The 54935-nt window shown below is 71.2% G+C and carries 64 protein-coding genes (2 of these 64 running past the window's edge); 55 read left to right on the top strand and 9 right to left on the bottom strand.

Annotated elements, in window-relative coordinates; all coding sequences use genetic code 11:
- From rpoB to DE149_RS00860, 41 genes are all read left to right on the top strand, one after another.
- On the top strand, positions 1-2696 hold the 3' portion of the coding sequence (gene rpoB / locus DE149_RS01055) for a DNA-directed RNA polymerase subunit beta (RefSeq protein ID WP_036317750.1). It extends 811 nt beyond the left edge of the window; only the last 2696 of its 3507 coding nucleotides appear in the window; its start codon lies beyond the left edge, outside the window; it ends in the stop codon at positions 2694-2696.
- An 83-nt stretch (positions 2697-2779) separates the two neighbouring features.
- Entirely contained in the window at positions 2780-6676 is a 3897-nt protein-coding gene (locus tag DE149_RS01050) for a DNA-directed RNA polymerase subunit beta' (protein WP_113913797.1), read from the top strand.
- Between the two features lie 310 nt (positions 6677-6986).
- Positions 6987-7361 (top strand): 30S ribosomal protein S12, encoded by a 375-nt coding sequence (gene rpsL, locus DE149_RS01045; protein ID WP_002854787.1) that lies wholly within the window; start codon positions 6987-6989, stop codon positions 7359-7361.
- On the top strand, positions 7361-7831 hold the full coding sequence (rpsG, locus tag DE149_RS01040; RefSeq protein ID WP_010080379.1) for a 30S ribosomal protein S7: 471 nt from the start codon (positions 7361-7363) through the stop codon (positions 7829-7831). Before rpsL ends, rpsG begins: the two co-directional genes overlap by 1 nt.
- A gap of 117 nt (positions 7832-7948) precedes the next feature.
- Positions 7949-10063: an elongation factor G gene (gene fusA, locus DE149_RS01035; RefSeq protein ID WP_041103560.1), complete on the top strand. Its 2115-nt coding sequence runs from the start codon at positions 7949-7951 to the stop codon at positions 10061-10063.
- Between the two features lie 281 nt (positions 10064-10344).
- Entirely contained in the window at positions 10345-11535 is a 1191-nt protein-coding gene (gene tuf / locus DE149_RS01030) for an elongation factor Tu (RefSeq protein ID WP_041103559.1), read from the top strand.
- A gap of 125 nt (positions 11536-11660) precedes the next feature.
- A complete protein-coding gene (locus DE149_RS11665; protein WP_170079720.1) occupies positions 11661-11801 on the top strand; it encodes a hypothetical protein in 141 nt (46 codons plus the stop codon).
- The gene (locus DE149_RS01025; RefSeq protein WP_113913796.1) at positions 11798-12265 is read left to right on the top strand and encodes a DUF3817 domain-containing protein; all 468 of its coding nucleotides are present in this window, start codon (positions 11798-11800) and stop codon (positions 12263-12265) included. Before DE149_RS11665 ends, DE149_RS01025 begins: the two co-directional genes overlap by 4 nt.
- Positions 12266-12591: 326 nt before the next feature.
- Positions 12592-12900 carry a 30S ribosomal protein S10 gene (gene rpsJ, locus DE149_RS01020; RefSeq protein WP_002857463.1) on the top strand — a complete coding sequence of 103 codons (309 nt, stop codon included), beginning with the start codon at positions 12592-12594 and terminating at the stop codon, positions 12898-12900.
- 20 nt (positions 12901-12920) lie between these two features.
- The gene (rplC, locus tag DE149_RS01015; protein ID WP_036317759.1) at positions 12921-13571 is read left to right on the top strand and encodes a 50S ribosomal protein L3; all 651 of its coding nucleotides are present in this window, start codon (positions 12921-12923) and stop codon (positions 13569-13571) included.
- Between the two features lie 4 nt (positions 13572-13575).
- Positions 13576-14211: a 50S ribosomal protein L4 gene (rplD, locus tag DE149_RS01010; RefSeq protein WP_041103272.1), complete on the top strand. Its 636-nt coding sequence runs from the start codon at positions 13576-13578 to the stop codon at positions 14209-14211.
- The gene (gene rplW / locus DE149_RS01005; RefSeq protein WP_002857471.1) at positions 14208-14513 is read left to right on the top strand and encodes a 50S ribosomal protein L23; all 306 of its coding nucleotides are present in this window, start codon (positions 14208-14210) and stop codon (positions 14511-14513) included. The genes rplD and rplW overlap by 4 nt, the downstream gene beginning before the upstream one ends.
- Before the next feature lie 37 nt (positions 14514-14550).
- Positions 14551-15390 carry a 50S ribosomal protein L2 gene (rplB, locus tag DE149_RS01000; protein ID WP_010080386.1) on the top strand — a complete coding sequence of 280 codons (840 nt, stop codon included), beginning with the start codon at positions 14551-14553 and terminating at the stop codon, positions 15388-15390.
- A gap of 15 nt (positions 15391-15405) precedes the next feature.
- On the top strand, positions 15406-15687 hold the full coding sequence (gene rpsS / locus DE149_RS00995; protein WP_002857475.1) for a 30S ribosomal protein S19: 282 nt from the start codon (positions 15406-15408) through the stop codon (positions 15685-15687).
- A gap of 51 nt (positions 15688-15738) precedes the next feature.
- Positions 15739-16104: a 50S ribosomal protein L22 gene (gene rplV / locus DE149_RS00990; RefSeq protein ID WP_017487837.1), complete on the top strand. Its 366-nt coding sequence runs from the start codon at positions 15739-15741 to the stop codon at positions 16102-16104.
- Between the two features lie 2 nt (positions 16105-16106).
- Positions 16107-16925, top strand: a complete 819-nt coding sequence (gene rpsC / locus DE149_RS00985) for a 30S ribosomal protein S3 (RefSeq protein ID WP_002857479.1) — start codon at positions 16107-16109, stop codon at positions 16923-16925.
- The gene (rplP, locus tag DE149_RS00980) at positions 16925-17341 is read left to right on the top strand and encodes a 50S ribosomal protein L16 (RefSeq protein WP_036317764.1); all 417 of its coding nucleotides are present in this window, start codon (positions 16925-16927) and stop codon (positions 17339-17341) included. The genes rpsC and rplP overlap by 1 nt, the downstream gene beginning before the upstream one ends.
- Positions 17342-17345: 4 nt before the next feature.
- Complete coding sequence (rpmC, locus tag DE149_RS00975) at positions 17346-17615, top strand: 50S ribosomal protein L29 (protein WP_036317766.1); 270 nt, start codon at positions 17346-17348, stop codon at positions 17613-17615.
- A complete protein-coding gene (gene rpsQ, locus DE149_RS00970) occupies positions 17612-17893 on the top strand; it encodes a 30S ribosomal protein S17 (protein WP_036317768.1) in 282 nt (93 codons plus the stop codon). Before rpmC ends, rpsQ begins: the two co-directional genes overlap by 4 nt.
- A 342-nt stretch (positions 17894-18235) precedes the next feature.
- Positions 18236-18604: a 50S ribosomal protein L14 gene (gene rplN, locus DE149_RS00965; RefSeq protein ID WP_002857487.1), complete on the top strand. Its 369-nt coding sequence runs from the start codon at positions 18236-18238 to the stop codon at positions 18602-18604.
- A gap of 4 nt (positions 18605-18608) precedes the next feature.
- A complete protein-coding gene (gene rplX / locus DE149_RS00960; protein ID WP_036317770.1) occupies positions 18609-18950 on the top strand; it encodes a 50S ribosomal protein L24 in 342 nt (113 codons plus the stop codon).
- On the top strand, positions 18950-19525 hold the full coding sequence (rplE, locus tag DE149_RS00955; RefSeq protein WP_036317773.1) for a 50S ribosomal protein L5: 576 nt from the start codon (positions 18950-18952) through the stop codon (positions 19523-19525). The genes rplX and rplE overlap by 1 nt, the downstream gene beginning before the upstream one ends.
- Before the next feature lie 73 nt (positions 19526-19598).
- Entirely contained in the window at positions 19599-19997 is a 399-nt protein-coding gene (rpsH, locus tag DE149_RS00950; protein ID WP_002857494.1) for a 30S ribosomal protein S8, read from the top strand.
- 30 nt (positions 19998-20027) lie between these two features.
- Positions 20028-20561: a 50S ribosomal protein L6 gene (gene rplF / locus DE149_RS00945; RefSeq protein WP_036381545.1), complete on the top strand. Its 534-nt coding sequence runs from the start codon at positions 20028-20030 to the stop codon at positions 20559-20561.
- Positions 20561-20935, top strand: coding sequence for a 50S ribosomal protein L18 (gene rplR, locus DE149_RS00940; RefSeq protein ID WP_044659552.1), 375 nt, complete (start codon positions 20561-20563; stop codon positions 20933-20935). The genes rplF and rplR overlap by 1 nt, the downstream gene beginning before the upstream one ends.
- Positions 20932-21681, top strand: a complete 750-nt coding sequence (gene rpsE, locus DE149_RS00935) for a 30S ribosomal protein S5 (RefSeq protein WP_002857500.1) — start codon at positions 20932-20934, stop codon at positions 21679-21681. The genes rplR and rpsE overlap by 4 nt, the downstream gene beginning before the upstream one ends.
- Positions 21682-21684: 3 nt before the next feature.
- A complete protein-coding gene (gene rpmD / locus DE149_RS00930) occupies positions 21685-21909 on the top strand; it encodes a 50S ribosomal protein L30 (protein WP_002857502.1) in 225 nt (74 codons plus the stop codon).
- Positions 21902-22354 carry a 50S ribosomal protein L15 gene (gene rplO / locus DE149_RS00925; protein WP_036317776.1) on the top strand — a complete coding sequence of 151 codons (453 nt, stop codon included), beginning with the start codon at positions 21902-21904 and terminating at the stop codon, positions 22352-22354. Before rpmD ends, rplO begins: the two co-directional genes overlap by 8 nt.
- 163 nt (positions 22355-22517) lie before the next feature.
- Positions 22518-23825, top strand: coding sequence for a preprotein translocase subunit SecY (secY, locus tag DE149_RS00920; protein WP_049146302.1), 1308 nt, complete (start codon positions 22518-22520; stop codon positions 23823-23825).
- Between the two features lie 51 nt (positions 23826-23876).
- Positions 23877-24494, top strand: a complete 618-nt coding sequence (locus tag DE149_RS00915; RefSeq protein ID WP_036317780.1) for an adenylate kinase — start codon at positions 23877-23879, stop codon at positions 24492-24494.
- A 4-nt stretch (positions 24495-24498) separates the two neighbouring features.
- The gene (gene map, locus DE149_RS00910) at positions 24499-25341 is read left to right on the top strand and encodes a type I methionyl aminopeptidase (protein WP_080981695.1); all 843 of its coding nucleotides are present in this window, start codon (positions 24499-24501) and stop codon (positions 25339-25341) included.
- 204 nt (positions 25342-25545) lie between these two features.
- Positions 25546-25767: a translation initiation factor IF-1 gene (infA, locus tag DE149_RS00905; protein WP_010080397.1), complete on the top strand. Its 222-nt coding sequence runs from the start codon at positions 25546-25548 to the stop codon at positions 25765-25767.
- A gap of 35 nt (positions 25768-25802) precedes the next feature.
- On the top strand, positions 25803-25916 hold the full coding sequence (gene rpmJ / locus DE149_RS00900; RefSeq protein WP_002857509.1) for a 50S ribosomal protein L36: 114 nt from the start codon (positions 25803-25805) through the stop codon (positions 25914-25916).
- Between the two features lie 274 nt (positions 25917-26190).
- The gene (rpsM, locus tag DE149_RS00895; RefSeq protein WP_017487821.1) at positions 26191-26559 is read left to right on the top strand and encodes a 30S ribosomal protein S13; all 369 of its coding nucleotides are present in this window, start codon (positions 26191-26193) and stop codon (positions 26557-26559) included.
- 83 nt (positions 26560-26642) lie between these two features.
- On the top strand, positions 26643-27047 hold the full coding sequence (gene rpsK / locus DE149_RS00890) for a 30S ribosomal protein S11 (protein ID WP_002857513.1): 405 nt from the start codon (positions 26643-26645) through the stop codon (positions 27045-27047).
- Positions 27048-27179: 132 nt separating this feature from the next.
- Complete coding sequence (locus DE149_RS00885; protein WP_049146318.1) at positions 27180-28178, top strand: DNA-directed RNA polymerase subunit alpha; 999 nt, start codon at positions 27180-27182, stop codon at positions 28176-28178.
- A 75-nt stretch (positions 28179-28253) separates the two neighbouring features.
- The gene (gene rplQ / locus DE149_RS00880; protein ID WP_049146305.1) at positions 28254-28982 is read left to right on the top strand and encodes a 50S ribosomal protein L17; all 729 of its coding nucleotides are present in this window, start codon (positions 28254-28256) and stop codon (positions 28980-28982) included.
- A 117-nt stretch (positions 28983-29099) separates the two neighbouring features.
- Positions 29100-29993 (top strand): tRNA pseudouridine(38-40) synthase TruA, encoded by an 894-nt coding sequence (locus tag DE149_RS00875; protein WP_049146309.1) that lies wholly within the window; start codon positions 29100-29102, stop codon positions 29991-29993.
- Between the two features lie 277 nt (positions 29994-30270).
- Positions 30271-30714: a 50S ribosomal protein L13 gene (gene rplM, locus DE149_RS00870; protein ID WP_002857519.1), complete on the top strand. Its 444-nt coding sequence runs from the start codon at positions 30271-30273 to the stop codon at positions 30712-30714.
- Positions 30715-30755: 41 nt separating this feature from the next.
- A complete protein-coding gene (gene rpsI, locus DE149_RS00865) occupies positions 30756-31244 on the top strand; it encodes a 30S ribosomal protein S9 (RefSeq protein ID WP_036317791.1) in 489 nt (162 codons plus the stop codon).
- A gap of 200 nt (positions 31245-31444) precedes the next feature.
- A complete protein-coding gene (locus DE149_RS00860; RefSeq protein WP_113913795.1) occupies positions 31445-32338 on the top strand; it encodes a polyphosphate kinase 2 in 894 nt (297 codons plus the stop codon).
- A 68-nt stretch (positions 32339-32406) separates the two neighbouring features.
- Here the strand turns inward: DE149_RS00860 and DE149_RS00855 are convergent, their stop codons facing one another.
- Positions 32407-33207 (bottom strand): peptidoglycan recognition family protein, encoded by an 801-nt coding sequence (locus DE149_RS00855; protein WP_044659421.1) that lies wholly within the window; start codon positions 33205-33207, stop codon positions 32407-32409.
- Between the two features lie 160 nt (positions 33208-33367).
- Between DE149_RS00855 and glmM the strand changes: the two genes are divergently transcribed.
- Together glmM and DE149_RS00845 are read left to right on the top strand one after the other, a co-directional pair.
- Positions 33368-34723, top strand: coding sequence for a phosphoglucosamine mutase (gene glmM / locus DE149_RS00850; RefSeq protein WP_192831660.1), 1356 nt, complete (start codon positions 33368-33370; stop codon positions 34721-34723).
- An 8-nt stretch (positions 34724-34731) separates the two neighbouring features.
- A complete protein-coding gene (locus DE149_RS00845) occupies positions 34732-34959 on the top strand; it encodes a hypothetical protein (RefSeq protein WP_010080407.1) in 228 nt (75 codons plus the stop codon).
- A gap of 94 nt (positions 34960-35053) precedes the next feature.
- On the opposite strand, the gene mscL is transcribed toward DE149_RS00845, so the two are convergent.
- Genes mscL through coaA form a run of 3 tightly spaced genes read right to left on the bottom strand, consistent with a single transcriptional unit; the run spans position 35054 to position 37299 of the window.
- The gene (gene mscL, locus DE149_RS00840; RefSeq protein WP_044659423.1) at positions 35054-35476 is read right to left on the bottom strand and encodes a large conductance mechanosensitive channel protein MscL; all 423 of its coding nucleotides are present in this window, start codon (positions 35474-35476) and stop codon (positions 35054-35056) included.
- A 59-nt stretch (positions 35477-35535) separates the two neighbouring features.
- Positions 35536-36285, bottom strand: coding sequence for a M15 family metallopeptidase (locus tag DE149_RS00835; protein WP_192831661.1), 750 nt, complete (start codon positions 36283-36285; stop codon positions 35536-35538).
- Between the two features lie 3 nt (positions 36286-36288).
- Positions 36289-37299, bottom strand: a complete 1011-nt coding sequence (coaA, locus tag DE149_RS00830) for a type I pantothenate kinase (protein WP_044659424.1) — start codon at positions 37297-37299, stop codon at positions 36289-36291.
- 74 nt (positions 37300-37373) lie between these two features.
- Here coaA and galE point away from each other — a divergent pair, with 74 nt between their 5' ends.
- From galE to DE149_RS00770, 12 genes are all read left to right on the top strand, one after another.
- The gene (gene galE / locus DE149_RS00825; protein ID WP_049146067.1) at positions 37374-38429 is read left to right on the top strand and encodes a UDP-glucose 4-epimerase GalE; all 1056 of its coding nucleotides are present in this window, start codon (positions 37374-37376) and stop codon (positions 38427-38429) included.
- 50 nt (positions 38430-38479) lie between these two features.
- Positions 38480-40351 (top strand): glutamine--fructose-6-phosphate transaminase (isomerizing), encoded by a 1872-nt coding sequence (glmS, locus tag DE149_RS00820; protein ID WP_049146070.1) that lies wholly within the window; start codon positions 38480-38482, stop codon positions 40349-40351.
- Between the two features lie 157 nt (positions 40352-40508).
- The gene (glgX, locus tag DE149_RS00815) at positions 40509-42638 is read left to right on the top strand and encodes a glycogen debranching protein GlgX (protein ID WP_036315853.1); all 2130 of its coding nucleotides are present in this window, start codon (positions 40509-40511) and stop codon (positions 42636-42638) included.
- On the top strand, positions 42635-43366 hold the full coding sequence (locus DE149_RS00810) for a hypothetical protein (protein WP_049146072.1): 732 nt from the start codon (positions 42635-42637) through the stop codon (positions 43364-43366). Before glgX ends, DE149_RS00810 begins: the two co-directional genes overlap by 4 nt.
- The gene (locus DE149_RS00805) at positions 43363-43743 is read left to right on the top strand and encodes a holo-ACP synthase (RefSeq protein WP_036338002.1); all 381 of its coding nucleotides are present in this window, start codon (positions 43363-43365) and stop codon (positions 43741-43743) included. The genes DE149_RS00810 and DE149_RS00805 overlap by 4 nt, the downstream gene beginning before the upstream one ends.
- Positions 43740-45317, top strand: a complete 1578-nt coding sequence (locus DE149_RS00800) for an NAD(P)H-hydrate dehydratase (protein ID WP_049146077.1) — start codon at positions 43740-43742, stop codon at positions 45315-45317. The genes DE149_RS00805 and DE149_RS00800 overlap by 4 nt, the downstream gene beginning before the upstream one ends.
- On the top strand, positions 45314-46519 hold the full coding sequence (alr, locus tag DE149_RS00795; RefSeq protein WP_113913794.1) for an alanine racemase: 1206 nt from the start codon (positions 45314-45316) through the stop codon (positions 46517-46519). Before DE149_RS00800 ends, alr begins: the two co-directional genes overlap by 4 nt.
- Positions 46516-47142 carry a tRNA (adenosine(37)-N6)-threonylcarbamoyltransferase complex ATPase subunit type 1 TsaE gene (gene tsaE, locus DE149_RS00790; RefSeq protein ID WP_049146659.1) on the top strand — a complete coding sequence of 209 codons (627 nt, stop codon included), beginning with the start codon at positions 46516-46518 and terminating at the stop codon, positions 47140-47142. The genes alr and tsaE overlap by 4 nt, the downstream gene beginning before the upstream one ends.
- 10 nt (positions 47143-47152) lie before the next feature.
- A complete protein-coding gene (gene tsaB, locus DE149_RS00785; RefSeq protein WP_049146661.1) occupies positions 47153-47824 on the top strand; it encodes a tRNA (adenosine(37)-N6)-threonylcarbamoyltransferase complex dimerization subunit type 1 TsaB in 672 nt (223 codons plus the stop codon).
- Between the two features lie 83 nt (positions 47825-47907).
- Positions 47908-48408: a GNAT family N-acetyltransferase gene (locus tag DE149_RS00780; RefSeq protein WP_241247800.1), complete on the top strand. Its 501-nt coding sequence runs from the start codon at positions 47908-47910 to the stop codon at positions 48406-48408.
- Positions 48409-48434: 26 nt separating this feature from the next.
- A complete protein-coding gene (gene tsaD / locus DE149_RS00775; RefSeq protein WP_049146665.1) occupies positions 48435-49526 on the top strand; it encodes a tRNA (adenosine(37)-N6)-threonylcarbamoyltransferase complex transferase subunit TsaD in 1092 nt (363 codons plus the stop codon).
- A 50-nt stretch (positions 49527-49576) separates the two neighbouring features.
- Entirely contained in the window at positions 49577-50107 is a 531-nt protein-coding gene (locus tag DE149_RS00770; RefSeq protein WP_049146667.1) for a hypothetical protein, read from the top strand.
- An 8-nt stretch (positions 50108-50115) separates the two neighbouring features.
- Here DE149_RS00770 and DE149_RS00765 read toward each other — a convergent pair whose 3' ends face one another.
- The 5 genes from DE149_RS00765 to DE149_RS00745 form a co-directional block, all read right to left on the bottom strand.
- Positions 50116-51147 (bottom strand): cation diffusion facilitator family transporter, encoded by a 1032-nt coding sequence (locus tag DE149_RS00765; protein ID WP_049146669.1) that lies wholly within the window; start codon positions 51145-51147, stop codon positions 50116-50118.
- Entirely contained in the window at positions 51144-51638 is a 495-nt protein-coding gene (locus DE149_RS00760; RefSeq protein ID WP_036315883.1) for an ABC transporter substrate-binding protein, read from the bottom strand. The genes DE149_RS00765 and DE149_RS00760 overlap by 4 nt, the downstream gene beginning before the upstream one ends.
- Positions 51639-51643: 5 nt before the next feature.
- Positions 51644-52675, bottom strand: coding sequence for an NAD-dependent epimerase/dehydratase family protein (locus DE149_RS00755; RefSeq protein ID WP_049146671.1), 1032 nt, complete (start codon positions 52673-52675; stop codon positions 51644-51646).
- On the bottom strand, positions 52672-53847 hold the full coding sequence (locus DE149_RS00750) for an alcohol dehydrogenase catalytic domain-containing protein (RefSeq protein WP_049146672.1): 1176 nt from the start codon (positions 53845-53847) through the stop codon (positions 52672-52674). The genes DE149_RS00755 and DE149_RS00750 overlap by 4 nt, the downstream gene beginning before the upstream one ends.
- An 82-nt stretch (positions 53848-53929) precedes the next feature.
- Positions 53930-54935: the 3' portion of a glutamate--cysteine ligase gene (locus DE149_RS00745; protein WP_049146673.1), read on the bottom strand. 194 nt of this gene lie beyond the right edge of the window; the window shows 1006 of its 1200 coding nt (coding positions 195-1200); the start codon falls outside the window, past its right edge; its stop codon occupies positions 53930-53932.

Genomic DNA, 54935 nt, shown 5'->3' with positions numbered 1-54935 from the left:
TGCGCCCGGGCGAGCCGGCCGCCGTCGACGCCGCGCAGACGCTGCTGAACAACCTGTACTTCACCCCGAAGCGCTACGACCTCGCCAAGGTGGGCCGCTACAAGCTCAACCGCAAGCTCGGCGTGGACGTGCACCTCGGCGACCCCAACGCGTCTGTGCTCACCGAGGACGACATCGTCCAGATGGTGCACTTCATCGCCGCGCTGCACGCCGGCGAGACCGTCATCAAGGGCACGCGCGACGGCGAGCCGGTGGATGTGCGCGTGGAGATCGACGACATCGACCACTTCGGCAACCGTCGCATCCGTGCGGTGGGCGAGCTGATCGAGAACCAGATCCGCACCGGCCTGTCCCGCATGGAGCGCGTCGTGCGCGAGCGCATGACCACCCAGGACGTCGAGGCGATCACCCCGCAGACCCTGATCAACATCCGCCCCGTGGTGGCGGCGATCAAGGAGTTCTTCGGCACCTCGCAGCTGTCCCAGTTCATGGACCAGAACAACCCGCTGGCCGGCCTGACGCACAAGCGTCGCCTGTCCGCGCTCGGCCCGGGCGGCCTGTCCCGCGACCGTGCCGGCATGGAGGTCCGTGACGTCCACCCGTCGCACTACGGCCGCATGTGCCCCATCGAGACCCCGGAAGGCCCGAACATCGGCCTCATCGGCTCGCTGGCGACCTTCGGCCGGATCAACTCCTTCGGCTTCATCGAGACCCCGTACCGCCGCGTGGTCGACGGCCGGGTCACGGACACCGTGGACTACCTGACCGCCGACGACGAGCTGGCCTTCCAGATCGCCCAGGCGAACGCCCCGGTGGATGAGGACGGCCGGTTCGAGGAGGAGTTCGTGCTCTGCCGCCAGCGCGGCGGCGACGGCGAGCCCGTGCTCTCGACCGTGGACGAGATCGACTACATGGACGTGTCCCCGCGCCAGATGGTGTCGGCGGCCACCGCCCTGATCCCGTTCCTCGAGCACGACGACGCCAACCGCGCGCTCATGGGCGCGAACATGCAGCGTCAGGCCGTGCCGCTGCTCCGCTCCGAGGCCCCCTACGTGGGCACCGGCATGGAGAAGTACGTGGCCGTGGACGCGGGCGACTCCGTGACGGCCACCCAGGGCGGCGTCGTGACCGAGGTGGCCGCGGACCTGGTGACCGTCATGAACGACGACGGCACCACCACGCACTACCCGATCATGAAGTTCGCCCGCTCGAACCAGGGCAACGCCTACAACCAGCGCGTGCGCGTGTCCGAGGGCGAGCGGGTGGAGCCGCTGAGCATCATCGCCGACGGTCCCGCCACGGACAACGGCGAGCTCGCGCTCGGCAAGAACCTCCTCGTCGCGTTCATGCCCTGGGAGGGCCTGAACTACGAGGACGCGATCATCCTGTCCCAGCGCATGGTCTCGGAGGACGTCCTCACCTCGATCCACATCGAGGAGCACGAGGTCGACGCCCGCGACACCAAGCTGGGCGCCGAGGAGATCACGCGCGACATCCCCAACGTGTCCGAGGAGGTGCTGTCGCAGCTCGACGAGCGCGGCATCATCCACATCGGCGCCGAGGTGGAGGCCGGTGACATCCTGGTCGGCCGCGTGACCCCGAAGGGCGAGACCGAGCTGACCCCGGAGGAGCGCCTGCTGCGCGCGATCTTCGGCGAGAAGTCCCGCGAGGTCCGCGACACGTCCCTGAAGGTGCCGCACGGCGAGTCCGGCACCGTCATCGGCGTGCGCATCTTCGACCGCGACGAGGACGACGACCTGCCCCCGGGCGTGAACCAGCTGGTGCGCGTCTACGTGGCGCAGAAGCGCAAGATCACCGACGGCGACAAGATGGCCGGCCGCCACGGCAACAAGGGCGTCATCTCGAAGATCCTGCCGCTCGAGGACATGCCGTTCCTGGCGGACGGCACCCCGGTGGACATCGTGCTGAACCCGCTCGGCGTCCCCGGCCGCATGAACCTCGGCCAGGTCATGGAGCTGCACCTGGGCTGGGCCGCCTCGCGCGGCTGGGACATCCAGGGCGAGCCGGAGTGGATCAAGGACCTGCCGAACTTCCCGCGGCAGTCCGGTCCGGTCAACGTGGCCACCCCGGTGTTCGACGGCGCCGAGGCGTACGAGATCACGGGCCTGCTCGGCCACGTGAACGTGACCCGCGACGGCGACCGTCTCATGAGCGACAGCGGCAAGGCGCAGCTGTTCGACGGCCGCACCGGCGAGCCGTTCCCGGACCCGGTGTCCGTGGGCTACATGTACATGCTCAAGTTGCACCACCTGGTGGACGACAAGATCCACGCCCGTTCCACGGGCCCGTACTCGATGATCACGCAGCAGCCGCTGGGCGGTAAGGCCCAGTTCGGCGGCCAGCGCTTCGGCGAGATGGAGGTGTGGGCGCTCGAGGCGTACGGCGCGGCGTTCACCCTCCAGGAGCTGCTGACCATCAAGTCGGACGACATCCACGGCCGCGTGAAGGTCTACGAGGCCATCGTCAAGGGCGAGAACATCCCGGAGCCGGGTGTTCCCGAGTCCTTCAAGGTGCTCATCAAGGAGATGCAGTCCCTCTGCCTGAACGTGGAGGTCCTCTCCGCCGACGGCCAGGCCATCGAGATGCGCGACGCGGAGGACGAGGTCTACCGCGCCGCCGAGGAGCTGGGCATCGACCTCTCCCACGCCGAGCCCAGCTCGGTGGAGGAAGTCTGAGCCGGGCCCGATCCCGCATCCACAAGACGTCACCTGAGAACCACTGAACCAAGGGAGTTCACCGGAGCATGAGCGTGAACAGCATGTCCACTGACAACTCTTTCGGCCTGATGCGCATCGGCCTGGCCACGGCGGAGGACATCCGCCGCTGGTCCTACGGCGAGGTCAAGAAGCCGGAGACCATCAACTACCGCACCCTGAAGCCGGAGAAGGACGGACTCTTCTGCGAGAAGATCTTCGGCCCCACCCGTGACTGGGAGTGCGCGTGCGGCAAGTACAAGCGCGTGCGCTTCAAGGGCATCATCTGCGAGCGCTGCGGCGTCGAGGTGACCCGCTCGAAGGTGCGCCGCGACCGCATGGGCCACATCGAGCTGGCCGCGCCGGTCACCCACATCTGGTACTTCAAGGGCGTGCCCTCGCGCCTGGGCTACCTGCTGGACCTGGCGCCGAAGGACCTCGAGAAGGTCATCTACTTCGCGGCCTACATGATCACCTCGGTGGACGAGGAGGCCCGGCACCGTGACCTGGCCAACCTCCAGGCCGAGTACGACCAGGAGACCCGTGTCCTGGCCGACCAGCGCGACTCCGACATCGCCGCGGTGGCCGCCGACCTCGAGAAGGACCTGGCCAAGCTGGAGTCCGAGGGCGCCAAGGCCGCCGAGAAGAAGAAGGCCCGCGACGCCGCGGACAAGACCATGGCGCAGATCCGCAAGCGCGCGGACGCGGAGCTGGACCGCAAGGAGCAGGTCTGGGACCGCTTCAAGAACCTCAAGGTCGCCGACCTCGAGGGCGACGAGGGCCTGTACCGCGCCATGCGGGACAAGTACGGCCAGTACTTCGAGGGCTCGATGGGCGCGGAGGCGATCCAGCGTCGCCTGCAGACCTTCGACCTCGAGGCCGAGTCCGAGATGCTGCGCGAGACCATCAAGACGGGCAAGGGCCAGCGCAAGACCCGCGCCCTGAAGCGCCTGAAGGTCGTCAACGCGTTCCTGACCACGGACAACTCGCCCGAGGGCATGGTCCTGGACGCCGTCCCGGTGATCCCGCCGGAGCTGCGTCCGATGGTGCAGCTGGACGGCGGCCGCTTCGCGACCTCCGACCTCAACGACCTGTACCGTCGCGTGATCAACCGCAACAACCGCCTGAAGCGGCTGCTCGACCTCGGCGCGCCCGAGATCATCGTCAACAACGAGAAGCGCATGCTGCAGGAGGCCGTGGACTCGCTGTTCGACAACGGCCGCCGCGGCCGGCCGGTGACCGGCCCGGGCAACCGCCCGCTCAAGTCGCTCTCCGACATGCTCAAGGGCAAGCAGGGCCGGTTCCGTCAGAACCTGCTCGGCAAGCGCGTGGACTACTCGGGCCGCTCGGTCATCGTGGTGGGTCCCCAGCTCAAGCTGCACCAGTGCGGCCTGCCCAAGCAGATGGCGCTGGAGCTGTTCAAGCCGTTCGTGATGAAGCGTCTCGTGGACCTGAACCACGCGCAGAACATCAAGTCCGCCAAGCGCATGGTGGAGCGCTTCCGTCCGCAGGTCTGGGACGTGCTCGAGGAGGTCATCACCGAGCACCCGGTCCTGCTGAACCGCGCCCCCACCCTGCACCGTCTGGGCATCCAGGCCTTCGAGCCGCAGCTCGTGGAGGGCAAGGCCCTGCAGCTGCACCCGCTGGTCTGCTCCGCGTTCAACGCGGACTTCGACGGCGACCAGATGGCGGTCCACCTGCCCCTGTCGCCGGAGGCCCAGGCCGAGGCGCGCCTGCTCATGCTCTCGAGCCACAACATCCTGAAGCCCTCGGACGGCCGCGCGGTCGCCGTGCCGGCCCAGGACATGATCATCGGCCTGAACCACCTCACCACGGTGCGTCCGGACGAGGTCGGCGCGGGCAACCTGTACGCGACCGTCGGCGAGGCCATCATGGCGTTCGACGGCGGCGACCTGCACCTGAACGCGCCCGCGCGGATCGGCGTCGAGGGCTTCGTGCCGTCGGCGGCCGTGCCGGCACCCGAGGGCTGGTCCGAGGGCGAGATCGCCCTCATCGAGACCACCCTGGGCAAGGTGCTGTTCAACGAGCTGCTGCCGGACGACTACCCGTGGCTGGACAAGCAGGCGACCAAGGGCACCCTCGGCCAGCTGGTCAACGACCTGGCCGAGCGCTACCCGATGGTCGTCACCGCGCAGACGCTGGACAACCTCAAGGACGCCGGCTTCCACTGGGGCACCTGGTCGGGTGTGACCGTGGCGATCTCGGACATCACCTCCGACTTCGACAAGGCCGCCATCATGGAGGGCTACGAGGAGCAGGCCCAGCGCGTGCAGCAGCAGTACGACAAGGGCCTGATCGCGGACGACGAGCGTCGCTCCGAGCTGATCGACATCTGGAACAAGGCCACCGACGAGGTCGCCGCGGCCATGAAGGACGGCCTGCCGGAGCTCAACACCATCAACCGCATGGTGTCCTCCGGTGCGCGAGGCAACTGGCTCCAGGTGCGCCAGATCGCGGGCATCCGCGGCCTCGTGGCCAACCCGAAGGGTGAGATCATCCCGCGTCCGATCAAGTCCTCGTACCGCGAGGGCCTGTCCGTGCTCGAGTACTTCTCCGCCACCCACGGCGCCCGCAAGGGCCTCGCGGACACCGCGCTGAAGACCGCGAACTCGGGCTACCTGACCCGTCGTCTCGTCGATGTGTCCCAGGACGTCATCGTCCGCGAGGACGACTGCGGCACCGAGCGCGGCCTGTCCGTGACGATCGCCGCGCCGAACGCCGACGGCGAGCTGGTGGCCCACGAGCAGGTCGAGAACTCGGCCTTCGCCCGCACGCTGGCCCAGGACGTCACGGGCGAGGACGGCACGGTGCTGGCCTCGGCCGGTGCGGACGTGGGCGACGTGCTGATCGGCGAGCTGGTGGCCGCCGGCATCACGGAGATCAAGGTCCGCTCGGTCCTGACCTGTGAGTCCGCCGTGGGCACCTGCGCGAAGTGCTACGGCCGCTCCATGGCCACCGGCCAGCTGGTGGACATCGGCGAGGCCGTCGGCATCATCGCGGCCCAGTCGATCGGTGAGCCGGGCACCCAGCTCACCATGCGCACGTTCCACACCGGCGGTGTGGCCTCGGCCGACGACATCACGCAGGGTCTGCCCCGCATCCAGGAGCTCTTCGAGGCCCGCACCCCGAAGGGCGTGGCCCCGATCTCCGAGGTCGCCGGCCGCGTGACCATCGAGGACACCGAGGCGTCCGTGCGCCTGCTGCTCACCCCGGACGACGGCTCCGAGGAGATCGCCTACCCGGTGCTGCGCCGTGCGCGCATCCTCGTGGCCGACGGCGAGCACGTGCCGGTGGGCACGCAGCTCGTGGCCGGCGCCGTGGACCCGAAGCAGGTCCTGCGCGTGCTCGGCCCGCGGGCCGCGCAGCGGTTCCTCGTGGACGAGGTGCAGAACGTGTACCAGTCCCAGGGCGTGGGCATCCACGACAAGCACGTGGAGGTCATCGTCCGGCAGATGCTGCGTCGCATCACCGTCATCGAGTCCGGTGACACCGACCTGCTGCCGGGTGAGCTCACGGACCGGGCGCGCTTCGTGGCCGCCAACCGCGCCGCCGTCGCCGAGGGCCGCCAGCCGGCCTCCGGCCGCGACGAGCTGATGGGCATCACGAAGGCCTCGCTGGCCACGGACTCGTGGCTGTCGGCCGCATCCTTCCAGGAGACGACCCGCGTCCTGACGCAGGCGGCCATGGAGGGCAAGTCCGACCCGCTGCTGGGCCTGAAGGAGAACGTGATCATCGGCAAGCTGATCCCGGCCGGCACGGGCCTGGACCGCTACACGAAGACCGTCGTGGAGCCGACGGAGGAGGCGAAGGCCAACCTGTTCGCCTCGCCGGCCGGCTTCGCGGACTTCGACTACCCGGGCCTGGACCAGTCGCTCGGCGAGAACGACTTCCACGCCGTCTCGCTGGACGACTACGGCCGCGGGGGCGACTTCCGCGCCTGATCCGTGTCCCCCAGGGGCCCGCCGCTCCGCCGCTCACGCGGGGGAGGGGCGGGCCCCTTGGCCGTGCGGGGCCGGCTCGTCGAGGGCGCCGGGGCGTGCTATGCTGTCAAGGATTGTTTTTCGTGTGGCAAATTGGACGCTGTCCGGGTCGCGGGGTCATTGCGCGGCAGATGCCACACTTTTGCACGCCTGCGGACGTCTGCTCGTTGCGAGCCCCCACAGGGAGAGGCAGAGCAGAGGAACGAGCAGCCGGCGCCCCGGGCGCCGGTCGATCACGTCAGCGATCACCGAAACACAGGAAGGCTGAAGAGTGCCTACGATTCAGCAGCTGGTCCGCAAGGGCCGCTCACCCAAGGTCGTCAATACGAAGGCCCCTGCCCTGCAGGGGAACCCCATGCGTCGTGGCGTGTGCACCCGTGTGTACACCACCACGCCCAAGAAGCCGAACTCGGCGCTGCGCAAGGTCGCCCGTGTGCGCCTGAACGGCGGCATCGAGGTCACGGCCTACATCCCCGGCGAGGGCCACAACCTGCAGGAGCACTCGATCGTGCTCGTCCGCGGCGGTCGTGTGAAGGACCTGCCCGGCGTGCGCTACAAGATCGTGCGCGGCGCCCTCGACACCCAGGGCGTGAAGAACCGCGGCCAGGCCCGCTCCCGCTACGGCGCCAAGAAGGAGAAGAAGTAATGCCTCGTAAGGGTCCTGCGCCGAAGCGCCCCCTCGTCGTCGATCCCGTCTACGGCTCCCCGCTGGTCACGCAGCTGATCAACAAGGTGCTCGTCGACGGCAAGAAGTCCACCGCCGAGCGCATCGTGTACGGCGCGCTCGAGGGCGCCCGTGCCAAGAACGGCGCCGATCCCGTGGCCACCCTCAAGAAGGCCATGGACAACATCAAGCCGGCCCTCGAGGTGCGCTCCCGCCGCGTCGGCGGCGCCACCTACCAGGTGCCCGTCGAGGTCAAGCCGGGCCGCTCCACGGCCCTGGCCCTGCGCTGGCTGGTCGGCTTCTCCAAGGCCCGCCGTGAGAAGACCATGACCGAGCGTCTGATGAACGAGATCCTGGACGCCTCGAACGGCCTGGGCGGCGCCGTGAAGCGTCGCGAGGACACCCACAAGATGGCCGAGGCCAACAAGGCCTTCGCCCACTACCGCTGGTGATCCGTGTGGCCCGGGGCGCGCGATCCGCGCCTCGGGCCGCAGGTGCGTCCTCTCGGACGGGCCACCCACCGCATCCACCTCACGAGCCCCCCATTCCACCCGACCAAGGGAGACACCGTGGCACAGGACGTGCTGACCGACCTGCACAAGGTCCGCAACATCGGCATCATGGCCCACATCGATGCCGGCAAGACCACCACCACCGAGCGCATCCTGTTCTACACGGGTGTCAACCACAAGCTGGGCGAGACCCACGACGGCGGCGCGACGACGGACTGGATGGAGCAGGAGAAGGAGCGCGGCATCACCATCACCTCCGCCGCGGTGACCTGCTTCTGGAACGACCACCAGATCAACATCATCGACACCCCCGGCCACGTGGACTTCACGGTCGAGGTGGAGCGCTCGCTGCGCGTGCTCGACGGCGCCGTCGCCGTGTTCGACGGCAAGGAGGGCGTGGAGCCCCAGTCGGAGACCGTGTGGCGCCAGGCGGACAAGTACAACGTCCCGCGCATCTGCTTCGTCAACAAGATGGACAAGCTGGGCGCGGACTTCTACTTCACCGTCGACACCATCGTGAAGCGCCTCGGCGCGCGTCCGCTCGTGATGCAGCTGCCGATCGGCGCCGAGAACGACTTCGTGGGCGTCGTCGACCTGCTCTCCATGAAGGCCTTCGTGTGGCCGGGCGACGCCAAGGGCGACGTCACCATGGGCGCCTCCTATGAGACCCGCGAGATCCCCGCCGAGCTCCAGGAGAAGGCCGAGGAGTACCGCAACGAGCTCGTCGAGGCCGTCGCCGAGACCTCCGAGGAGCTCATGGAGAAGTACCTCGAGGGCGAGGAGCTCACCGTTGAGGAGATCCAGGCCGGCGTGCGCCAGCTGACCGTGAACGCCGAGGCCTACCCGGTGTTCTGCGGCTCCGCGTTCAAGAACCGTGGCGTGCAGCCGATGCTGGACGCCGTGGTCGCCTACCTGCCGAACCCGCTGGACGCCGGCTCCGTCAAGGGCCACGCCGTGAACGACGAGGAGGAGGTGCTGGAGCGCGAGGCGTCGAAGGAGGCCCCGTTCTCGGCCCTCGCCTTCAAGATCGCCACGCACCCCTTCTTCGGCACGCTGACCTTCATCCGCGTGTACTCCGGCCGCCTGGAGTCCGGTGCGCAGATCCTCAACGCCACCAAGGGCAAGAAGGAGCGCATCGGCAAGCTGTTCCAGATGCACGCCAACAAGGAGAACCCGGTGGACGAGGTGGTCGCCGGCCACATCTACGCCGTGATCGGCCTCAAGGACACCACCACGGGCGACACCCTGTGCGATCCCGCGAACCCGATCATCCTCGAGTCGATGACCTTCCCGGAGCCCGTGATCTCCGTGGCCATCGAGCCGAAGACCAAGGGTGACCAGGAGAAGCTCTCCACCGCCATCCAGAAGCTCGTCGCCGAGGACCCCACGTTCCGCGTGAACCTCAACGAGGAGACCGGCCAGACCGAGATCGGCGGCATGGGCGAGCTCCACCTGGACGTGTTCGTGGACCGCATGAAGCGCGAGTTCAAGGTCGAGGCCAACGTGGGCAAGCCCCAGGTCGCGTACCGCGAGACCATCAAGCGCAAGGTCGACAAGGTCGACTACACGCACAAGAAGCAGACCGGCGGCTCCGGCCAGTTCGCCAAGGTGCAGCTGTCCTTCGAGCCCCTGGACACCGCCGACGGCGAGGTCTACGAGTTCGAGAACGCCGTCACCGGCGGTCGCGTGCCCCGCGAGTACATCCCCTCGGTGGACGCGGGCATCCAGGACGCCATGCAGTTCGGCGTGCTGGCCGGCTACCCGATGGTCGGCGTGAAGGCCACCCTGCTCGACGGCGCGTACCACGACGTCGACTCCTCGGAGATGGCGTTCAAGATCGCCGGCTCCCAGGCCTTCAAGGAGGGTGTCCGCAAGGCCAACCCGATCATCCTCGAGCCGCTGATGGCCGTGGAGGTCCGCACCCCCGAGGAGTTCATGGGCGACGTCATCGGCGACCTGAACTCCCGCCGCGGCCAGATCCAGTCCATGGAGGACGCCACCGGCGTGAAGGTGGTCAACGCCCTCGTGCCGCTGTCGGAGATGTTCGGCTACATCGGCGACCTGCGCTCCAAGACGCAGGGCCGCGCGGTGTACTCGATGACCTTCCACTCCTACGCCGAGGTCCCCAAGGCCGTGGCGGACGAGATCATCCAGAAGTCCCAGGGCGAGTGACCGCAGGTCACCTGCTCTGAACGACCTGCCCCGGGCCGGCCGCCGCAGCCGCGGCCGGCCCGGGGCGACCGGACCGCCCTCCCCGGCGCGGCGGTCCGCGATCAGGACGGGTCAGGTCCGGTCCGCTTCCGGCGGTCCCGACGGCCTGGAACCGGACTGGCCCTCGTGAGGCCGGGATTTCCCCAACCCCGCACCATCCGAGTAGACTCAGTCAAGTTGTCAGCACGTCGCAGGCGGCTGAGCAGTCTTCTTGACGATGAACCAGTTCTTAGGAGGAACTAGTGGCAAAGGCAAAGTTCGAGCGGACGAAGCCGCACGTCAACATCGGCACCATCGGCCACGTTGACCACGGCAAGACCACGCTGACCGCCGCCATCTCGAAGGTCCTGTACGACAAGTACCCGGACCTGAACGAGGCCCGTGACTTCGCGACGATCGACTCCGCCCCCGAGGAGCGTCAGCGCGGCATCACCATCAACATCTCCCACGTGGAGTACCAGACCGACAAGCGTCACTACGCTCACGTGGATGCCCCCGGTCACGCCGACTACATCAAGAACATGATCACCGGCGCCGCTCAGATGGACGGTGCGATCCTCGTGGTCGCCGCCACCGACGGCCCGATGGCCCAGACCCGTGAGCACGTGCTCCTGGCCCGCCAGGTCGGCGTGCCGGCCCTGCTCGTGGCCCTGAACAAGTCGGACATGGTCGAGGACGAGGAGCTCCTCGAGCTCGTCGAGATGGAGGTCCGCGAGCTGCTGTCCTCCCAGGACTTCGACGGCGACGAGGCCCCGGTCATCCGCACCTCCGGTCTGAAGGCCCTCGAGGGCGACCCCCAGTGGGTCAAGTCCGTCGAGGACCTCATGGAGGCCGTGGACGAGTTCATCCCGGACCCGGTCCGCGACAAGGACAAGCCGTTCCTGATGCCGATCGAGGACGTCTTCACCATCACCGGTCGTGGCACCGTGGTGACCGGTCGCGCCGAGCGCGGCACCCTGAAGATCAACTCCGAGGTCGAGATCGTCGGCATCCGCGACGTGCAGAAGACCACCGTCACCGGCATCGAGATGTTCCACAAGCAGCTCGACGAGGCATGGGCCGGCGAGAACTGCGGTCTGCTGCTGCGCGGCCTGAAGCGCGACGACGTGGAGCGCGGCCAGGTCGTGGTGGAGCCGGGCTCCATCACCCCGCACACCAACTTCGAGGCGAACGTCTACATCCTGTCCAAGGACGAGGGTGGCCGTCACAACCCGTTCTACTCGAACTACCGCCCGCAGTTCTACTTCCGCACCACCGACGTCACCGGCGTCATCACGCTGCCCGAGGGCACCGAGATGGTCATGCCCGGCGACACCACCGAGATGTCGGTCGAGCTCATCCAGCCGATCGCCATGGAGGAGGGCCTCGGCTTCGCCATCCGCGAGGGTGGCCGCACCGTGGGCTCCGGCCGCGTCACCAAGATCACCAAGTGATCTGACGCATCCCGTCTCGTGGCTCCGTTGAGCCGCTGACGCGCGACGCCCCCGTCTCCGGGTCTCCCGGAGGCGGGGGCGTCGCCGTGTCCGACGACGGCGCGGCGGCGGCTAGGCTGGGGAGCATGCCTGAACTGCTCATCCTCATCGTGGTGCTCGCCGTGGCCGTCGTGGCCGCGCGCTGGGCGCTGCGGACCTTCCGTCCCGAGATCGACCGTGCCCGGCGCATCCGGCGCGCGAACCGCGGCGGGGAGCTGGAGCGATGAGCCTGCCCGGCCCGCGCCGCCTCTTCGCCGTCACGGCGATGGCCGAGATGTTCACCTGGGCCGGTCTGCTGATCGCCATGGGCCTCAAGTACGGCGGAGTCACGGAGCGGGTGGTGCCGATCGCCGGCGGCGTCCACGGCTTCGTGTTCCTCTGCTACCTCGTGGTGACGGTCGCCGTGTGGATCGACGGGCGGTGGCCCGTGGCCCGCGGACTCCTCGGCCTCGGTTCGACGATCGTCCCGTTCGTGACGGTCCCGTTCGAACGGGCCCAGCGGCGGCGCGGCGAGCCGGCGTCGCGGTGGCAGGTCGTGGACCGCGCGCCGGGGGAGCGGCGGCCCCTCGAACGGCTCCTCGTCGTGGTGCTGCGCCATCCGGTGGTCAGCGCGCTCCTGGCGGTCGCCGTGGTCGCCGTCGTCTTCACCCTGCTGCTCAACGCCGGCCCGCCCACCGAGTGGGGCCGCTGAGCCCGGGGGACCGCCGGGCCCGGCCCGCCGATTGGCGGACCGGGCCCGCTTCTGTCTATACTGATTCGGTTGCTCAAGCGCCATTGCGCTGTCGTCGTGTGTCTCGCGGCGGCAGCTCGGCCCAGATGTGACGTCACCACTCCGGCCCGCCACAAGCGTGTGCCCTCCCAGGAATGCGACACGCCCGACCGCGTGGACCGGAGTCCGGCGGCGGCGAGGAACCCGGTCCGACCGGATTCGCCCCGCGCGGGTGGAGGACAAGAAGGCGGGCACGATCCGCCGCACAGGGACAGGAACAGCACACCCGACGAGAGAGGCGTGACGCCATGGCGGGACAGAAGATCCGCATCCGGCTGAAGTCGTACGACCACGAGGTCATCGACGTCTCGGCCCGCAAGATCGTTGACACGGTCACGCGCGCAGGCGCGACGGTGGTCGGCCCCGTGCCGCTGCCGACGGAGAAGAACGTGTACTGCGTTATCCGTTCTCCCCACAAGTACAAGGACAGCCGCGAGCATTTCGAGATGCGCACCCACAAGCGGCTCATCGACATCATCGACCCGACCCCGAAGGCCGTCGACTCGCTCATGCGACTGGACCTGCCCGCGGACGTCAACATCGAGATCAAGCTCTGAGAGGGAGGTGCTGAGAGACTATGACCAACACCCAGAACATCAAGGGCCTGCTGGGCACGAAGCTCGGCATGACCCAGGTCTGGGATGAGGACAACAAGCTCATCCCCGTGACCGTGGTCAAGGCAGACCCGAACGTCGTCACCCAGCTGCGCTCCGAGGAGACCGACGGCTACACCGCCGTGCAGATCGCCTACGGCCAGATCGATCCCCGCCGCGTGACCAAGCCCCTGGCCGGTCACTTCGAGAAGGCCGGCGTGACCCCGCGTCGCCACCTCGTCGAGCTGCGCACCGCCGACGCCGCCGAGTACTCGCTCGGCCAGGACGTGACCGTGGAGGTCTTCGAGGCCGGCCAGAAGGTCGACGTCGTGGGCACCACCAAGGGCAAGGGCTTCGCCGGCGCCATGAAGCGCCACGGCTTCGCCGGAGTGGGCGCCTCGCACGGCCAGCACAAGAACCACCGCAAGCCCGGCTCCGTGGGCGGCGCGTCCACCCCCGGCCGCGTGTTCAAGGGCCAGCGCATGCCCGGTCGCATGGGCGCCGTGCGCCAGACCACCATGAACCTGACCCTCCACGGCATCGACGTGGAGAACAACCTCCTGCTGATCAAGGGCGCGGTGCCCGGCTCCAAGGGCCAGGTCGTGCTCGTCCGCAGCGCCGTGAAGGGAGCCTGAGACCATGGCTGAGAACTCCGTGAAGACCGTCCAGGTCGATCTGCCCGCCGAGCTCTTCGACGTGCAGTCCAACGTGCCGCTCATGCACCAGGTCGTCGTCGCCCAGCTCGCCGCCGCCCGTCAGGGCACGCACAAGACGAAGCGCCGCGGCGAGGTGTCCGGTGCCGGTCGCAAGCCGTTCAAGCAGAAGGGCACCGGCCGCGCCCGTCAGGGCTCCATCCGCGCCCCGCACATGACCGGTGGTGGCGTCGTCCACGGCCCGACCCCGCGTGACTACTCGCAGCGCACCCCCAAGAAGATGAAGGCCGCCGCCCTGCGCGGTGCCCTGTCGGACCGCGCCCGCAACGGCCGCGTCCACGTCATCGAGGCCCTCGTGTCCGGGACCACCCCGTCCACCAAGGCCGCCAAGGCGGGCCTCGCGTCCCTGAACACCGGCCGCAAGAACGTGCTGCTGGTGATCGACCGGGCCGACGACGTCGCCGCCCTGTCCGCCCGCAACCTGCCCGCGGTCCACACCCTGTACGCCGACCAGCTGAACACCTACGACGTGCTCGTCTCCGACGACGTCGTGTTCACCCAGGCGGCCTACGAGGCGTACGTGGCCCAGGCTTCCGGCGCCAAGAAGGAGGATGCCCAGTGAGCGGCTCCATCAACAAGGATCCCCGCGACGTGATCATCGCTCCCGTCGTGTCGGAGAAGAGCTACGGTCTGATCGACGAGGGCAAGTACACCTTCCTGGTCGACCCGCGCTCCAACAAGTCCGAGATCAAGCAGGCGGTGGAGCGCATCTTCAACGTCGACGTGGCCTCGGTCAACACCCTGAACCGTTCCGGCAAGCGCCGTCGCACCCGCTTCGGGTGGGGCCAGCGCAAGTCCACCAAGCGTGCCATCGTCACGCTCAAGGACGGGACCATCGACATCTTCGGAGGTCCGCTCGCCTGATCGGCGTGCGGAGACCACTTAATCGAGGAACTGACACATGGCTATCCGTAAGTACAAGCCGACCACCCCGGGCCTGCGCGGCTCGTCCGTGGCCGACTTCGCAGAGATCACCCGGTCCACGCCGGAGAAGTCCCTTCTCCGTCCGTTGCACAAGACCGGCGGCCGCAACAACACCGGCCGCATCACCACTCGTCACAAGGGCGGCGGCCACAAGCGCCAGTACCGCCTGGTCGACTTCCGTCGCCACGACAAGGACGGCGTGCCCGCCACCGTCGCGCACATCGAGTACGACCCGAACCGCACCGCCCGCATCGCGCTGCTGCACTACGCGGACGGCGCCAAGCGCTACATCCTGGCCCCGGCCAAGCTGAAGCAGGGCGACGTGGTGGAGGCCGGCCCGAACGCCGACATCAAGCCCGGCAACAACCTGCCGATGCGCAACATCCCCGTGGGCACCACCATCCACGCGGTGGAGCTGCGCCCCGGCGGCGGCGCCAAGATGGCCCGCTCCGCCGGCGCCTCCGTGCAGCTGGTCGCCCGCGAGGGCAAGTACGCCCAGCTGCGCCTGCCCTCCGGGGAGATCCGCAACGTCGACGTGCGCTGCCGCGCCACGATCGGCGAGGTCGGCAACGCCGAGCAGTCGAACATCAACTGGGGCAAGGCCGGCCGCATGCGCTGGAAGGGCGTGCGCCCGACCGTCCGCGGTGTCGTCATGAACCCGGTCGACCACCCGCACGGCGGTGGCGAGGGCAAGACGTCCGGCGGTCGTCACCCCGTCAACCGGAACGGCAAGCCCGAGGGCCGCACGCGTCGTCCGAACAAGGAAAGCGACAAGCTCATCGTGCGTCGCCGTCGTACCGGCAAGAACAAGCGATAAGGGAGCAGGGAAGACATGCCTCGCAGCCTGAAGAAGGGCCCCTTCGTCGATCAGCACCTCTACCTGAAGGTTCTGGCCGAGAACGAGAAGGGCAGCAAGAACGTCATCAAGACCTGGTCCCGCCGGTCGATGATCATCCCGGACATGCTGGGTCACACCATCGCGGTCCACGACGGACGCAAGCACGTCCCGGTGTTCGTCACCGAGTCCATGGTGGGTCACAAGCTGGGCGAGTTCGCCCCGACCCGGACCTACCGCGGCCACGTGAAGGACGACAAGAAGGGCAAGCGCCGCTGAGCCTGAGGGCACAGCACGCTTGACCTTCTCGAGAATCGAAAGAGAGAAGCAATGGAAGCCAAGGCAATTGCGCGCCACCTGCGCGTGACGCCGATGAAGGCCCGGCGCGTCGTCGACCTGGTCCGTGGCAAGCAGGCCACCGAGGCACTGGCCATCCTGAAGTTCGCCCAGCAGGGCGCTTCGGAGCCGGTGTACAAGCTGGTGGCCTCCGCGGTGGCGAACGCCCGCGTCAAGGCGGACCGCGAGGGCCAGGCCTTCGACGAGGACGCCCTCTACATCACCGAGGCCTTCGTGGACGAGGGCCCGACCATGAAGCGGTTCCAGCCCCGTGCTCAGGGCCGCGCGTACCGCATCAACAAGCGCACGAGCCACGTGACCGTGGTCGTCGCGTCCAAGGACGAGAAGGGTGGGAACTGACAATGGGCCAGAAGATCAACCCCAACGGGTTCCGCCTCGGCATCACCACCGACCACGTCTCGCACTGGTTCGCGGACTCCCACAAGGAGGGCCAGCGCTACGCTGACTTCCTCAAGGAGGACGTCAAGATCCGCGAGCTGATGACCACCGGCATGGAGCGCGCCGGCATCTCCAAGGTGGAGATCGAGCGCACCCGTGACCGCGTGCGCGTGGACATCCACACCGCGCGTCCGGGCATCGTGATCGGCCGCCGCGGCGCCGAGGCCGACCGCATCCGCGGTGAGCTCGAGAAGCTCACCGGCAAGCAGATCCAGCTGAACATCCTCGAGGTCAAGAACCCCGAGACCGATGCCCAGCTGGTGGCGCAGGGTGTGGCCGAGCAGCTCGCCTCGCGCGTGGCGTTCCGCCGCGCGATGAAGAAGGCGATCCAGTCCGCCATGCGCGCCGGCGCGCAGGGCATCCGCATCCAGTGCTCCGGCCGCCTCGGCGGCGCCGAGATGAGCCGCTCGGAGTTCTACCGCGAGGGTCGCGTGCCGCTGCACACCCTCCGCGCGAACATCGACTTCGGCAAGTTCGAGGCCAAGACCACCTTCGGCCGCATCGGCGTGAAGGTCTGGATCTACAAGGGCGACCTGACCGCCAAGGAGCTCGCGGCCAAGGAGGCCGCGCAGCCCTCCGGCCGTGGCCGTGGCGGCGAGCGCCGTGGCGGCGGCGAGCGTCGTCGTCGCAACGATCGCGCCGAGCGTGCTCCCCGCCAGGAGAACGCCGGCGCCGGCGCCGAGACCCCGGCCGCCGCTCCCGCTGAAGGAGGCAACGCCTGATGCTGATCCCCCGTCGCGTCAAGCACCGCAAGCAGCACCACCCCAAGCGTTCCGGCGCCGCCAAGGGCGGCACCACCGTGACGTTCGGCGAGTGGGGCATCCAGGCGCTCACGCCGGCCTATGTGACCAACCGTCAGATCGAGGCCGCCCGTATCGCCATGACCCGCTACATCAAGCGTGGCGGCAAGGTCTGGATCAACATCTACCCGGACCGCCCGCTCACCAAGAAGCCCGCCGAGACCCGCATGGGCTCCGGCAAGGGCTCGCCGGAGTGGTGGGTCGCCAACGTCAAGCCCGGACGCGTGCTCTTCGAGCTGTCGGGTGTCACGGAGGACGTCGCCCGCGAGGCGCTCCGCCTGGCCATCCACAAGCTGCCGCTGAAGGCCCGTATCATCCGTCGAGAGGGTGGTGAGTGATCCCATGGCGATCGGCACCAAGGATCTGAACGTCGAGTCCCTGGACGGGATGGACAACGCCCGCCTGCTGGAGGCCCTGAAGTCCTCCAAGGAGGAGCTGTTCAACCTGCGCTTCCAGGCCGCCACCGGTCAGCTGGACAACGCCAGCCGGCTGAAGGCCGTCAAGCGTGACATCGCGCGCATCTACACGATCCTGCGCGAGCGCGAGCTGGGCATCCGCGGCGATGTCGCCGCCGAGGCGCAGGCCGAGAAGAACGAGGAGGCTGCCAAGTGACCGAGCAGACCCCGGCCGTCTCCGAGGAGCGCGGCTACCGCAAGGCCCTCCGTGGCATCGTCGTCTCCGACAAGATGGACAAGACCATCGTCGTCGAGGTCGAGGACCGCAAGAAGCACTCGCTCTACGGCAAGGTGCTGAAGACCTCGAAGCGCGTGAAGGCGCACGACGAGGACAACACCGCCGGCGTGGGCGACCGCGTCCGCCTCGCCGAGACCCGCCCGCTGTCCGCCTCCAAGCGGTGGCGCCTGGTGGAGATCGTCGAGCGCGCCAAGTGATCGACCCGGCCCCCTGAGGGCCGGCGACGCAGAGGGCCGCCCCGTGCACTGGCACGGGGCGGCCTTGTGCGTTAGACTCTGATATTCGTGCGCCCTCTCGTTGGCAGGACCATCCATCCTGTGTGCCGAGGGCCGCGCACGCCGATCCCGGATCCGCCTCGGCCCTGCCCTGCGCGCCCCTCCGCTCTCGACCTCCCCGACGCTGTCTGAACACGCGTCGCCGGGGGACGACGGCGGGCGGCCCGCCTCGGGGGAGGGGTAAGCGTCCCGGGATGCCCGTTCAACCGTTCCGCAAGGCTCGCCCATCGTGGGGGAGAACCGGCGCGACGCTAGGAGAGACAAGTGATCCAGCAGGAGTCGCGGCTCAAGGTCGCCGACAACACCGGTGCGAAGGAAATCCTGACCATCCGTGTTCTCGGCGGTTCCGGACGCCGCTACGCAGGCATCGGCGACACCATCGTCGCCACCGTGAAGGACGCCATCCCCGGCGGCAACGTCAAGAAGGGCGACGTCGTCAAGGCCGTGGTGGTCCGCACCCGCAAGCAGTCCCGCCGTCCCGACGGCTCGTACATCAAGTTCGACGAGAACGCGGCGGTCATCCTGAAGACCGACGGCGAGCCCCGTGGCACGCGCATCTTCGGCCCCGTGGGTCGCGAGCTGCGTGACAAGAAGTTCATGAAGATCGTGTCGCTCGCCCCGGAGGTGATCTGACCTCATGGCCAAGATTAAGAAGGACGACCTCGTCCAGGTCATCAGTGGCAAGGACAAGGGCAAGCAGGGCAAGGTCCTGCGCGTGTTCCCGGCGGATGAGCGCGTGCTCGTCGAGGGTGTGAACCGCGTGACCAAGCACCTGCGCGCCGGCCAGGACAACAACGGTTCCACCGAGGGCGGCCTGCAGGTCGTCGAGGCCCCGATCCACATCTCGAACGTGGCCGTGGTGGACCCGGAGACCAAGAAGCCGACCCGTGTGGGCTACCGCTTCGAGACCGTCGAGAAGGACGGCGTGAGCAAGACCGTGAAGGTCCGCTTCGCCAAGGCCTCGGGGAAGGAGCTGTGATGACCGAGGTGCAGCAGACCGAGAAGGTCACCCCGCGTCTGAAGACCAAGTACCGCGACGAGATCCGCGGCGCCCTGCAGGAGCAGTTCCAGTACGGGAACGTCATGCAGGTGCCGGGTCTCGTGAAGGTCGTCGTCAACATGGGCGTCGGCGAGGCCGCCAAGGACTCCAAGATCATCGACGGCGCGGTCGCCGACCTCACCGCCATCACCGGCCAGAAGCCGATGATCACCAAGGCCCGCAAGTCCATCGCGCAGTTCAAGCTGCGTGAGGGCATGCCCATCGGCACGCACGCCACGCTCCGTGGCGACCGCATGTGGGAGTTCCTGGACCGCCTGGTCACGCTCGCGCTGCCGCGCATCCGTGACTTCCGCGGCCTGTCCGACCGCCAGTTCGACGGCAACGGCAACTACACCTTCGGCCTGTCCGAGCAGACCGTGTTCCACGAGATCGATCAGGACAAGATCGACCGCGTGCGCGGCATGGACATCACCGTGGTGACGACCGCCAAGAACGACGACGAGGGCCGCGCGCTGCTCAAGGCGCTGGGCTTCCCGTTCAAGACCGACCAGTAAGACCTCCACGCCACAGGTCCTCCACCGGTGAACCGGTGGCGGAAACCACGGCGAGAAAGGGCGTGAAGCCCACATGACCATGACCGATCCCGTCGCAGACATGCTGACCCGTCTGCGCAACGCAAACTCGGCCTACCACGACACCGTGTCCATGCCGTCCTCGAAGCTGAAGACTCGCGTCGCCGAGATCCTCAAGGCCGAGGGCTACATCCAGGACTGGCGCGAGGAGGAGGCCGAGGTCGGCAAGAAGCTGACCATCGACCTGAAGTTCGGCCCGCAGCGTGAGCGTGCGATCGCCGGCCTGCGCCGCATCTCCAAGCCGGGCCTGCGCGTGTACGCGAAGTCCACGAACCTGCCCCACGTGCTGGGCGGCCTCGGCATCGCCATCCTGTCCACCTCCTCTGGTCTCCTCACGAACCAGCAGGCCGCCAAGAAGGGCGTGGGCGGAGAAGTCCTCGCCTACGTCTGGTGACGGGCAAGACGGAAGAAAGGCTGAACTGACATGTCTCGAATCGGACGTCTCCCGATCACCATCCCCGCCGGCGTCGATGTGACCATCGACGGCGACCGCGTCTCCGTGAAGGGCCCCAAGGGCCAGCTCGAGCACTCGCTGCCCACGCCCATCACGGCCACCCTCGAGGAGGGGCAGGTCACCGTGGCCCGCCCCGACGACGAGCGTGAGTCCCGCTCCCTGCACGGTCTGACCCGCACCCTCATCAGCAACATGGTCGAGGGCGTGACCAACGGCTTCTCCAAGCAGCTCGAGGTCGTCGGCACCGGCTACCGCGTGCAGGCCAAGGGCCAGGACCTCGAGTTCGCCCTGGGCTACTCCCACCCCGTCCCGGTGAAGGCGCCCCAGGGCATCACCTTCACGGTGGAGGGCAACAAGGTCACCGTCGCCGGTATCGACAAGCAGCAGGTCGGCGAGACCGCCGCCAACATCCGCAAGCTGCGCCGCCCCGACCCGTACAAGGGCAAGGGCGTGCGCTACGCGGGCGAGCAGATCCGCCGCAAGGCCGGAAAGGCAGGTAAGTGATGTCTACTCTGAAGGTGAAGGGCAAGGGCAAGTTCAACGCCCGCACCCGCCGCCACCTCCGGGTGCGCAAGCGGATCTCCGGCACCACCGTCCGTCCCCGCCTCGTCGTCAACCGCTCTGCACGGCACATGTTCGTGCAGGTCGTGGACGACACGCAGAGCCGCACGCTCGCGTACGCCTCCACCATGGAGGCCGACGTGCGTGCGCTCGAGGGCGACAAGACGGCCAAGGCCAAGCGCGTGGGCGAGCTCGTCGCCGAGCGTGCCAAGGCGGCCGGCATCGATGCCGTGGTCTTCGACCGCGGCGGCAACAAGTACCACGGGCGCGTCGCGGCCGTGGCCGACGGTGCGCGAGAGGGTGGGCTGCAGCTGTGACCGAGAACATCAACCAGAAGGACACTCAGGTGACCGAGAGCACCGAGACCACCGTCTCCGAGACCGGGTCGGGCTCGGCGAGCCAGACCACCGAGCGCGCCACCGGTGGCCGCGGCGGTCGCGACGGCGGCCGCGGTGGCCGTGACGGCGATCGTCGTGGCGGCCGTCGCGACGACCGCAACCGTCGTGGCGCCCAGGACGACGAGAAGGACCAGTTCCTCGAGCGCGTCGTGGGCATCAACCGCGTCTCCAAGGTCGTCAAGGGCGGCCGCCGCTTCTCCTTCACCGCCCTCGTGGTGGTGGGTGACGGCGACGGCACCGTCGGCGTCGGCTACGGCAAGGCGAAGGAGGTCCCCGCCGCGATCCAGAAGGCCGTGGAGGAGGCCAAGAAGTCCTTCTTCCGTGTCCCCCGCGTCGGCTCCACCATCCCGCACCTGGTGCAGGGTGAGGACGCCGCCGGCGTCGTGCTGCTCCGCCCGGCCTCCCCGGGTACCGGCGTGATCGCCGGCGGTCCGGTGCGCGCCGTGCTCGAGTGCGCCGGCATCCACGACGTGCTGTCCAAGTCCATGGGCTCCGTGAACGCGATCAACATCGTGCGCGGCACCGTGGACGCCCTCAAGAAGCTGGAAGAGCCCCAGGCCGTCGCCGCCCGCCGCGGCAAGGCCCTGGACGAGATCGCCCCCCATGCGATGCTGCGCACCATGGAGAACGATCGCGCCCAGAAGAGCGCGAAGGCAGGTGCGTGAGCCGTGTTTGAGCCCACCCGCAAGAACATCCAGCCCTCGGACGCCACCCTGGTCATCACCCAGACCCGCGGCGTCACGGGCTCCAAGCAGAACCATCGGGACACCCTGCGCTCGCTGGGCCTGAAGCGGATCGGCCACCAGGTCACCCGCAAGGCCGACGCGGTGACGGTCGGCATGGTCAACACCGTGCCGCACCTGGTGTCCGTGGAGGAGGTCAACAATGGCTGACAACGACGCCATCAAGGTCCACGACCTGCGTCCGGCCCCCGGTGCCAAGACCGCCAAGACCCGTGTGGGTCGCGGTGAGGCGTCGAAGGGCAAGACCGCCGGTCGCGGCACCAAGGGCACCAAGGCCCGTTACCAGGTCCGTGCGGGCTTCGAGGGCGGCCAGCTGCCCCTGCAGATGCGTCTGCCGAAGCTCCGCGGCTTCAAGAACCCGTTCCGCACGGAGTACCAGGTCGTGAACCTGGACAAGCTCTCCGCGCACTTCCCCGAGGGCGGTGAGGTCACCGTGGACGCGCTCGTGTCCAAGGGCCTCGTCCGTCGCGGTCAGCCCGTGAAGGTGCTGGGCACGGGGGAGATCACCTCGGCCGTGCAGGTGAAGGCGAACGCCTTCTCCTCGTCCGCCGTGGAGAAGATCCAGGCCGCCGGCGGGTCCACCGAGACCCTCTGACACGCCGACCCATCCACCGAGGGCCCTGGCCCGGAGCAGCCGCTCCGGACCAGGGCCCTCGGTCCGTCCGTGTAGACTCGCACAGCGGCCGCCCCGGTGTGGCCGCCGTCTCGTGCCCCGCCCCGCGGCCGGCGCGCCCCACAGGACCACCGCAGGAGGACTCGTGCTCAAGGCCATCGCCCGGATCGTCCGGACGCCTGACCTGTTGCGGAAGATCGCCTTCACGCTCGGGCTCATCGCCGTCTACCGGATGGGCGCCTTCGTGCCGGCCCCCGGGGTGGACTACCCGGCGGTGCAGCAGTGCCTCGCGGCGGGCAACGCCCAGGGCGGCCTGTACTCCTTCGTGAACATGTTCTCGGGCGGGGCGCTCCTGCAGGTGTCCGTCTTCGCGCTCGGCATCATGCCCTACATCACGGCGTCGATCATCGTGCAGCTGCTGCGCGTGGTGATCCCGCGCTTCGAGCAGCTCCACCAGGAGGGCCCGCAGGGCCAGGCGACGCTGACGCAGTACACCCGTTACCTGACCCTCGCCCTCGCCCTGCTGCAGGCGACCACGATGGCCTCGCTGGCCCGCACCGGGGCGCTGCTCGGATGCAGCCTGCCGCTGCTGCGCGACGGCTCCATCCTCACGGTGCTGCTCGTGGTCATCGCCCTGACCACCGGCTGTCTCATCGTCATGTGGTTCGGCGAGCGGATCACCGAGAACGGCGTGGGCAACGGCATGTCCCTGCTGATCTTCACCTCCATCGCGGCGGGCTTCCCGGCCGGCCTCGGCCAGGTGGTCCAGACGCAGGGCTGGCGCGTGTTCGCGATCGTCATGGGGATCGGCCTGCTCACCATGCTGGCCATCGTCTTCGTGGAGGAGTCGCAGCGCCGGATCCCGGTCCAGTACGCCAAGCGGCAGATCGGCTCGCGGACCGTGGGCGGGTCGAGCACCTACATCCCGGTCAAGGTGAACATGGCCAACGTCATCCCGGTCATCTTCGCCTCCTCCGTGCTGATGCTCCCGGGCATCCTCATCCAGTTCAACACGCCGCAGGACGGCAGTGCGCCGGCCCCGTGGATCACGTGGCTGAGCCGGTACTTCGGCCCCGGCGACCACCCGGTGTACATGGCCCTGTACTTCCTGCTCATCATCGGCTTCACGTACTTCTACGTGTCCATCACGTTCAACCCGGTGGAGATCTCGGACAACATGAAGCGCTACGGCGGCTTCATCCCCGGCGTCCGCGCCGGCCGGCCCACCGAGCGTTACCTGCAGTACGTCATCAGCCGCATCACGCTCGTGGGCGCCCTCTACCTGGGTATCGTGGCCATGATCCCGCTGATCGCCTTCGCGGTGATCGGCACCAGCCAGAACTTCCCGCTCGGCGGCACGTCCATCCTCATCATGGTGGGCGTCGGCCTCCAGACCGTGAAGCAGGTCAGCGCACAGATGGAGCAGCGCCACTACGAGGGCCTGCTGCGCTGAGCCCCGACCCGATCCCGCAACGCCGTCCGTATCGACAGTGAGGAACACACGATGACCCGCATGCTGCTCATGGGCCCTCCCGGTTCCGGCAAGGGCACCCAGGCCGCCCGGATCGCCGACAAGCTGGGGATCGTCCCGATCTCCACCGGTGACATCTTCCGCCACAACGTGAAGTCGATGACGCCGCTCGGCGTCGAGGCCAAGAAGTACATCGACAACGGCGACTTCGTCCCCGATGAGGTCACGAACCGCATGGTCGCGGACCGCATCGCCCAGGCCGACGCGGAGCACGGCTTCCTGCTGGACGGCTACCCGCGCACGAAGGGCCAGGTCGAGGCGCTGGACGCCATGCTCGCCGAGTCCGGCCAGTCGCTGTCCGCCGTCGTCGAGCTGGAGGTGCCCGACGAGGAGCTCGTGGAGCGTCTGCTCAAGCGTGCCGAGATCGAGGGCCGCGCGGACGACACCCAGGAGGTCATCGAGCACCGCCTGGACCTGTACCACCGCGAGACCGAGTCCGTCATCCAGGAGTACGTGGAGCGCGGCATCGTCGCCCGCGTGGACGGCACCGGCCAGATCGACGACGTCACCGAGCGCCTGCTGCAGGCCGTGTACTCCGTGCGCGCCGCCACGGGCTCCCTGCCCGTGATCCAGCCGGGCGCGGAGTCCTGACCCCGTGATCGGCCGCCGCTCGCTCGAGCTCAAGACCGCCCCCCAGCTGCAGGCCATGCAGCGCGCGGGGGTGGTCCTGTCCGAGGCCCTGGACGCCACGCTGGCGGCGGCCGCGCCGGGCGTCACCACCGCGGAGCTGGACGCCGTGTTCGCGGGCGTGCTGGCCGAGCGCGGTGCGACCTCCAACTTCCTGGGCTACTACGACTTCCCGGCCTCGATCTGCACCTCGGTCAACGACGAGGTCGTGCACGGCATCCCCGGGGACCGGGTCCTGCAGACCGGCGACGTGCTGAAGGTCGACGGGGGCGCGATCGTGGACGGCTGGCACGCCGACTCGGCCCGCACGGTGATCCTGGGCTCCTCCGCGGCCGGCACCGCGGACCCGGCCGACGAGCGCCTCTCGGCGATCACGCGGGAGGCGCTCTGGGTCGGCATCGCGGCCTTCGCCTCCGCCACCCACGTCGGGGACATCGGGGACGCCATCGACGACTTCGTCTCCGCGCAGCCGGGCGAGGAGCTCGGCATCCTCGAGGAGTACGTGGGGCACGGCATCGGCTCGGCCATGCACCTGCCGCCGGACGTGTTCAACTACCGCACCGGCCACCGGGGGCCCAAGATCCGCTCCGGTCTGGCGCTCGCCATCGAGCCGATGCTGGTGCGCGGCTCCATCGACACGAAGGTGCTCGCGGACGACTGGACCGTGGTGACCCTCGACGGCGCCCGCGCGAGCCAGTGGGAGCACTCGGTCTGCCGGCACGACGGCGGTGTGTGGGTGCTCACCGCGCCCGACGGCGGCGCCTCCGAGCTCGCCCGGTTCGGCGTGGTCCCGGTCCCGCCGGGGGAGTGAGGGGCCCGAGCTGTCGGCCGTCCGTCCCGCCCGTCCGGCGGACCGGGCGGCCGTCCTCGTCTGTGCTGGTTCTCAGACCGAGAATGCGGTATCATCGAACGTTGTTCGTGTGCGCGCACTCGTGTGCGCCGGCGAGCAGACCCGTTCCCGCCCCGTCATCCGGCCCTCCGCGGCCGTGCCCGGGGCATGACGATTGTGGAGGACATGGCTAAGAAGGAAGGTGTCATCGAGGTCGAGGGCACGGTGTCGGAGGCATTGCCGAACGCGATGTTCCGGGTCCGTCTGCAGAACGAGCACGTCGTGCTCGCCACGATCTCCGGAAAGATGCGTCAGCACTACATCCGCATCCTCCCCGAGGATCGCGTCGTGGTGGAGCTTAGCCCGTACGACCTCAACCGGGGTCGGATCGTGTACCGATACAAGTAAGAACCCCCGTCCAAGCGAGCGCAGGAGGAAGAGCCGTGAAGGTTCAGCCGAGCGTGAAGCGGATTTGTGACAAGTGCCAGGTCGTGCGCCGTAAGGGCCGCGTGCTGGTGATCTGCTCGAACCCGCGCCACAAGCAGCGCCAGGGCTGATCGCCTCCCCGGGAGCCCGGGGAGCGACGCCGTCGCGTTGACCACACCACCCACCGGCCATCGGGCCGAACAGCAGGGACAGCGGTCCACCCCGTGAGGGGAGGGCCCCCACCTCCGGCCGCAGGGGCCGGAGACCGACGACGGCGGACGCCCGCCGCGGAGCACGCCGGATCTTCCCCGGCGCCGCGACGACGGGTCCGCGAGGCCCAGTGCCGCGTCGTACGGGACGTCCCTGGTGCAGACCCCTGCTGCAGAAGAACAGGAGGACGGCCACATGGCTCGTCTTGCAGGCGTTGACATTCCGCGCGAGAAGCGCGTGATCATCGCACTCACGTACATCTACGGTGTGGGCAAGACCCGCGCTGAGGAGACCCTCGCCGCCACGGGCATCGACCCGAACATCCGCGTGAAGGACCTCTCCGACGAGCAGCTGGTGCAGCTGCGCGACCACATCGAGGGCAGCTACAAGGTGGAGGGCGACCTCCGCCGCGAGGTGGCCGCCGACATCCGTCGCAAGGTGGAGATCGGCTCCTACGAGGGCCTGCGCCACCGCCGCGGCCTGCCGGTGCGCGGCCAGCGCACGAAGACCAACGCCCGTACCCGCAAGGGCCCCAAGAAGACGGTCGCCGGCAAGAAGAAGTGATCCTGCACCGGCGGTGACCGCGTCCACGTCCGGACGCCCCGCCCGCAGCATCAGCACCAGCAGCTTTCCCGGAGGAGAATCACATGCCCCCCAAGACTCGCGCATCGGCTGCCCGCAAGCCGCGTCGCAAGGCCAACAAGAACATCACCGTGGGCCAGGCCCACATCAAGAGCACGTTCAACAACACCATCGTGTCCATCACGGACACCACGGGTGCCGTCATCTCCTGGGCCTCGTCCGGCGAGGTCGGCTTCAAGGGGTCGCGCAAGTCGACCCCGTACGCCGCGCAGATGGCCGCCGAGCAGGCCGCCAAGCGTGCGCAGGAGCACGGCATGAAGAAGGTGGACGTCTTCGTGAAGGGTCCGGGCTCGGGCCGCGAGACCGCCATCCGCTCCCTGCAGGCCGCCGGCCTCGAGGTGGGGTCCATCCAGGACGTCACCCCCATGGCCCACAACGGCGCTCGCCCGGCGAAGCGCCGCCGCGTCTGACCTGAGCGCTGTGTCCGCGTCCGCCCCCGCCCGGGGCGGACGCGGACAGGTCTGCGGACCTGCCCCCACCCCGTCCTCGTTTCCACCCACCGCGTGCGTCATATGGCGGACGCTCGCCGAAAGGAAATGTCCGTGCTCATTGCACAGCGCCCCACGCTGACCGAAGAGGTCGTCTCCGACCGTCGTTCCCGGTTCGTCATCGAGCCCCTGGAGCCCGGCTTCGGCTACACCCTCGGCAACTCCCTGCGCCGCACTCTGCTCTCGTCGATCCCCGGTGCTGCCGTGACCAGCATCCGCGTGGACGGCGTGCTGCACGAGTTCAGCACCGTCAACGGAGTCAAGGAGGATGTCACCGAGATCATCCTCAACATCAAGAAGCTCTCCGTCTCCTCGGAGAACGACGAGCCCGTGGTGGCCTACCTGCGCAAGCAGGGGGCCGGCGTCGTCACCGCCGCGGACATCACCGCGCCGGCCGGCGTCGAGATCCACAACCCGGACCTGCACATCGCGACCCTGAACGCGAAGGGCAAGTTCGACATGGAGCTGACCATCGAGCGCGGTCGCGGCTACGTGACCGCCGCCCAGAACAAGTCCGCGGACGCGGAGATCGGCCGCATCCCGGTCGACTCCATCTACTCCCCGGTCCTCAAGGTGACCTTCAAGGTCGAGGCCACCCGTGTGGAGCAGCGCACCGACTTCGACCGTCTGATCCTGGACGTGGAGACCAAGGAGAACATGCTGCCGCGTGACGCGGTGGCCTCTGCCGGCTCCACCCTGGTCGAGCTGTTCGGCCTGGCCCGCTCGCTCAACGTCGAGGCCGAGGGCATCGACCTGGGCGACGAGCCCGAGGTCGTCGAGGGCTCCGCCGACCTGGCCCAGCCGATCGAGGAGCTCGAGCTCACCGTGCGCTCGTACAACTGCCTCAAGCGCGAGGGCATCCACACCGTGGGTGAGCTCGTGGGCCGTTCCGAGGCCGACCTGATGGACATCCGCAACTTCGGCGCGAAGTCCATCGACGAGGTCAAGGAGAAGCTCCAGGAGCTGGGCCTGTCCCTCAAGGACTCGCCGGCCGGCTACGACCCGCAGGCGCACGCGCGCCAGATGGACGACGACCCGTTCTCGGACTTCTGAGCCGATTCCGCACCACCTGACATCTTCGACCCAACGCCGCAGCCGGCTGCAGGGTCCCACCCGAGGAGAAACACCATGCCTACCCCCACCAAGGGTCCGCGTCTGGGCGGCAGCCCGGCCCACGAGCGCATCATGCTGGCGAACATGTCCGCCCAGCTGTTCGAGCACAAGTCGATCACCACGACGCTCACCCGCGCCAAGCGCCTGCGCCCGTACGCCGAGCGCCTGATCACCTTCGCCAAGAAGGGCGATCTGCCGGCCCGCCGCAAGGTGCAGGGTCTCATCGCCGCCAAGAACCGCACCAACAAGGCGGTCGTGCACGAGCTGTTCACCGTGATCGGCCCGGCGATGGCCGAGCGCAACGGCGGCTACACCCGCATCACCAAGATCGGCAACCGCCAGGGCGACAACGCGCCCATGGCCGTGATCGAGCTGATCATGGAGCCGATCTCCGGCAAGCAGGCCGTCGTGCGTGAGGCCGAGCAGGCCGCCGCGTCCGCGCCGGCCGCCCCGGCCGAGTCCACCCCGGTGGAGGCCGTCGACCCGGCCGCCACCGAGGAGGTCACCGTGGCCGAGTCGCAGGAGGCCGCCGCCGAGATCGACGGCGCCGTGCCCACCAACGAGGACGGCTCGGCTCCGGCCGAGGCCACCATCAAGGGCAACGCCAGCTCGAAGAAGTACCACGTCCCCGGCTCGCGCTGGTACGACCAGACCACCGCCGAGGTCTGGTTCTCCACCGTCGAGGAGGCCAAGGCCGCGGGCTTCGAGCCTGCCGGTGGCGAGGCCGCCCAGAAGATGGCCTGACGCCAGCGCGTGAGTCCGCGTCCGTCCCCGTGACGACGCATCGGCGAGGGCCGTCCACCACCCGGTGGGCGGCCCTTCGCCGTCCCCGGTCCCGCCCCGACCCGCTTGAGGAGCAGCATGAGCGAGCAGCACCGCCCGGACGCCCCGCCGGCGCCCGGGGAACCCGCGTCCGTGCGCGTCCGCCTGGACCTGGCCTACGACGGCGGCGCCTTCCACGGCTGGGCCCGCCAGCCCGGTCTCGACTCGGTCCAGGGTGCGCTGGAGGACGGGCTCGAGCGGATCCTGCGCCGGCCCGTGCGCACGGTGGTCGCCGGTCGCACCGACGCGGGGGTGCACGCGCGCGGTCAGGTCGTCCACCTCGACCTGACCGAGGCGGAGTGGGTGGGCCTGACCCGTGGCCGCCCCGGCCTGGAACCGGCCACCTCCCTGACCCGCCGCCTCGGCGGGGTGCTCTCCGGGTGGGGCGGGGCCGTCGTCGTGCACGGGGCGCGGCGGGCCCCTGCGGGCTTCGACGCGCGGTTCAGCGCGCTGTGGCGCGAGTACGAGTACCGGATCGACGACGCGCCCGCCGCGCGTGACCCGCGCACGCGGGGCTTCACCCACTGGCACGCCGCCGCCCTGGACGATCGCCTCATGGCGCTGGAGGCCGACGCCGTCCTCGGACTGCACGACTTCCTGTCCTTCTGCCGGCCCCGCGAGGGCGCCACGACCATCCGCGAGGTCCAGCGCCTGGAGGTGCGACGCGATGTGGACGGCGTCGTGCGCGTCCGGATCCGGGCCGACGCGTTCTGCCACAACATGGTCCGGGCGATCGTCGGGGCGCTACTGCAGGTGGGGGAGGGGGCCCGCGAGCCCGGCTGGCTCGCGCACCGGGTGGCGAGGCCGGCCCGCGACTCCGAGGTGCGCCTCGCCCCGCCCGGGGGGCTGACGCTGCTCGCCGTCGGCTATCCCGACGAGGCGGCGGAGCTGCGCCGGCGCGCCGAGGGCACCCGGGCGAAGCGGACCCTGTGAGCCGGGGTCGCCCGCGGCGACGGCTTTTGGCTCCGAGGCCCGCGTTCGGTAGGATGGGTGGACGTTGCGCATGCCCGCACCCGGATGCGTCGTGCCGCGAGTGGCTCAGTTGCATGGCCTTCAGCTCGCGCCGCACCCCCGGGGCATCGGGCCCGGACGCCTTCCAGCCCTCACCTGGGGGACCGGCGCGCACGGAGAACTGACAGCGCGAGCGCGCCGGAATCACGACCCGGCGGGCAGGTGCTGTGGACCACCACCGACCCTGAAGGCAGACAACGTGCGTACGTACTCTCCCAAGCCTGGTGACGCCGACCGTCAGTGGCACATCATCGATGCCACCGACGTCGTCCTCGGCCGCCTGGCCTCCCACACCGCCACCCTCCTGCGCGGCAAGCACAAGCCGACGTTCGCCCCCCACATGGACATGGGCGACTACGTCATCATCGTGAACGCCGAGAAGGTCGCCCTCACCGGCGCCAAGCTCGAGAAGAAGCGCGCCTACCGCCACTCGGGCTACCCGGGCGGCCTGAAGTCGCAGTCCTACGCCGAGCTGCTCGAGACCAACCCGGTCCGCGCCGTGGAGAAGGCCGTCAAGGGCATGCTCCCGAAGAACTCGCTGGCCGCCCAGCAGCTCTCCAAGCTGAAGGTGTACAAGGGCGCCGAGCACCCGCACACCGCCCAGCAGCCCCAGACCTTCGAGATCGGCCAGGTCGCCCAGTGACCCCGGCGGGCCACTGACGCAGACCTTCCCTGAGGAGAACCATGAGCATCAACGAGAACGACGACGTGGAGCTGACGAGCTACACCTCTGAGTCCACCGCCGCCGCCGAGGCCCCCGTCGCCTCCGAGCGCCCGGCCCTGACCGTGCCCGGCTCCGCCGTCGGCCGCCGCAAGGAGGCCGTGGCCCGCGTGCGCCTCGTCCCCGGCTCCGGCCAGTGGACCATCAACGGCCGCGCCCTGGAGAACTACTTCCCGAACAAGCTGCACCAGCAGGAGGTCTCCGACCCCTTCACGCTGCTGGAGCTGACCGGCGCCTACGACGTGATCGCCCGCATCCACGGCGGCGGCCCCTCCGGCCAGGCCGGTGCGCTGCGCCTGGGCATCTCCCGCGCCCTCAACGAGATCGACCGCGAGCACAACCGCCCGGCGCTCAAGAAGGCCGGCTTCCTGACCCGCGACGCCCGCGTCATCGAGCGCAAGAAGGCCGGCCTCAAGAAGGCCCGCAAGGCCTCGCAGTTCTCGAAGCGCTGATCCTGCGCCGCACGGTGTCCCCACCGTGCCCCCGCCGACGCCCCGTCCCGCTCCTCACGAGCGGGGCGGGGCGTCCGCCGTCTCCGTGGGCCGGCGGCACCTGACCCAGGGGTAATATGAAGGCGCATGGCGACGACGCCATGACGGGCCGCTCGCCCGTCCGGTGCGCGGTCCGATCGAAGACACCCTCAGGAGCCGCCGTGGCCGAGAACACGAGTCCCACGCCCGACCCCCGCACCCGTGGCGAGCACGGCACGGAGCACGCCGCGCAGGCCCCCTTCGCCGTGACCCGTGACTACGCCGCCGAGGTGGACGAGATCCGAGAGCTGGGCCGCAAGCTCGGCGGGGAGAAGAAGACCCCCACCCCGGACCCGCAGGCCTGGCGTGAGGGCTACCCGTACAAGACCAAGCTCAGCCGCAAGAGCTACGAACGACGCAAGCGCGAGCTGCAGATCGAGCTGCTGAAGATGCAGCTCTGGGTCAAGGAGACCGGCCAGAAGGTCCTGATCATCTTCGAGGGCCGCGACGCCGCCGGCAAGGGCGGCGCCATCAAGCGCTTCAACGAGCACCTCAACCCCCGCGGCGCCCGGACCGTGGCCCTGGAGAAGCCCACGGAGGAGGAGGCCTCGCAGTGGTACTTCCAGCGCTACATCCAGCACCTCGAGTTCATGCGCGAGACCCCTGAGCTGGAGCGCATGCTCGTCAACTCCGGCGTGCACATCATCAAGTTCTGGTTCTCCGTGTCCCAGCGCGAGCAGCTCAACCGCTTCGCCGCGCGGGAGACCGACCCCGTGCGTCGCTGGAAGCTCTCGCCCACCGACCTGGCCTCCCTGGACAAGTGGGACGACTACACGAACGCGAAGGAGGCCATGTTCTTCTACACGCACACGGCCGACGCCCCGTGGACCGTCGTGAAGTCGAACGACAAGAAGCGCGCCCGCCTCGAGGCCATCCGCCACGTGCTGCACACGCTGCCCTACCCGGACAAGGACGAGCGCATCGTCCACCGCCCCGACCCGCAGATCTGCGGCCCGGCCAACGAGCTGGCCGAGTACGGCGAGGTCTCCCGCGGCTCGTTCCCGCGCGTGCGCTGACCGGGCCGCGCACGACGGCGCCCCTCACCGTCCGGTGAGGGGCGCCGTCGTGGGGAGCGGGGGCGGGTTCAGCCGCGCTCCTCCTCCACGTACTCCGGGGTGACGTGTGCGTCGTCGAAGAGGTTGTCCGCCCCGAAGCCCTCCGAGACGTGGTACTCGCCCGAGGCCAGGGAGAGGCGGACGTCCTCGCGCAGGATCGGCAGCTTGGCGTAGAACGCGTCGCCGCAGCAGCTGGTGGCGGTGACGTCGCGGTGGCCGATGATGCGGGACGGCGGCAGCTCGTACTGCTGGCAGATGTAGGCGACGAGCGGCACCAGGCCGGCGTAGAGGCTCTGCGGCGGCGGGTTCAGCATGTACAGCCCCTCGCACTCGATGCCGAGCGCATACGCGTTGAACCCGAGCGCGTGGACGCCGAGCATGAACGTCTGTCCGCCCTCGAGCGCGTGCCGGGAGCCGTGGCGGCCCTCCATCGCGAAGCCGCCGCGGGAGACGGTGAAGTGCTGCCCGGTGTCGCCCCAGTCGTTCGCGGGGCTCATGTGCGCGTTCTGGACCACCTGCGCGATGCTCTCCGCCGCCTCCCGGGAGCCGTCCGTGACGTTCGGCGTGGTGGTGTGGTGGATCACCAGGTAGGAGGGGCGCTCGTTCAGGGTCTGCAGGTAGTAGTTGGGCTGCATGGCGCCCCACTGCGCGGTGGTGATGATGTCCGGGGCGGGCAGGCGGGTGGCCTGCTCGTCGCCCTCCGAGCTCTGCTCGGCCTGCTCATCACGCCCGCAGCCGGCCACGCCGGCAGCGATCGCCAGGCCCGTGCCGCCCAGCACGCTGCGGCGCGTCCAGGAATGGGGGAGCGGGGGCGGGGTCACGTCGGGCATGGATCGAGGTCCTTCGGGTTCGGGGCGGGGCCTCCCGGGCGGATGTGAGCGGACGGGCGCGGCCGCGGGGGCTCGACCGGTCCGATGCTACCGCCCCCCGGCCCGTTTCGTGACCCTCCCGTGATGCAGGCCGCAGGGGCGGCCCCTACACTGACTGATCATGTCGAGATTGTTCGGAACCGATGGCGTCCGTGGCCTGGCCAACGAGACCCTCACCGTGGAGTTGTCCGTCCAGCTGGCCCAGGCCGCCTCGCCCGTCCTCGGCGCGGAGGCCTTCGACGCCGGCCGACGCCCGGTCGCCGTCGTGGCCCGGGACCCGCGCATCAGCGGTGAGTTCATCGCGGCCGCCGTGCAGGCGGGCCTGGCGTCCTCCGGCGTGGACGTGTGGGATGCGGGTGTGCTGCCGACCCCCGCCGCCGCCTATCTCGTGGGGGACCTGGACGCCGACTTCGGTGTGATGATCTCCGCCTCCCACAACCCGGCCCCGGACAACGGCATCAAGTTCCTCGCGCGCGGCGGCGAGAAGCTGACCGACGCGCAGGAGGACGAGATCATCCGTCACCTCGAGGGCGTGGCGCCGCGGCGGCCCCAGGGCGCGGACGTGGGCCGCGTGCGCGTCTTCGCGGACGCCGAGGACCGCTACGTCCTCCACCTCCTGCAGACCCTCCCGCACCGGCTGGACGGGCTCAAGGTCGTCCTGGACTGCGCACACGGCGCGGCCGCCGGCTGCTCGCCCGAGGCGTTCCGCGCCGCCGGCGCGGAGGTCGTGGTGATCGGCGCGTCCCCGGACGGGCTCAACATCAACGACGGCTACGGCTCCACCCACCTCGAGAAGCTCCAGGCGGCCGTGCGCGAGCACGGCGCGGACCTGGGCATCGCGCACGACGGCGACGCCGACCGGTGCCTCGCCGTGGACGAGCGCGGCGAGGTCGTCGACGGCGACCAGATCATGGGCGTCATGGCCGTGGCCCTCAAGGACCGCGGCGTCCTGCGGGACGACACCCTGGTCGTGACCGTCATGTCCAACCTGGGCCTGAAGCTGGCCATGGGCCGGGAGGGCGTCCAGCTCGTCGAGACCCAGGTGGGCGACCGCTACGTCCTGGCCGGCATGAAGCTCGGCGACTACTCGCTCGGCGGCGAGCAGTCCGGCCACGTGATCTTCTCGGACCACGCCACCACCGGCGACGGGGTCCTCACCGGCCTGCAGCTCGCCTCGCGCGTCGCCGAGACCGGCACCCCGCTCTCCGAGCTGGCCGCGGTGATGGACCGGCTGCCCCAGGTCCTCGTGAACGTGCGCGGCGTGGACAAGTCCCGCGCCGCCGAGGACGAGGCCGTCCAGGCGGCGGTCGCCGAGGCGGAGGCCCGCCTCGGCGAGACCGGCCGCGTGCTGCTGCGCCCGTCGGGCACGGAACCGGTCGTGCGCGTCATGGTCGAGGCCCCGGACGAGGAGACCGCCGGCCGGGAGGCCCAGGTGCTGGCCGACGTCGTGCAGCGCGAGCTGCGCCTGCACGACTGACCGGACCGATGACGTCGGACGCGGCCCCCCGGCCCCGCCGCTGGACCCTGTTCGCGGGGCTGCTCGCGGGGCTGGCGGTCCTGTGGTCGGCCGCGTTCCTCGCCGTGGACGCGCCCGTGTGCGCGCGGCAGAGCGCCCCCGTGGAGTGGTTGCCGTGCCTGGATCCGGACCGGCAGGACTCGGAGGTCGCCCCGGACGCCGGGTCCAGCGCAGACCGGACGACGTCGCGGCCCTGAGGGCACGGCCCCGGTGCCGCCGAGGGCATGAAGGAAGGGCCCGGGGCGACTCGTGTGAGTCGTCCCGGGCCCTTCGGCGTCGGACAGGGGGAGATCAGAGGGTGGTGGTCCCGGAGGTGGGGCCGCCGCGGCGCTCGGCGAGCAGGTCGCGGATCTCGGTGAGCACGGCGACGTCGGCGGCCACCTCCTCCTCGGCGGGGTCGATGCCGAGGCGGCGGTTGCGGGCCTCGATCATCTTGTTCATCGGCATCACGATGGCGAAGTACACGGCCGCGGCGATGAGCAGGAAGTTGACGATCGCGGTGAGCAGCACGCCGAACTTCACGTCGTTGCCGTTGACCGTCAGCACGGCGAACGAGTCGAAGTTCGGCGAGCCCACGGCGGCGGCGATGAGCGGCATGAGGACCGCCTCGACGAGCGCGTTCACGATCTTGCCGAAGGCGGCGCCGATGATGACGGCGACGGCAAGGTCGAGGACGTTGCCCTTCATGATGAAGTCTTTGAATCCCTGGAGCATGGGGAGAATCCTACGTGTCACGAAGGCGGCGCGGTACAGGGTCGAGCGAGTCGTGCGTCTCAGTCCGTGTAGTCCGGCGCCGGCGGCAGACCCCACGCGGTCTCGAGGACGCCGCCGGCCGCCTCGACCCGGGCCGCCTCCGCGGACCCGACGTAGCGCAGATGCCAGGGCTCGTGGGCGAAGCCCGTCACGTCCTCGGCCCCGGCGGGATAGCGGATGACGAACCCGTACTCGGCGGCGTGCGCGGCCACCCAACGGCCCGCGGCGGTGTCGCCGAAGCACGCTTCCAGGTCACACGCGGGGGTCGCGGCGTCGCCCACGTCCCAGGCCAGGCCGGTCTGATGCTCGGAGTACCCCGGACGCGCCGAGACGCGGTCGGCCTCGGCGCGGCCCAGCTCGTCGACCCAGTGGCCGTACGTCCGGACCTGGTAGTCGTACGAGCGGTAGGCGCTCAGGGTGGTGAGGCGGTGGCCCGCCGCCGCGGCGGCATCCAGCAGGTCACCGGCCGCCGTCGCGGCCGCCGCCCGCAGGGACAGCTCGCTGCCGGGCACGGCCACCAGATCCGAGGGCGCCCAGTCGGGCGGGGCCACGGGGCGGGTCTTGTTCACGACGACGTCGAGGGTGGCCGGGTCGGCGTGCGTGCCCGACGACGGCGCCGTGCTCGAGGCGGCGCCGGACGACGCGGCCGCGCTCGCGGAGCCGGACGTCGGCGTCGTCGGCGTCGAGGACGGGCCCGCGGCGGGCGTGCCGCAACCGGCCACGAGCAGCGCGAGCGCGGCCAGCGCGGCGAGAGGGAGGGTGCGACGCATGGATCAGACCTTCCTCAGCAGCACGCGGGTCACCTCGTGTTGCGCGTTCTTCGTGAGCACCAGCCGGGCGCGCCCGCGGGTCGGGCGCACGTTCTGCTCGAGGTTCGGGCCGTTGATGGAGTCCCAGATGGACTCGGCCGTCGCCTGAGCCTCGGCGTCCGACAGGGAGGAGTACCGGTGGAAGTAGCTGCGCGGGTCGGCGAAGGCCCCCGAGCGCAGACCCATGAACCGGTCGATGTACCAGGACCGGATCCAGGACGCGCGCGCGTCCACGTACACCGAGAAGTCGAAGAAGTCGGAGACGGAGAGCCCGGCGGTGCCGTCGGCCCGGGTGCGCGGCGGGGCCAGCACGTTGAGTCCCTCCACGATCAGCACGTCGGGACGGTGCACCACCTGTTCCTCGCCCGGCACGATGTCGTAGGTGATGTGCGAGTACACGGGCGCGCGCACCTCCTGCGCCCCGGACTTGACGTCCGCCATGAAGCGCAGCAGCGCGCGGCGGTCGTAGGACTCGGGGAAGCCCTTGCGGGACATGATGCCGCGCTCGTGCAGCACCGCGTTGGGGTGCAGGAAGCCGTCCGTGGTGACCAGCTCGACGCGCGGCGTCGTCGGCCAGCGGCGCAGCATCTCCTGGAGCACACGCGCCGTCGTCGACTTGCCGACGGCGACCGACCCGGCCACCCCGATCACGTACGGGGTGCGCCCCGTCCGCTCGCCGAGGAACGCGTTGGTCGCGCTGCGCAGGGCCGCGGAGGCCTCCACGTTGATGCTCAGCAGGCGCGAGAGCGGAAGGTAGACCTCGGCAACCTCGCGCAGGGACAGATGCTCGCCGAGGCCGCGCAGACGCTCCACGTCCGCCTGGTCGAAGGGCTGCGCCATCTCCGAGGCGAGACGGGCCCAGGTCTGGCGGTCCAGCTCCACGAAGGGGGAGCGCTGGTGGCCGTCGGGCACGGCGTCCGCGGGCTCCTCGGGGCCCACGAGGGGCAGCTCGGAGGTCGGGGGGGTGTAGGTCACCCGATCCATTATGGCCGCGGCCCGCCCGGAGCGGGCCCCCGCGTGACGTCACAGGGCCCGGATAGGATCGGCCCATGCGCGTTCTCGTGACCGGCGGTGCCGGATACCTCGGATCCCACACCGTGCTCACGCTGCTCGAGGCGGGCCACGACGTCCTCGTCCTGGACAGCCTGGTCACGGCGACGACGACGTCGCTCGAGCGCGTCGCCGAGCTCGCCGGAACGCGTCTGGGCGGGTCGCGGCTGCGCCTGCACGTGGCCGACATCCGCCGCCCCGAGGACTATCGCGGGGCGCTCGCGGACTTCGGCCCGGCCGCACTCGTGCACTTCGCCGGGCTGAAGTCGCCCACCGAGTCGATGACCCGCCCCGCCGCCTACTACGACGTGAACGTGGGCGGCACGGCCGCCGTCGCCGAGGCCGCGCTCGCGGCCGGCGCCCGCACGGTCCTGTTCTCCTCCTCTGCGACCGTGTACGGCGACCGCGCGCCGGTGCCGGTCGCCGAGGACGCCGCCACAGACCCGGTCTCGCCCTACGGGCACTCCAAGCTCATGGCGGAGCAGGTGCTGCGCGACGTCTGCGCCACGGTCGACGGCGGCGGGCTGGCGATGCTGCGCTACTTCAACCCGGTCGGCGCGCATCCCTCCGGGCGGCTGGGCGAGGACCCGAGCGGGGTGCCGGCGAACCTCATGCCCTTCGTGGCGCGGGTGGCCTCCGGCGCGTACCCCGAGCTGCGGGTGTTCGGCGCGGACTTCGACACGCGCGACGGCAGCGCCGTGCGCGACTTCATCCACGTGATGGACCTCGCAGAGGCGCACGTGGCCGGGCTCGAATGGCTCGCGGCCCGGGTGGCGACCGGGGGCGGTACGACGACCCGGGTCTGGAACATCGGCCGGGGCGAGGGCGTCACCGTGTTCGAGATGGTGCGCGCCTTCGAGGCGGTCACGGGCGGCCGCATCCCCTACCGCGTGGTCGAGCGCCGGCCCGGGGACATCGCCGAGTCGTGCGCCGCCGTGGACGCGATCGGCGCCGAAGTGGGCTGGCATGCCCGGCGCGATGTGACCGCGATGGTGCGGGACCTCTGGGCCTGGCAGGAGGCCAACCCCGCGGGGTTCTCGTCCCGGACGGAGTGAGCCGGCCCGCCGTGCGCCGAAGTCGGGCCCGGCCCGGTATTCTCGTGCGCATGTGCGGAATCGTCGGATACATCGGCCAGCCCCAGTCGGATCGTGAGCACGGCGCTCTCGACGTCCTGATGGAGGGCCTGCGTCGTCTCGAATACCGCGGATACGACTCCGCCGGTGTGGCCGTGGTGGACGGCGGTCAGCTGTACCACCGGAAGAAGGCGGGCAAGCTCGCGAACCTCGCCGAGGAGCTCGCCGAGCGCCCCATCCCCACCGGCCGCGTCGGCATCGGCCACACCCGGTGGGCCACCCACGGCGGCCCCACCGACCGCAACGCCCACCCGCATGTGGCGGACGAGGGCCGTCTGGCGCTCATCCACAACGGCATCATCGAGAACTATGCCGAGCTGCGCGAGGAGCTGCTCGCCAAGGGCGTCGAGTTCCTCTCCGAGACGGACACCGAGGTGGCCGCCCACCTCCTCGTCGACGTCTACCGGCACGAGGCCGGCCAGGACCTGACCCGCGCCATGCAGCTGGCCTCCCAGCGCCTCGAGGGCGCCTTCACCCTGCTGGCCGTGCACGTGGACCACCCGGACCGCGTGGTGGCCTCGCGCCGCAACTCGCCGCTCGTCGTCGGCCTGGGCGAGGGGGAGAACTTCCTCGGCTCGGACGTCTCCGGCTTCATCGACTTCACCCGCGAGGCCATCGAGCTCGAGCAGGACCAGGTCGTGACGATCACGGCCGACGCCGTCGAGATCTCGGACTTCCGGGGCGGCCCCGCCGAGGGCAAGCGCTTCACCGTGGACTGGGACGCCTCGGCCGCGGAGAAGGGCGGCTTCGAGACCTTCATGGAGAAGGAGATCCACGACCAGCCCCAGGCCGTGCAGGACACCCTGCTGGGCCGCACGGACGCCGCCGGCGCCCTGATGCTGGACGAGCTGCGGATCGACCCCGAGGAGCTCAAGGCCGTCGACAAGATCATCGTCCTGGCGTGCGGCACGTCCGCCTACGCGGGCACGGTGGCCAAGTACGCCATCGAGCACTGGTGCCGGATCCCCGTGGAGGTGGAGCTCTCCCACGAGTTCCGCTACCGCGACCCGATCATCGACCCGCACACCCTCGTGGTGTCCATCTCCCAGTCCGGCGAGACCATGGACACCCTCATGGCGGTCCGCTACGCCAAGGAGCAGGGCGCCCGCACCGTGTCCATCTGCAACACCAACGGCTCCACGATCCCGCGCGAGTCGGACGCCGTGCTCTACACGCACGCCGGCCCCGAGATCGCCGTCGCCTCCACCAAGGCGTTCCTGGCGCAGATCACCGCCGCCTACCTGCTGGGCCTGTACCTGGCCCAGCTGAACAAGAAGCTGTTCAGCGGCCAGATCAAGGACATCCTGGCGGACCTCGGGGCGATCCCCGGCAAGATCGAGGAGATCCTCGCCGGCAAGGACCAGGTCAAGGAGCTCGCCCGCTCGATGGCCGACGCCACCTCCGTCCTGTTCCTCGGCCGCAACGTCGGCTACCCGGTGGCCATGGAGGGTGCGCTCAAGCTCAAGGAGCTCGCGTACATCCACGCCGAGGGCTTCGCCGCGGGCGAGCTCAAGCACGGCCCGATCGCCCTGATCGACGAGGGCCAGCCGGTCTTCGTGGTCATGCCCTCGCCCCTGGACCGTCACTCGCTGCACGCCAAGGTGGTCTCGAACATCCAGGAGGTCCGCGCCCGCGGCGCCCGCACCTTCGCCGTCGCCGAGCGCGGCGACGCGGCCGTGCGCGGCCAGGCCGAGGTCGTCTTCGAGGTCCCCGAGACCCAGCCGATGCTCATGCCGCTGCTGACCACGGTCCCGCTGCAGATCTTCGCCCTCGAGCTCGCCACGGCGAAGGGCTACGACGTGGACCAGCCGCGCAACCTCGCCAAGTCCGTCACGGTGGAGTGATCCGCCGCTGAGGCCACCGAGACCTCTCCTGCCGGGCCCGGCCGCCACACAGCGGCCGGGCCCGCGACGCGTCCGGGACGGTGTCCTCCCGCCCCAGTAGACTCCCCGAGGAGGCCCGCCGCACCCGGCGGGCCGCACGACGAGACCCCGGAGAGTCATGCACACAGTGGAGATCGGCCAGCCGTACCCCCTCGGGGCCACCGTGGACGAGACCGGCACCAACTTCGCCCTCGCGGTCTCCCGCGAGGTGGAGGCGGTCGAGCTGTGCCTCGTCGCCGACGACGGCACGGAGACGCGCATCCCTCTCGAGGAGCGGCACGGCACCACATGGCACGCCCACGTGGCGGGCATCGGCCACGGGCAGCGCTACGGCTACCGCGTGCACGGCCCCTGGGACCCCGCCCGCGGCCTGTGGCACAACCCGGCCAAGATCCTCGTGGACCCGTACGCGCGGGCGTTCACCGGCGACTACGAGTGGGGCCAGCAGCACCACTCGTACGACTTCGACGAGCCGGACCGCATCGACACCTCGGACAACCTGGGCACGAGCATGCTCGGCGTCGTCGTCGCCGAGGACTTCGACTGGGGCGATGACGCCCCACCCGCCGTCGAGCTCACGGACACGGTGATCTACGAGACCCACGTCAAGGGCATGACCAAGCTGCACCCCGCCGTCCCCGAGGAGCTGCGCGGCACCTACGCGGGCATGGCCCACCCGGAGGTGGTCCGCCACCTGACCGAGCTCGGGGTGACCGCCGTCGAGCTGATGCCCGTGCACCAGTTCGTCAACGACGCCACCCTGCAGGAGAAGGGGCTGAGCAACTACTGGGGCTACAACACGCTCGGCTTCTTCGCCCCGCACGCCGCCTACGCCTCCTCCTCGGAGGTGGGCGGCCAGGTCCGCGAGTTCAAGCAGATGGTGAAGGACCTGCACGCCGCTGGTCTCGAGGTGATCCTCGACGTGGTCTACAACCACACGGCCGAGGGCAACGACAAGGGCCCCATGCTCAGCCTGCGCGGGCTGGACAACGCCGGCTACTACCACCTCGTCGAGGGCGACGAGCGGCACTACATGGACTACACGGGCACCGGGAACTCGGTGGACCTCTCCAGCCCCAAGGCCCTCCAGCTGGTCATGGACTCCCTGCGCTACTGGGTCACCGAGATGCACGTGGACGGCTTCCGGTTCGACCTGGCCACCACCCTCACCCGGGTGGAGGGGGAGCAGGGCCCGGACATGTTCTCCGGGTTCTTCGACGTGGTCCGCCAGGACCCGGTGCTGCGCACCGTCAAGCTCATCGCCGAGCCGTGGGACGTGGGCTGGGGCGGCTACCAGGTGGGCAACTTCCCCGGCCTCTGGTCCGAGTGGAACGGCATGTACCGGGACGCGGTACGCGACTTCTGGCGCGGCGAGCCCGGCACCCTCGGCGAGTTCGCCACCCGCCTGACCGGCTCGGCCGACCTCTATGAGGGGGACGGGCGCGGCCCCGGTGCGTCCGTGAACTTCGTCACGGCCCACGACGGCTTCACGCTGCGCGACCTCGTCTCCTACAACGAGAAGCACAACGAGGCCAACGGCGAGGACAACAACGACGGCGAGGCGCACAACCGCTCGTGGAACTGCGGCGTGGAGGGGGAGACCGACGACCCCGAGGTCGTGACGCTCCGCGCCCGCCAGCGCCGCAACTTCCTGGCCACCCTGCTGATCAGCCAGGGCGTGCCCATGATCAGCCACGGCGACGAGCTGGGCCGCACCCAGGGCGGCAACAACAACGTCTACTGCCAGGACAACGAGATCTCGTGGATCGACTGGTCCGCCATGGACGACTCGCTCGTGGCGTTCACCCGCGACCTGATCGCGCTGCGCCGTGACCACGCGGTGTTCCGCCGTCGCCACCACTTCGACGGTCGCCCCGCGGCCCGCGACGTCGAGGCGCCCCTGCCGGACATCGTGTGGCTCGAGCCGGACGCGACCGCCAAGACGGAGGACGACTGGGGCGCCGAGGCCCGGTCGATCGGCTTCTACCTCAACGGGCACATGCTCACCCGCGGGGACGAGGAAGGGGAGGAGCCCTACCGGGACTTCTACGTCCTCATGAACGCGTGGTGGGAGCCCGTGCCGTACACCCTGCCCGGGCCCACGTTCCCGGCGGAGTGGGAGGTCGTCGTGGACACCTCGTCCCACGTCGCCCCGGACGGCACCCGCCCCCGCGTGCGTGCCGGGGACGTGCTTGAGCTCCCGGCCCGCTCCACCGTCGTGCTGCGGCAGGTGCCCGAGGGCGCATGAACGAGCGGGTCGACCGGGGGCGCGTCCGCCGTGGCCTGCCGCGGTGGGCGCGGGCCCTCTGCGCCACCGTGGCCACCCTGGCGGCGCTGGCACTGGCCTTCGGCGCGGGGTGGGCCACGCACGCCGTGACGGATCCGCACCCGGACGACGCACCGCGCGTGGACGCCCTCCTCGTCCTCTACAGCCAGCCCCGCGTCTACGACGCCGCGATCGAGCTCGCCGCGTCCGGCGTCGCCGACCGGCTCTTCGTCTCCGCGTACCTGGGGCCGGACGGGCACGAGAAGCTGTGCGGCGGCCCGGGGGAACGCGACCCGCGGCTGGCCGGCGTCAGCGTCGAGTGCTTCGCGCCCGATCCGGTGACCACCCAGGGCGAGGTCATCCACGCGGCCGACCGCATGCGCGAACTCGGCCTGCACCACCTGGGCGTGCTCACCTTCCACCAGCACGTGGAGCGTGCGCGGCTGCTGGCGGAGCGGTGCTTCACCCCCGAGGCGGGCCGTGTGTCCCTGTACGCGTTCGATGCCGGTTTTGACCGGCTCGGCCGCCTGCAGCACGGCGTCTACGGCGTGCTGGCCTACGGGAAGGCGATGCTCACGCCGGGCTGCGACCAGCAGCTGCCCGGCGTGCTGCAGTGGCCGCTCGACCTGGCCAAGCGACTGCGCGGGCAGCCCGTCGGGGACGAGGCCGGCGCCGTCGTCGTGGGCGCCCGGCGGGCGGGGGCGGTGTGATCGTCGGCGTGGGGGTGGACGTGGTGGACGTCCCGCGGTTCCGGGCGCAGCTCGAGCGCACGCCGGCGCTGCGCGCACGCCTGTTCACCGAGGACGAGCGGGACCTGCCGCTGCGCTCGCTGGCCGCGCGCTTCGCCGCCAAGGAGGCGGTCGCCAAGGCCATGGGCGCCCCGCCCGGGATGATGTGGCACCACTGCTGGATCCCGCGCCCGGACCACGGCGACGGCCGCCCCACCGTGCACCTGACCGGCACCGTCCAGGCCCAGGCCGAGGCCCTGGGCATCACCCACTGGCACCTCTCCCTCAGTCATGACGGGGACGTCGCCACCGCCTACGTGGTCGCCGAACGCCGCGCGGCCGAGGAGGAGTCCGCATGACCGCCGATGACCTGACCCGCATCGCCGTGACCGGCTCGGCCGTGCGCACGGCCGAGGAGCCCCTGCTCGCGGCCGGCCGGGGCCCGGAGCTGATGCGCGCCGCCGCCTGGGCCCTGGCCGAGCACGCCGCCGCCCTGCTGCGTGAGCGCGGCCCCGTGGCCGGGGCGACCGTGGCCGCCCTCGTCGGCCCCGGCAACAACGGCGGGGACGCGCTGTTCGCCCTCGCCTTCCTGCGCCGCCGGGGCGTGGCCGCGGTCGCCGTGCCCGTCCGCCGGGACGACGACGGCGCCCCGCGCTGGCACGCCGAGGGCTGGGCTGCGCTGCAGGCGGCCGGGGGACGCCGCGCGGACGCGGTGCCGCCCGAGGCCGCGCTCGTGGTGGACGGCGTGCTCGGCACGGGCTTCACCGGCGAGTATGAGCTGCCCGCCGCGGCGCGCGCGCTGCCGGCGGAGGCGCTCGTGCTGGCGTGCGACGTGCCCTCCGGCGTGGACGCGGACACCGGCGAGGTGCGGGGGGAGGCCCTCCGCGCGGACGCGACCGTGACGTTCGGCGCCCTCAAGTCCGGTCTCGTCCTCGGGGAGGGGGCGGCGCGCGCGGGCACCGTGCACGTGGTGGACATCGGGCTGGGACCGCACCTGCCGACGTCGCCGGCCGCGCGGCTGGGCGTGATGGACGAGGCCGCCGCACGGACCGCCCACCCGGCCCCCGCGGCCGAGGCCCACAAGTACACGCGCGGCGTGGTGGCCGTCGTCGCCGGATCGGAGCGCTACCCGGGGGCCGCCGTGCTCGCGAGCGCGGGTGCGCTGCACACGGGCGCGGGCATGGTGCACCATTCCGGCCCGCAGACCACCCGGGACCTGGTGCTCGCCGCCCACCCCGAGGCGCTGGTCTCGGCGGAGGGGCCCGAGCCGTCGCGCGCGGACGCCTGGGTGGCCGGCCCCGGCTTGGACACCGAGCACGACGCGCGGCGGCGCTGGGCCGGCGTCCTCGCCGCGCTTGAGGACCGGCCGGAGGCGGCCCTGCTCGCCGACGCCTCGGCCCTGGACCTGGTCACCGCCGCCGAGCTGCGGTCGCTGCGCGCGGCCGGCACGCCCGTGGTCCTGACGCCGCACGCCGGGGAGTGGTCCCGCCTGCGCGAGCGCGTCCCCGCGGACGGCGCCGACGCCGCCGACCCGCTCGCCGCCCTCCGCGCGTGGACGGCCGAACACGGCGCCACGGTCCTGCTCAAGGGCCCGCGCACCCTCGTGGTCGCCCCGGACGGCGAGGCATGGGCCGTGACCGGCGGCGGCCCCGAGCTCGCGATGGGCGGGACCGGCGACGTGCTCTCCGGGGCGATCGGCGCCGTCCTGGCCGCGGACGTGGCGCGGCGCTCGCGGGCGCGCCGGGCCGGGGAGGACCCCGGCCCGGCGCCCACGGCCCGGCTCGCGGCCGCCGCCGCCTGGCTGCACGCCCAGGCCGGGGCCGACCAGGCCCGCGCCGGGCGGATCACCACGGCCACGCTGCCGGCCGCGCTGGGCGCGCGCGTCGCGCGCCTGTGGTGGCCGGACGACGCCGAGCCGGAGGCCGTCCGATGAGCCGCGCCGACGTCAGCCCGGCGGACACCGAGCGCGCCGTACGCATCGACCTGGCGGCCGTCCGGCACAACGTGGGCGTGCTGCAGGAGCGGATCCGCCGCCCCGACGGCAGCCGGCCGCTGCTGACCGCCGTCGTCAAGGCCGACGCCTACGGCCACGGCGCGGTGGCCGTCGCGCGCGCCGCCGCGGCCGCCGGCGCGGACCGGCTCGGGGTGGCCCACGTGCGCGAGGCCCTGGCCCTGCGCGCGGCGGGGGTGCGCCTGCCCGTGCTCGCGTGGCTGCACACCGGGGCCACGGACTTCGCCGCCGCGGTGGAGGCGGAGGTGACCCTCGGTGTCTCGGGCTGGGACCTCGACGCCGTCGCCGACGCCGTCCGCGGGCTGCGGTCCCGCGGCGGGGCCGGACCCGAGGCCCGCGCCGTCCTGCACCTGAAGGCGGACACCGGCCTGGGCCGCCACGGCTGCACGCCCGAGCGGTGGCCCGCGTTCGTCGCGCGTGCCGCCGAGCTCGAGGCCGCGGGCCTCGTGCGGGTGGAGGGCGTGTTCTCCCACCTCGGCGTGGCGGACGAGCCGGACCGGGCCGCCGAGACCACGGCGCAGCTGCTGCGGTTCGAGCGGATGGCCGCCGAGGCCGCCGAGACGCTCGGCCACCCACTGCTGCGGCACCTGGCCAACACGCCCGCCACCCTCGCCCGGCCGGACACGCACCTGGACATGGTGCGCGTCGGCCTGGGCCTGTACGGGCTCTCCCCGTTCGCGGACGTCACCGCCGCCGAGCTCGGGCTGCGCCCGGCCATGTCCCTCGTCACCGTCCTGGCCAACGTCAAGGCCGTCCCCGCCGGGCAGGGCGTGTCCTACGGGTTCCGCCACGTCACGGCGGAGCCCACCACCCTCGGGCTCGTGCCCGTCGGCTACGCCGACGGCGTCCCGCGCGTCGTCGAGGGCACGCGCGTCCACGTCGGCGGCCGGAACGTCCCCGTGGTGGGCCGCGTCGCGATGGACCAGTTCGTGGTGGACCTCGGCCCGGACGCCGCGGACGCGCCCGGCGACGCCGTCGAGCTGTTCGGACCGGCCTCTGGCATTCCGGTGGAGGAGTGGGCCGCGGCCGCCGGGACGATCAACTACGAGCTGGTGACCCGCATCGGAGGCCGCGTGGACCGGCAGCACGTGGACCCCACGCCGACCCAGGAGGCCCGCCCATGAGCGACCACGAGATCCCCGCCCCCGGCCCGACCCTGCCGGAGCCCGTGCTGACGGCGACGGTCCCGCTCGAGGGCGCCGACGGCACCCGGGCGTTCGGCCGCGCCCTCGCCGGGGTGCTCCGCACCGGCGACGTGCTGATCCTCACGGGCGACCTCGGCGCGGGCAAGACGACCTTCACCCAGGGGCTGGCCAGCGGATTCGGCGTGGCCTCCGGTGTGGTCTCGCCGACGTTCGTCCTCTCCCGCGTCCACCCCGCCCCGGCCGACGCCCCGGCGGGCACCCCGGACCTCGTGCACGTGGACGCGTACCGGCTGCGCTCGGCGGGGGAGCTCACGGACCTCGACCTGGACGCGAGCGTGGACCGCTCCGTGACCGTCGTCGAGTGGGGCCGGGGCATGGCCGAGTCCCTCGCCGGGTTCCCCGAGGACCCGGACGCCTCGTGGCTGGACATCGAGATCGTCCGGGCCCGCGGGGGTGAGGACGCCCCCGCGGCCTCGGCGGGGGAGGGCGAGGACGGCATCGTCACCGACTTCTCCGACGAGGACGGGGGCCAGGCCGAGGAGCTGCGTACTGCCGTCGTGACCGGCCGCGGCCCGCGCTGGGCCGGCGTCGTGCTTCCGTAGACTGGCGGCCATGGCCCTGCTCCTCGCGATCGACTCCTCCGCCGCCGCCTCCGTCGCCGTCCTGCGGGACGGTGAGGAGCTCGCGCGCTGGGCCACGGACGACACCCACGCCCACGCCGAGGTGCTCGCCCCCGCGGTGCAGACCGTGCTCGGCGAGGCCGGCGTCACCGGCACCGCGCTGGATGCGCTCGCGGTCGGCGTCGGCCCCGGACCCTTCACGGGACTGCGCGCGGGCCTGGCGACGGCGGCCGCCCTCGGCCTGGCCTGGGACGTGCCCGTGCACGGGGTCCGCAGCCTCGACGCGCTCGCCCACGCGGCCGGCGTCGACGCCTTCCGCCACGGGATCGAGGAGTTCGTGGTCGCCACGGACGCCCGCCGGCGCGAGGTCTACTGGGCCCACTACGCGCAGGTCGGCGGGCAGCCGACCCTGTTGCACGGTCCCTTCGTCTCGCCCGCGGACGAGGTCACCCCGCTGCCCGTCTACGGCGCGGGGGCCGGGCTCTACCCCGAGGCGCTGCACGCGGTGCCGGACTGGGAGACGGCCACGCCGTCCGCCGTCGGGGTGGGGCAGGTGGCCGAGCTCGCCCTGCGGCGCGGCCGCGGTCTCGTGCCGGCCGAGCCGCTCTACCTGCGCGAGTCCGACGCCAAGGTCCCAGGCCCCCGCAAGCGGGCGGGCGCGTGAGCCCGGCCGAGCCGGCCCCGACCAGTGACGGGCGCCCCGTCGAGGATGAGCACGGGCTGCCGCCCGGGTACCTTCTGCGTCCCATGACCGTGTGGGACGTCCCCGAGGTGCTCGCCCACGAGGCCACGCTCTTCCCGCTCGACGCCTGGCCCGCGCACTTCTACGAGGAGGAGCTCGCCCAGACCGGCCCCGCCGGCGGACGGGACGCGCACGGCCGCCCGCCCACCCGGGACTACCGCGTGGTCGTCCGCGACGTGGCCGCGCCCGGTTCCGCGGACGACGACGGCCCCGCCCCCGGCGAGATCGTCGGCTACGGCGGGATCATGGTGGTCGGCGACGTCGCCGACGTGCAGACCGTGGGCACCGTCGCCGCGGCGCAGGGAAGGGGGATCGGCGCGGCCCAGCTGCGCTGGATGGCCGCGGAGGCCACGGTGCGCGGCGCGAGCGCCCTCATGCTCGAGGTCCGGGCCTCCAACGCCGCCGCCCGGCGCCTCTACGTGCGCCACGGATTCGAGGAGCTGCACGTGCGCCGCCGCTACTACCCGGGCGGCGAGGACGCCGTGATCATGCGCAAGGCCCTGTGACCGGGCCGCTCACTAGACTGGAGCCCATGCCCACCGCCACCGCAGCCCCCCTCGTGCTCGGCATCGAGTCCTCCTGCGACGAGACCGGCGTCGGCGTCGTCCGCGGCACCGCCCTGCTGGCCCACGAGGTCGCCTCCTCCGTGGAGGAGCACGTGCGCTTCGGCGGCGTGATCCCGGAGATCGCCGCCCGCGCGCACCTCGAGGCCCTCGTGCCCACGATCCGCCGCGCCCTGGACGCCGCCGACGTCACCCTCGAGGACCTCGACGCGATCGCCGTCACCTCCGGTCCGGGTCTGGCGGGCGCGCTCATGGTGGGGGTCGCGGGGGCGAAGGCGCTCGCCACGGCCCTCGGCACGCCCCTCTACGGCATCAACCACCTCGTGGCGCACGTGGGCGTCGGCATGCTGGACGGCGTGCGGCCCGCGCAGTGGGACGACCTGCCCGCGGACCTGGGTGCGCTGCTCGTCTCCGGCGGGCACACCGAGATCCTGCGCGTGGGCCGGATCAGCTCCGAGGTGGAGCTGCTGGGCTCGACCATCGACGACGCGGCCGGCGAGGCGTACGACAAGGTCGCCCGGCTCATCGGGGCGGGCTACCCCGGGGGCCCCGTGATCGACCGGCTCGCCGCCCAGGGCGATCCGAGGGCCTTCCGCTTCCCGCGCGGGCTCACCGCGGGCAAGTTCGTCGGCAGCGCCGAGGAGCCCGGCCCGCACCGGCACGACTGGTCCTTCTCCGGGCTGAAGACCGCCGTCTCCCGCGCCGTGGAGCAGTTCGAGGCCCGCGGCCTCGAGGTGCCGCGCGCGGACATCGCCGCCTCCTTCCAGGAGGCCGTCGCGGACGTGATCACCGCCAAGGCCGTCCGCGCCTGCCGCGAGCACGGGCTCACCCACCTGATGCTCGGCGGCGGCGTCGCGGCGAACTCGCGCCTGCGCGCCCTGCTCGCCGACCGGTGCCGCTCCGCGGGCATCGAGCTGACCGTCCCGCCCGTGAACCTGTGCACCGACAACGGGGCGATGGTCGCCGCGCTCGGCGCACGCCTGGTGCGCGACGGCGTCGCCCCCTCCGACGCGTGGTTCGGCGCGGACCCGGGACAGCCGGTCGAGGTCGTCAGCGTCTGAGCGCGCCCGGCCCCTTGCCGCCACGCCCACACGTTCCGTAGACAGGGCCCATGACCGGCCATGAGCACCCCCGCCCCGAGTCCACCTCCGCCGCCGTGGACGAGCAGATGCTGGAGGACTTCCTCAATCAGCACCTGCTCGGCTCCCGCTCGGGCGTGAAGGCGTTCCGCGCCGCCGAGCAGACCTGGGCCGGCACCCCGCAGGAGGCCGCGCTGCGCCGCCTCGGCGACGCCGTCCAGGACGACCAGGACCGCCTCGAGGCGCTCATCGGCGAGCTGGGTCTCCGCACCCCCCTCGTGGACCGGGCCGCCGGCGCGGCGGCCGAGGTCGGCGGACGCCTCAACCCCGTGAACGCGCTGCGCACGCGCGGCTCCGGCTGGACGCAGATCGAACTGGACCTGCTGCAGGGCATGCTCCAGGCCAAGTCCGCGATGTGGCACGTCCTCGAACAGCTCGCGCCGCACCTGCCGGCGGTCGACGCCGCCGAGATGCAGGCACTGCGTCAGAGGGCCGCCGACCAGCAGCGCGAGGTCCAGCGCATCACCTCCGCCACCCTCGAGGGCCGGTTCCTGGCCGGCTGAGGCCCGGGCTACTCCTCGCCCGTCTGATGCTCCCCGGACCGACCGCCGTGCACCTCGGCGGGCAGCTCGTCCACCGGGGCGACGACGACGTCCTGCAGCTTCCAGTCCAGGGCGGCGATCGCGTCCCGCAGCGCGCAGCAGCGGGCCACCGTCACGTCCGCCCCCTCGTGCGGCACCACGAACATCTCGACGTGGAACACGTGGCCCTCGTCTCGGACGCGGGCGCCCGCATGGCGCACCCACGGCTCCGCCCAGGCGACCCGCTCGGCACGGTCGATGAGCGGGTGCGGCCGGGCGCCGTCGATCGTGGCGGCGCGGCGGTCCGCCAGGTTCGTGACGGCCTCCTTGAGGTTCTTCCAGCCGTCCAGCACGATGCTCACTCCCACGAAGATCGCCGCAGCGGAGTCCGCCCACCACCAGCCCAGGCCGATGCCGGCCACGCCGACGATGGTGGCCACGCCCGTCTGCCAGTCCGCCTTGTTCATGTCCGCGTCCGCGTACAGCACGCGGTCGTGGAGCTGCTCGGCCAGCGTGAGCTTCTTGTGGCCGAGGATCATGGGCCCGGGCACGGACAGGGCCATCACGGCCATCATGAACCAGCCCTGCCACACGGTGTGCCCGAACAGGTCGAACGTGCCGATGGGTGGGTGCTCCGCCGTCACCAGGCCCAGGATGGAGTCGCCGACGAGGACCACGCCCATCACGGACAGGGCGACGGCGGCCACGAGGTGCCCCACCCCGACGGACCGGTGAGAGCCGTAGGGCCGGGCCCGCGTCGGGGCCATGCGGGCCACGCGCAGGGCGACGAGGAACGCGATCGGCGGGATCAGGGACAGCAGGTCCTCGATCCACGCGGCACGCATGGCCTGCGAGGAGCCCATCACGACCGCTACGAGGACGATCGTGACCACCACCACCCCCAGCGTCGCCCATTCGAGCCGCTTGGCCTGCTGGACCACGCGCTCGATCTCCGGGGGCAGCTCCGTGGCACCGAAGCGGCGCCCGCTCGGCCCCGTCTCCCGGGTGTTCCGCCGCGTCATCGGGCCTCCTCCGCTGCGCGCTGGTCGAAGTACGCCTCGAGGGCCGTGAGCATCTGATTCTCACCCAGGGGCACGGCCATCACGAGCTTCACCGGCTCGCCGTCCGGACCCTGCGCCTCGGCGTAGTCGCGGGTGATGCTCGCGTGCGACGTCCACGGGGACGCCGACGTCAGGCCGCCGGCCACCAGGTCCACGTCGCCCTTCTCCAGCGCGGTCATGAGCGCCTCCTCCCCGGCCACGGTCCACTCGACGCGTGCGTCGTGCGCCGCCGCGAACCCGCGGATCAGGTCGGGCTCGGGGCCGACGGGCTCGGCGCCCGAGGCGTCCACGTGGGGCGGGTGGTGCACGACGCCGGCGCGCAGCACCCCGCCCGTGACGCGGTCCAGGGTGCCGTCCGGGTCGGCGGGGTAGCCGGAGGAGGTGCAGGCGGTGAACCCGAGGGCGGCGCCCCCGAGCAGGCCCGTCAGGGCGGCCCGGCGGGTGAAGGTCATCGCCCTCATTCCGTGGGCGAGTGCGAGCGGTGCCCGGCGTTGCCCAGACCTTCGGCACCGTCGAGATGGTCGAGCACGAGGCGGACCGCCTCCCGGGCGTCGGTGGTCTCGGACCAACCGGTCGCGGCGCGCAGGGCCGTGGTGTCCATGATGGGCACCGCTGCGGCCATGTCCACCCACCCCGGGTCGGTGGGCTGCAGCCGTGCCCGGTAGCTCAGCGCCGCGGCCGCGCGGATCAGGCCCACGGGCAGCTCCAGGATGCGGCGCGCCCCGAGGACGGTGCCCATGGTGTGCGCGTCCAGCACGGGGTCGGCGGCCACATTGAAGGCGCCGCCTGCCCGGTGGACGATCACGCGCCAGTACGCGTCCGCCACGTCCTGGGCCGTGAGCGCCTGGAATCGCAGGCCCCGCGGGAACGGGAGCACCGGAGTGCGCAGGCGGGCGACCAGACGGGCGGGGACGAGGTCTCCCAGGAAGTAGTCCTTGATCTCGGGCCCGGCGGCGGACTGGAAGATCAGCCCGGGGCGCAGCCGGGTCACGAGCAGCTCGGGGTGCTCGGCCTGCACGCGGTCGAGGATCGACTCGACCTCGGCCTTCTGTTCGGCGTAGTGCGAGGTGGGGACCCCGGTGGTGGGGTGGGACTCGGCCACGGCGCGGCCCTTCGGCCCGGGCCCGTACGCGCCCACCGAGGACGCGTAGACCAGGTGGGGCACGCCCGCCTCGGCCACGGCCCGGAACACCCGCTCGTTGCCGGCCACGTTGACGGCGCGCAGGTGGTCGCGGTCGCGGTTGGGGCGGATCACCCACACCAGGTCGACGACGGCGTCGGCGCCGGCCACGATCTCGCGCAGCCGCCCCGCCGCCGTGGGCTCCGCCACGTCCAGGCGGTGCCACTCGACGCCGTCGTAGGGCGCTCCGGCCCGGTCCGGGCCGCGCCGGCTCACGCCCACGATCGAGCTCACCTCGTCTGCGGCCTGGAGGCGGTGCAGGACAGCGGTGCCGACGTTGCCCGTCGCGCCCAGGACGACGATCCTCACGGCTTCAGGACCACCTTGATGCAGCCGTCCTCCTTCTTCTGGAACGTCTCATAGAGGGCGGGCGCGTCCTCGAGCGGGGCGGTGTGTGTGGCCAGGTCGAGCACGCCGAGGGGGTCGGACGGGTCGTCGAGCAGGGGCAGCAGGTCGTCCACCCAGCGACGGACGTTGCACTGGCCCATCGTCAGGGTGACCTGCTTGTCGAACAGGGTGAGCATCGGCATCGGGTCCTTCATGCCGCCGTAGACCCCGGAGAGCGACACCGTGCCGCCGCGCCGGACCGCGTCGATCGCGGTGTAGAGGGCGCTCAGGCGGTCGACGCTGGCGGTCTTCATGGCCGCCCGGCCGAGCGCGTCGGGCAGCAGGCCCACGGCGGTGTGGGCCGCATGCCCCGCCGGGGAGGCGTGCGCCTCCATGCCGACCGCGTCCACGACCCCGTCGGGACCGCGGCCGCCGGTGCGCTCGCGGAGCACCTCGGCCTCGCCGCCGTCGGCGTCCAGGACCTCGATGCAGTGCCGGGCCGCCATCGCGCGGCGCTCGGGGACCGGGTCGACACCGATCACCCGGTACCCCAGGTGCACGCCGATGCGCGCCGCCAGCTGGCCGATGGGGCCGAGGCCGAGCACCGCGAGCGTGCCGCCGTCGGGGACGTTCGCGTACTGGACCCCCTGCCAGGCGGTGGGGACGACGTCCGAGAGGAACAGCCACTGCTCATCCGGACCGGTGTGCGGCACCTTCACGGGGCCGTAGTTCGCGTGGGGCACGCGTAGCAGCTCGGCCTGTCCGCCGGGGACGGAGCCGTAGAGCCGGGAGTAGCCGAAGAGTGCGGCGCCGGAGCCCTGCTCCCGCACCTGGGTGGTCTCGCACTGGGACTGCAGCCCGCGCTGACACATCCAGCACCGGCCGCAGGAGATGGTGAAGGGCACGACCACCCGGTCACCGGGCCGGATGTGGGTGACCTCGGACCCGACTTCGCGGACGATGCCCATTGGCTCGTGACCGATCACGTCCCCCGCGTCCATGAACGGCCCCAGGACCTCGTACAGATGCAGGTCCGACCCGCAGATGCCGGTCGAGGTGACCTCGATGATCGCGTCCGTCGGCTCCTGGATCCGAGGATCCGGGACGTCCTCGACGGCGACGTTGCGCTTTCCCTGCCATGTGAGTGCTCGCATGGTGGGACCGTAGCCGCGCCGGGCGGGCCGGCGGAAGCGTGCAGGCGCGGCGGGGCCGCAGCCTCGCCGGGGGAGCGGCCGCTCAGCCGGTGCGGCCGTCCAGCGACGCGCGGGTGCGGGCGGCGGCGTCCAGCACGACCGCGCGCAGCGGGGCCACCGCGTCATCCGTGTCCTCACCCGCGGCCGGCGGGCCGGCCAGGGCCTGCGCCTCCACGCGGCGCTGCCGGGCCGCGGCGCCGCCGTCGTCGATCATCGCCTGGACGCCGGCGAGCTCCGCCGCGCAGCCCAGCCGCTCGGCGACCGGGGTCAGTCGCTCGATCTCCGCCGGCAGGTGCTCCGCCAGCGGGACCTGGGTGCCCCGGGCGTCCACGATCACGGTGGCGTCCATGCCGTACCGGGCGGCGCGCCACTTGTTCTCCTGCACGTGCCACGGCGGCAGGACCTCGACCGTCTCACCGCGCTCCAGGCTCGCGGACAGGTCGTCCACGAGGCACTGCGTGTAGGCGGTCACGGCGGCGATCTCCTCGAGCGTGGCCAGGCCGTCGCACGCGCGCATCTCCACCGTGCCCAGGCGGGGCACGGCCCGCACGTCCCAGCGGCACTCGGTGACGTCCGCGATCATGCCCACCTGCTCCATCTGGGCCACGCAGCGCTCGAAGCCCTCCCACTCCTGGAACTGGAACGGCAGGCCGGCCGTGGGCAGCTGCTGGAACAGGAGGGTGCGCTGGGACTGGTAGCCCGTGTCCGTGCCCGCCCAGAAGGGGGAGGAGGCCGAGAGTGCGAGCAGGTGCGGCACGCGGTTGACCAGGCCGTTCACCACCGGCATGGCCTTGGAGACGTCGTCCAGGCCCACGTGCACGTGCACGCCGAAGATCAGCAGCTGCCGACCCCAGTACTGGGTGAGATCCAGCATGCGGTCGTAGCGCTCGCTGGGCGTCGAGGGCTGCGCGATCGCGTCCGCGAACGGGTGCGTGCCCTGACAGAACAGGGAGATGCCCCGCGCCGCCGCGGCGTCGGCCACGCGCGCGGCGATCCGGCCGAGGTCCGCCGTCGCGGCGTCCACGCGCTCGTGCACGCCCGTGACGAGC

The sequence above is a fragment of the Micrococcus sp. KT16 genome (assembly GCF_003315015.1).
Classification (GTDB): domain Bacteria; phylum Actinomycetota; class Actinomycetes; order Actinomycetales; family Micrococcaceae; genus Micrococcus; species Micrococcus luteus.
This window is presented reverse-complemented; position numbering and strand designations above follow the sequence as displayed.

Excerpts from the sequence above, each read along its gene's own strand:
- DE149_RS01050 (WP_113913797.1), top strand. The coding sequence starts at position 2,780 with ATGTCCACTGACAACTCTTTCGGCCTGATGCGCATCGGCCTGGCCACG.
- rpsG (WP_010080379.1), top strand. The coding sequence starts at position 7,361 with ATGCCTCGTAAGGGTCCTGCGCCGAAGCGCCCCCTCGTCGTCGATCCC.
- DE149_RS11665 (WP_170079720.1), top strand. The coding sequence starts at position 11,661 with ATGCCTGAACTGCTCATCCTCATCGTGGTGCTCGCCGTGGCCGTCGTG.
- DE149_RS01025 (WP_113913796.1), top strand. The coding sequence starts at position 11,798 with ATGAGCCTGCCCGGCCCGCGCCGCCTCTTCGCCGTCACGGCGATGGCC.
- rpsJ (WP_002857463.1), top strand. The coding sequence starts at position 12,592 with ATGGCGGGACAGAAGATCCGCATCCGGCTGAAGTCGTACGACCACGAG.
- rplC (WP_036317759.1), top strand. The coding sequence starts at position 12,921 with ATGACCAACACCCAGAACATCAAGGGCCTGCTGGGCACGAAGCTCGGC.
- rplD (WP_041103272.1), top strand. The coding sequence starts at position 13,576 with ATGGCTGAGAACTCCGTGAAGACCGTCCAGGTCGATCTGCCCGCCGAG.
- rplB (WP_010080386.1), top strand. The coding sequence starts at position 14,551 with ATGGCTATCCGTAAGTACAAGCCGACCACCCCGGGCCTGCGCGGCTCG.
- rpsS (WP_002857475.1), top strand. The coding sequence starts at position 15,406 with ATGCCTCGCAGCCTGAAGAAGGGCCCCTTCGTCGATCAGCACCTCTAC.
- rplV (WP_017487837.1), top strand. The coding sequence starts at position 15,739 with ATGGAAGCCAAGGCAATTGCGCGCCACCTGCGCGTGACGCCGATGAAG.
- rpsC (WP_002857479.1), top strand. The coding sequence starts at position 16,107 with ATGGGCCAGAAGATCAACCCCAACGGGTTCCGCCTCGGCATCACCACC.
- rplP (WP_036317764.1), top strand. The coding sequence starts at position 16,925 with ATGCTGATCCCCCGTCGCGTCAAGCACCGCAAGCAGCACCACCCCAAG.
- rpmC (WP_036317766.1), top strand. The coding sequence starts at position 17,346 with ATGGCGATCGGCACCAAGGATCTGAACGTCGAGTCCCTGGACGGGATG.
- rplX (WP_036317770.1), top strand. The coding sequence starts at position 18,609 with ATGGCCAAGATTAAGAAGGACGACCTCGTCCAGGTCATCAGTGGCAAG.
- rplE (WP_036317773.1), top strand. The coding sequence starts at position 18,950 with ATGACCGAGGTGCAGCAGACCGAGAAGGTCACCCCGCGTCTGAAGACC.
- rpsH (WP_002857494.1), top strand. The coding sequence starts at position 19,599 with ATGACCATGACCGATCCCGTCGCAGACATGCTGACCCGTCTGCGCAAC.
- rplF (WP_036381545.1), top strand. The coding sequence starts at position 20,028 with ATGTCTCGAATCGGACGTCTCCCGATCACCATCCCCGCCGGCGTCGAT.
- rplR (WP_044659552.1), top strand. The coding sequence starts at position 20,561 with ATGTCTACTCTGAAGGTGAAGGGCAAGGGCAAGTTCAACGCCCGCACC.
- rplO (WP_036317776.1), top strand. The coding sequence starts at position 21,902 with ATGGCTGACAACGACGCCATCAAGGTCCACGACCTGCGTCCGGCCCCC.
- DE149_RS00915 (WP_036317780.1), top strand. The coding sequence starts at position 23,877 with ATGACCCGCATGCTGCTCATGGGCCCTCCCGGTTCCGGCAAGGGCACC.
- infA (WP_010080397.1), top strand. The coding sequence starts at position 25,546 with ATGGCTAAGAAGGAAGGTGTCATCGAGGTCGAGGGCACGGTGTCGGAG.
- rpsM (WP_017487821.1), top strand. The coding sequence starts at position 26,191 with ATGGCTCGTCTTGCAGGCGTTGACATTCCGCGCGAGAAGCGCGTGATC.
- rpsK (WP_002857513.1), top strand. The coding sequence starts at position 26,643 with ATGCCCCCCAAGACTCGCGCATCGGCTGCCCGCAAGCCGCGTCGCAAG.
- rplQ (WP_049146305.1), top strand. The coding sequence starts at position 28,254 with ATGCCTACCCCCACCAAGGGTCCGCGTCTGGGCGGCAGCCCGGCCCAC.
- DE149_RS00875 (WP_049146309.1), top strand. The coding sequence starts at position 29,100 with ATGAGCGAGCAGCACCGCCCGGACGCCCCGCCGGCGCCCGGGGAACCC.
- rpsI (WP_036317791.1), top strand. The coding sequence starts at position 30,756 with ATGAGCATCAACGAGAACGACGACGTGGAGCTGACGAGCTACACCTCT.
- DE149_RS00855 (WP_044659421.1), bottom strand. The coding sequence starts at position 33,207 with ATGCCCGACGTGACCCCGCCCCCGCTCCCCCATTCCTGGACGCGCCGC.
- glmM (WP_192831660.1), top strand. The coding sequence starts at position 33,368 with ATGTCGAGATTGTTCGGAACCGATGGCGTCCGTGGCCTGGCCAACGAG.
- DE149_RS00845 (WP_010080407.1), top strand. The coding sequence starts at position 34,732 with ATGACGTCGGACGCGGCCCCCCGGCCCCGCCGCTGGACCCTGTTCGCG.
- mscL (WP_044659423.1), bottom strand. The coding sequence starts at position 35,476 with ATGCTCCAGGGATTCAAAGACTTCATCATGAAGGGCAACGTCCTCGAC.
- DE149_RS00835 (WP_192831661.1), bottom strand. The coding sequence starts at position 36,285 with ATGCGTCGCACCCTCCCTCTCGCCGCGCTGGCCGCGCTCGCGCTGCTC.
- galE (WP_049146067.1), top strand. The coding sequence starts at position 37,374 with ATGCGCGTTCTCGTGACCGGCGGTGCCGGATACCTCGGATCCCACACC.
- glmS (WP_049146070.1), top strand. The coding sequence starts at position 38,480 with ATGTGCGGAATCGTCGGATACATCGGCCAGCCCCAGTCGGATCGTGAG.
- glgX (WP_036315853.1), top strand. The coding sequence starts at position 40,509 with ATGCACACAGTGGAGATCGGCCAGCCGTACCCCCTCGGGGCCACCGTG.
- DE149_RS00810 (WP_049146072.1), top strand. The coding sequence starts at position 42,635 with ATGAACGAGCGGGTCGACCGGGGGCGCGTCCGCCGTGGCCTGCCGCGG.
- DE149_RS00800 (WP_049146077.1), top strand. The coding sequence starts at position 43,740 with ATGACCGCCGATGACCTGACCCGCATCGCCGTGACCGGCTCGGCCGTG.
- alr (WP_113913794.1), top strand. The coding sequence starts at position 45,314 with ATGAGCCGCGCCGACGTCAGCCCGGCGGACACCGAGCGCGCCGTACGC.
- tsaE (WP_049146659.1), top strand. The coding sequence starts at position 46,516 with ATGAGCGACCACGAGATCCCCGCCCCCGGCCCGACCCTGCCGGAGCCC.
- tsaB (WP_049146661.1), top strand. The coding sequence starts at position 47,153 with ATGGCCCTGCTCCTCGCGATCGACTCCTCCGCCGCCGCCTCCGTCGCC.
- DE149_RS00780 (WP_241247800.1), top strand. The coding sequence starts at position 47,908 with ATGACCGTGTGGGACGTCCCCGAGGTGCTCGCCCACGAGGCCACGCTC.
- tsaD (WP_049146665.1), top strand. The coding sequence starts at position 48,435 with ATGCCCACCGCCACCGCAGCCCCCCTCGTGCTCGGCATCGAGTCCTCC.
- DE149_RS00770 (WP_049146667.1), top strand. The coding sequence starts at position 49,577 with ATGACCGGCCATGAGCACCCCCGCCCCGAGTCCACCTCCGCCGCCGTG.
- DE149_RS00765 (WP_049146669.1), bottom strand. The coding sequence starts at position 51,147 with ATGACGCGGCGGAACACCCGGGAGACGGGGCCGAGCGGGCGCCGCTTC.
- DE149_RS00760 (WP_036315883.1), bottom strand. The coding sequence starts at position 51,638 with ATGACCTTCACCCGCCGGGCCGCCCTGACGGGCCTGCTCGGGGGCGCC.
- DE149_RS00750 (WP_049146672.1), bottom strand. The coding sequence starts at position 53,847 with ATGCGAGCACTCACATGGCAGGGAAAGCGCAACGTCGCCGTCGAGGAC.